Raw genomic sequence first — 52,376 nt, 5'->3', positions numbered from 1 at the left:
CGAGGCATTCATCGCTTTGGCCAACGCGGTCATCGTGATCCGACGCCTCGTCCGCACCGCTTGGACAACCCACCGCTGGGACACCCGACCAACCCGACGACCATGACCTACCTGCGGAATCTCTAAGAGGTTTCGCAGGTAGGTGGTGCCGTGAGCTACGGACGTGCTGGATGGATGACATGGCAAGACGGACAACGAAACCTGCATTGGGTATGCCGGTGAGTTGGACAACGTAGCCAGGTCGCCATCCAGTGCGCCGCAGTAGGTGCCACCTACCTGCGGGATCTCTAAGACTCCGCTGCGAGCAGAACGCAGGAGCAACGATGCGTCTGCCGGTTAGACTGTTCGCGCCCATGCGTTGATGTCCCCGAAGGAGACTCCATGTCCAAGCGCCGCCAGAGCCTCAGGTTTGGCGTCGTCGCCGCGTTGTTGAGCGCACTCCTGCTGAGTGCCTGCTCCACGCCGAGCGACGAGCCGTCAGTTCCGCAGGCCTCTGTTCTGGACGTCGGAGCGACCATCGAGCCGGCAGGCATGGATCCGATCACCGTCGATGGCGCGGCAACGCCCTTCGTGCTGCTCTACAACGTCTACGAGACACTGGTGAAGCTCGACGGCGAGGGCAATATCAAGCCGTTGCTGGCCGAGGAATGGACGCGGTCGGTGGACAACCTGGTCTACACCTTCCAGCTCGACGATGCGGCGAAGTTCGCGGACGGCACGCCCGTCACCGCTGAGGCCGTAGTCGCCAGCTTCCAGCGGATTCTCGACGGTGACGCAACAGGACAGATCCTGGAGAAGTTCGCGCCGGTGAAGAGCCTGGAGGCGATCGGGAACGGCGCCGTCGAGATCACCCTGAAGCAGCCGTCCAACCGCTTCCTGTTCGACCTCACCACTCCCGCCGGCATGGTCTTCAACCCGGCGGGCATGGAGAACCTCGAGACGGTGTCCGCGGGGTCCGGTCCCTTCGTGCTGGGCGAGTGGGTGCAGGGCTCCAAGGTCGAGTTGCGGCGCAACGAGAACTATTGGGCCACCCCGGCCCGCTTCGACGTGGTCAACTTCCGCTACTACGCCGACCCCAACGCCATGAACACCGCGATGCTGTCGGGCCAGCTCGACATCATCTCGAACCTCACCGTGCCCCAGTCGCTCGGCCAGTTCACCGACGAGGACCGCTATCGCGTCCTTGAAGGCACCACCGACGGTGAGATCGTGTTGGGCTTCAACCACGAGAACGAGGCGCTCGCGAAGCCTGAGGTGCGCCAGGCCATCAACCACGCGCTGGACAAGCAGGCGATCGTCGATTCTGCGTGGGCGGGCCGTGGTGTTCTGCTCGGCTCGATGGCTTCGCCGAACGATCCGTGGTACGAGGATCTGAGCGACCGCTGGCCCTACGATCCCGATGCGGCAAAGGCACTGCTGGCTGAGGCCGGATATGAGTCTGGCCTCACGCTGCGGCTCCGCGTGCCCACCGCGCCCTACGCGACGGCGGCGGCCCGTGTCGTTTCCGCCCAGTTGGCCGAGGTGGGCATCACCGCGCAGGTCGAGGAACTCGACTTCAACCGCTGGCTCGATTTGGTGTTCACGAAGAAGGACTACGACCTGACCATGGTGGCCCACGTCGAGCCTCGCGATGCTGCCGCCTTCGTTCGCGAAGGTTATTACTGGAACTACCAGAACCCGGAGTTCGCGGATCTGCTCGCGCAAGCCGATGCTGCACCGGCAGAGGACGAGGCCAAGATCATGGCCGAGGCGGTCCGGATGCTGGCCGACGACGCCGCCGCAGCGTGGCTGTGGCTGCTGCCGAACCTCGTGATCACGACCACCGACATCGTGGGAGTCAACCAGGATCAGCGCTCACTGTCCTTCGACCTCACCAATATTGCTTCGAGGAGCTGACAACCCGAGCAGGAATGCTGAATCATGCGCCGGATAGCCGTCCGCGTCGCGATCCGCGTCGCGTGGTTGGCAGCGAGTCTCCTCGTAGCGTCGCTGCTCATCTTCTGGGTGACCAATGCGCTTCCCGGCGACATCGCCCAGCTTCTCCTTGGCACCAACGCCACCCCGGGTGAGGTAGAGGCGCTCCGCGAGACGTTGGGTCTCAACCGGCCGTTCTTCGTGCGCTACCGCGAGTGGTTGGGTGGAGTGCTGGTGGGCGATTTCGGCACGTCGATGATCACGCATCAGGCCGTGGGCCCCGTGATTGCCAGCACGATCGGGGTCTCGTTCTGGCTCATCACCTTCGGCATGGCTGTCGCCCTGCTCGTCGCGCTGCCCGTGGGTACCTATGCAGCAGTGCGGCGCAACCGCCTAGACGGCGTGATCGTGTCGGCGATCTCACAGATCGGGCTGGCGGTGCCGGCGTTCTGGGCGGGCATCCTGCTGGTGCTCCTGTTCGCGGTACGGCTGCGCTGGCTCCCCGCCGGGGGCTACGAGCCCGCGTCGGTGGTGGGGATCGTCGCCTGGGCCCGATCACTCGTGCTGCCGGTGCTGTCGCTGGCGCTGGTGCAGGCCTCGGTGATGTCTCGCTATGTCCGCTCCGCCGTGATCGACGTGATCCACGAGGATTACTTCCGCACCGCGCGTTCCCTCGGCTGGTCTTACCTCGGAGCGCTCCGACGGCACGGACTGCGAAACATCGCGATTTCCCTGCTCACCGTGATCGGTCTGCAATTGGCCACGTTGCTCGTCGGCGCGATCCTCATCGAGCAGGTCTTCACCCTGCCCGGTCTGGGGCGGCAGCTGCTGATCGCCGTCTCTGGGCGTGATCTCGTCGTCGTGCAAGGCATCGTTCTGGTGCTGGTGTGGGCGGTGCTCGTCATCAACTTCCTGGTGGACCTCGCCTATCAAGTGATCGACCCTCGCCTTCGACGTGCGCGGGAGGCATCGTGAAGAACGGATCCCTTGCCCTCGGCGCCACCCTGATCGGCACCGTCGTGCTGCTGGCCGTCGTGTCCCTGTTCTGGACGCCCTTCGATCCGACGGCGATCTCCGGCGACCTGGCCGCCTCGCCCGGCTGGCCGCACGTGCTGGGTACCGACGGTTTCGGCAGCGACGTGGCGTCGCGCCTGATGATCGGCGCCCGGATGTGCCTGCTGGTGGGCATCGTGTCGGTCACAGGCGCGGCCATCGTCGGGGTTCCGGTCGGCATCTTCGCCGGCATGACGTCGGGCTGGGTCTCGGAGATCCCGGCCCGGCTGAGCGACATCCTCTACGGCTTTCCCGCGCTGCTGCTCGCGATCCTGTTCGCGGCTGCATTCGGTGGCTCCACCTGGACGGCGATGCTGGCCATCGGCGTCTCGACGGTGCCGGCCTTCGTGCGCATGGCCCGTGCGGGCACGTTGCAGGTGATGAGCCAGACCTACGTCGAGGCGGCCCGGGTGAGCGGCATCTCGTACGTGCAGATCGCCTGGCGCCACGTGCTGCCCAACATCGCGCCGCTGATGGGTGTGCAGGCCTCCGTCAGCTTTGGCATCGCCATCCTCGCCGAGGCCGGCCTGTCCTATCTGGGCCTAGGCAGCGGCCAGGACACCCCGACGTGGGGTCGGATGCTGCGCGACGCGCAGGACTACATCTTCTCCGACCCGCTGCTTGCCCTCTGGCCCGGCCTGGCCATCGCGGTGGCCACGCTGGGCTTCAACGTGCTGGGCGACGGGCTGCGCGACCACCTCGACCCCAAGCAACGGGAGCTGACGTGAACCGGCTTGAGATCAGCGACTTCGGCGTCGCCTTCAACGGGAGGCCGGCCGTGCGGGGGATCAGCCTCAGCCTCGGCCCGACGGATCGGCTGGGCATCATCGGCCAGTCGGGGTCCGGCAAATCGGTCACCGCGCTCGCGATCATGGGCCTGCTGCCCTCGCACGCCCAGCTGACCGGAAGCATCCGTCTCGACGGCAAGGAACTCCTCGGCCTGCCCGAGCGGGAGTATCGCGCGCTGCGCGGCTCGTCGGTCTCGATGATCTTCCAAGAACCGATGACGGCCCTCGACCCCACCATGAAGGTGGGCCGCCAGATCGGCGAGGTGCTCGCCCTGCACCAAGGCGAGCGGCGCGGCCAGATCCGCGACGACGTGCTCGCGTGGCTGGAACGCGTCGGCATCGGCGACCCGCTGCGCGTGTCGGGGAGCTACCCGCACCAGCTGTCGGGCGGCCAGCGGCAGCGCGTGCTGGTGGCGATGGCGCTGGCCAACGAGCCGGGTCTGGTGCTCTGCGACGAGCCCACCACCGCGCTCGACGTGCTGGTGCAGAAGCAGATCCTCGCCTTGCTCGACGAGCAGCTGCGCGACCGCGCGGCGATCTTCGTCTCGCACGACCTGGCCGTCGTGCGCGAGGTGTGCTCGCAGGTGGCCGTGATGCTGGACGGACGCATCGTCGAGCAAGGCCCCATCGAGCAGCTGATCGGCAACCCGCAGCATCCGTACACCAAGGGCCTGATCGCCTCGGCGCGGATCGACGCGGTGGCACCTGGCGAGCGGCTGCCCAGCGTGCAGGACTACTACCGGATGGACGATCCCCGATGACGGCGCTGGTCGAGGTGCGCGACGCCGAGGTGACCTATCACCGCGGCGGACGGAAGTTCGTCGCCTTATCCGGCGCGTCGCTGGCGATCGAGCCGGGGGAGCGGGTCGGCATCGTCGGCGGCTCCGGTTCCGGCAAGACGACGATCGCCCGCCTGATGCTCGGTCTCATCCGACCCACCGTGGGCGACGTGCTGTTCCGCGGCAGATCGATCGTCGGGGTGTCGGAACGCGGTCTCGGCGAGCTGCGCTCGTCGGCGTCGCTGGTGTTCCAGGATCCCAACTCTTCGCTGAACCCCCGGATGCGAGTGGGGGACATCATCACGGAGCCACTCCGCACCCGCTGGCATAGCGGCCGTGGCGGTCCCGAAGTGGTCAGCGCCGCCTTGCAGGGCGTGGGCCTGGATCCCGAGCACGCGCGTCGATTCCCGCACCAGCTCTCCGGTGGCCAGCGGCAGCGCGTGGCCATCGCGCGTGCCTTGATCAGCGACCCCAGCCTGCTCGTGGCCGACGAGCCGGTCAGCGCCCTGGACGTGTCCGTGCGCGCCCAGGTGCTGAACCTGCTGACCCGCACGGTCGCCGAGCGCGAGCTGGCGCTGGTGCTGATCAGCCACGACCTCGCCATCGTGCGCCATCAGTGCCAGCGAGTCGTCGTCGTCGAGGCCGGCCGCATCGTCGAACATGGCGCGGTCAACGACGTCTTCCGCCGACCGCAGCACCCCTACACCCAGGCCCTCCTGGAGGCGACACTCTCGCTGTGAGCGGAGTGTGCCGGCCGGCGTAGAACGCTCGGCCTCGTCGCTACGCAGTGGCAGCCGTGCCAGGAAGTGCGACCAGCTCAATTTCTGTGACAGCGTCACCAGAATCTGCGCCCCGTACTTTGCCTGGGATCCGAGTACCTCGGAGTCGCTGATCGAACGGCCCGTTTGGGGGCCTTGCGCGCTACCTGCGTAGTATTCGGCTGGTGAAGGCACTGCTACTCGAGAACATCCATTCCGACGCCACACGCGTGCTGAACCAGCGCGGCTTTCAGGTCGAGAACCGCGCGACCGCGCTGACAGAGGACGACCTGATCAAGGCCCTCGACGGCGTCGACTACCTCGGCATCCGCTCCCGTACCCAGGTCACGGCTCGCGTGATCGAGGCCGCACCCCACCTCAGGGCCGTCGGCGCCTTCTGCATCGGCACCAACCAGATCGCCCTCGACGCCGCAGCCGCCGCGGGCATCCCCGTCTTCAACGCGCCCTACTCCAACACCCGCTCCGTGGTGGAGCTCGCGATCGCCGAGATCATCGCCCTGGCCCGCCACCTCACCGACCGCAACAAGCAGGTGCACGAGGGGTTCTGGGACAAGTCGGCGGTGGGCTCGCATGAGATCCGCGGTCGGACGCTGGGCATCGTCGGCTATGGCAACATCGGCTCGCAGCTCTCGGTGCTTGCGGAGGCCCTGGGCATGCGGGTGCTGTTCTACGACATGGTCGACCGCCTGGCGCTCGGCAACGCGCGCCGCGTCGACACCCTGGAGGAACTGCTCGGCGAGGCTGAGACCATCTCGTTGCACGTCGACGGCCGCCCTGAGAACGAGCACATGTTCGGCGCCAAGCAGTTCGCCCAGATGCGTCCGCGTTCGCTGTTCCTCAACCTGTGTCGCGGCCACGTCGTCGACCTGGAGGCGCTCTACACCAACCTGGAGAACGGGCACCTCGCCGGCGCGGCTGTCGACGTGTTCCCGTCGGAGCCCAAGTCGAAGGACGAGCGCTTTGTCTCCAAGCTGCAGGGCATGAACAATGTGATCCTGACCCCGCACATCGGCGGCTCCACTCAGGAGGCCCAGGTGTCGATCGGGCGCTTCGTCGCCGGCAAGTTCGCCGACTTCGAGCAATACGGCTCCACCTCCATGGCGGTGAACCTGCCCGAGGTGGGCGCCGGCCGCGTGGCGCAGCAGCGCATCGTGCACCTGCACAAGAACGTGCCCGGCGTGATGGCTCGCCTCAACGCCCTGCTGGCCGAGCACAACATGAACATCGGCTCACAGACCCTGTCCACCCGGGGCGAGATCGGCTACGCGGTCACCGACGTCTCCGGTGGCGACGCCTACGACGGCCTGCTGGCGGACTTGGAGAAGCTCGACGAGACCATCCGTGTTCGCGTCCTCTGACCTGACTTAGGTCACGGAGTCGGGATTTTGTTGGTGGCATGCTTCTGGTTAGGGGTTTTGCCTGGCATGTCGCATGATTTTGTGCACTAATCGGGGTCGTAGGGTGGGGTTGTGTCTCCTCATGTGCGTGTTGTGAAGACCGCGTCGGGGGCGTGGGCGGTGCAGATCGTGTACTCGAACCGGAGCGGGAAGCGGGATCTGGAGCACATCGGCTCGGCGCACTCGGACGCGGAGCTAGAGGTGTTGAAGGCCGCCGCTCGGCAGCGTCTCGCGGCTGGCCAGCCGCAACTCGATCTCGGGCTTGAGTCTGAGCCGGGCTCGGGTGGGGCATTGCCGATCACCTCGACCAGGATGGGGGGCCGTTACTGGATGCACTCGCCCGCGTTTATGAGGAACTCGGGTTCGGGTTCGCCACCGGTGGGGATGAGGTGTTCCGGGCGTTGGTGATCGCGCGGTTGATCGAGCCGACCAGCAAGCTTGATTCAATCCGGGTGCTCGACGAGGCCGGTCTTCCCGCGCCGTCGTATCGGACGATCACCCGAGCCCTGCCTCGGTATGCGGACGACACGTTCCGCGCGAAGATCACTTCGGCCTGTGCTCAGCGAGCACGGCTGGGATCGGCAGCATTGGTGCTCTACGACGCCTCGACGCTCTACTTCGAAACAGCCGAGGGGGACGGGTTCCGTGAGCCCGGGTACTCGAAAGAGCGGCGTCTGGAACCGCAGATCACGATCGGTTTGCTTACCGACACCACCGGGTTCCCGTTGCAACTGCACGCGTTCGAGGGCAACAAAGCCGAGACGAAACGATGCTGCCCGTGATCGAGCAGTTCCGCAAGATTCATCCCGTTGCCGATGTGACGGTCGTCGCTGATGCGGGAATGCTCTCCCACGACAATCGCACCAAACTCGTTGATGCCGGGTTGTCGTACATCATCGGGCAGAAAGTGCCCGAGATGCCCTATGTCGTCCAGAAATGGAAGGACGACCATCCCGACACCCCGATCGCTGATGGCCAAATCTTCTTCACCCGGACCTGGACCGGCCCTGCCGGGGCACGGCGGGAAGCGCGGATCTACTACCAGTACCAGGCCGGGCGGGCACGGCGGAGCTTGCACGGCATAGATGAACAGGTCCGCAAGGCCGAGACCATCGCCGCCGGCCGTGCGCAGGTCAAACGCAACCGGTTCCTGACCCTCACCGATGAGCGCCGTGAAGTGAACCGCGACCTCGAGCAGAAAGCCCGGGCCCTAGCCGGTTTCAAGGGCTACATCACCAACCTGCTGCCCGACGCTGCGGACGCGGAGTTCGTGATCGGTGCCTACCATCAGCTCTGGCACGTTGAGAAGAGCTTCCGGATGTCCAAGCACGACCTCGCTGCCCGGCCTATCTACCACCGGCTGCGTGACTCGATCGACGCTCACCTGACCATCGTGTTCGCAGCCCTCGCGATCGCCCGCCACATCGAAACAGCTACGGGGTGGTCACTGAAGAAGTTCGTCACGACCACACGCCGCTACCGACAGATCACGATCAAAGCAGGCGGACACGAAATCACCGCCGCCGACCCCATTCCCAACCACCTCGCCACCGCAATCAGAACCATCCACGATGGACACTAAACTGACCTAAGTCAGGTCTCCGGCGGCGACGCCGACGAGGGGCTGCGGGCCGATCTGGAGAAGCTCGACGAGACCATCCGCGTTCGCGTCCTCTGAGGGCAGGCCCGCCGGCTTAGTGAGGTTGATTCCGTCACCGGTCTGAGGCTAGCGAGGTCGAGAACGTCACCGATCGCCCCCATGTGGCAGTAGCCAGGTTCTGCGCGTCAGCATGCTGACGTACAGAACCTGGCCGAACCCAGATCGCCGAGTGACTAAACGAAATCAACCTGGTTAACCGATGTGGTCACAAGGACGGTGAAGGTATTTCTCGAGGAAAAGCTGGGGGCTCATTCGCTAGCGCTCAGACCAGGCTCTGGCTAGGCCGAACTCAGCCAAACTCCGATTACTGAGAGCAGTCCCCAAGCCGCTATCGTGAGTGATACACGGTGCCACCGCAATTGGATGCCGCTGGCTACCGCGAGCGCGACACCAAGAAGCGCGGTGCGGAGAAGCGAGGTTTCCCACGTCTCGACCTGGCCAAACATCACAAGGCCAAAAGGGGCGATGGTCCAATGCTCGGTGATGGCGATAGCGAAGGAGCCCACGATGGCGGACGCCGGGATGCCAAGATAAGTGGAAAGTGGTCTTATGAGCAGAACGACAATTCCAATCCGTGCAATCTGGAGCATGAGGCCGATAGTGATGAAAAACGCTAGGTGCCAAGGGGTCAGAAATTGCGGTGCAATTGGTAGTGGCTGAAGTTCGTGCCGCGCTGAAATCGTGGCGCACAGAATGCCGAGAATGCTCAGTATCAGTATTGATACATGTGGTTGAATAGCCGGCAAATATCTGCCCTTGGGTCCTGGGGGTCGCGGTAGTTTCGGCTGTCGATGTGTCGACAAGACCACTACTGCTGTGACGAGAAGTGCGGCAAGTGCTCTGCCTATGTTCCAGTCAAAAAACCACGAGTCGGATGGTCCAAATTGTGCCAAAACGGGAATAGTTGCGGCCAAGCATGCAGCGCATGCAATAATAAAGTCCGCGAGTTTCAGGTCCGCAGATGCTCCACGGATAAGATCTGGTATGGCTTGAAGTGCTCCAGCTGAAAAGAAGCCTATTAGGATCGTCAAGAAGATCGTGAAAAACTCGGCATCACTTCGTTCCTTTGGTGACGTGTATCTTAGCGATGGAGGTGTGTTGTAGCTGAGGTTCTGGTGCCACTCCAGCTGTATTAGTCCGCCTTGGTCAGAAATGGAGTCGGGTTCTGGGTAGATCGACTCGACATCGGATAGTGAACCCGGTGCCAGGAAGCGGTAGGAAATGAGTGGTTGCGGGTCCGGTGTGTCAAAGACGTGAAAACTCGGAAAGAGTACAGAATGGACGCCCGCTCCACTCTCGTGGCCGAATCCGCTCCAACCGCACTCTGCGTTAAACGTGCGTGAACTTAGCGCGCCATGGGATTCGGGCCAGCACGTTGAGTTTGTGGAGCCATAGTCTCGAGAAATATTCGAAACCGATTCGGCGTGGGCGTTGGTAGTCAGGCTCCATGTGTGTGGGCTGCCGCCTCGAACATCAATGGTTACAGAAACGGTGTCGTCTTTGACGGCTCTGAGGCCTATTGTTATCGCGGCGGGGCTTGTGTGGGGGGCCAGTATATTTGGTATCAGGGCAAGGACTGTAAACAGAGTTCCCACCAAACAAACTGTCGCAGAAAATCGCTGGAAGCGATGAACTCGGAGTTCAGTGGATCTGGTCGCTGCATCTGCTTGCGCCACCGCTGAGATTTGATTCAGACTGGTACGTTCTTGTTCTGTCATGCACGATCTCTGCCCCGCCTGTGCGAGTGCGGCGGCTGCTTGAAGTTCAGAGAGTGAAGCGGGGTCAAGGTCTCGTAGCCTCCGAGCAAGGTCATTACGCCAGTCATGCTGCGGAAAGACCGCCCGTAGTAGGCGACTAATTACGGGCTCCGAATTCTGGGTCAGGCCAAAGCTGGAGAGTACTGACTGCCGTGAATGATCCGGCAGTTCGTCGAGTATGAGCAGAATACGCGTAGTTTGAGCGTTTCGCTTTGCGTCGGTTTCTCTGGGCACGCAGTCATCCTAGTAGGAACCTCTGCGCTGCTATAGCGACCAGGTGATCCAACTTGCACACCTAGGTCATTCGCGTGCTAGATGATTTATCTAGCCTCAGGGTAGGCATGCTTGGCTCCTGGTGTTGTCGCAGCCTTAAGGAGGAGACCCACTCGCAGGCTCCTGCGGATCTGGTGCCGACTATTTGGCACCACATCAGGCTGTCGATGTGGCCAGTACAGGGGCTAGGAACGCCCACCCAATGAGCTCGGTGACCTGCCAAGGTCTACCGCAGGTAGCTGAGCACCGGGTCGTGGAGGAGGCCGTTGGTGGCAACGGCGCCCTGGCCCCACGGGCCGTCCTCGCCCTCGAGGCTGGTGAACCGGCCTCCGGCCTCGCGCACGATGATGTCGAGCGCGGCCATGTCGTAGAGCTGGAGCTCGGGCTCGCAGGCGATGTCGACGCAGCCCTCGGCCACCAGCATGTAGCTCCAGAAGTCGCCGTACGCGCGGGTCCGCCAGCAGGTGCGCATGAGGTCGACGAAGCCCTGACCACGGCCGGAATCGACCCACTCGGAGATCTCCGAGTACGACAGCGACGCGTCGGGGATCTCCTCCACCCGGCTCACGCTGAGCTCGGTGGCGTTGAGGATGCTGCGACCGGTGTAGGCGCCGCCGCCCAGGCTGGCCCACCAGCGGCGGCCGAGCGCGGGGGCGGAGACCACGGAGGCGACGATCTGATGGTCGACCTCCAGCGCGATCAAGGTGGCCCATACCGGCACGCCGCGCAGATAGTTCTTGGTGCCGTCGATGGGATCGATGATCCAGCGACGGTTGGACTCGCCGCTGTCGGCGAACTCCTCGCCCTTGACGGCGTCGCGGGGCCGGGTGCGCGAAAGCGTGCGTCGCAGCGACTCCTCGACGGCGGTATCCGCCTCTGTCACGGGGGTGTTGTCGGGCTTCGAGCTGAACCGCAGATCCTGAGCCTTGAACCTGTTCATCGACAACGAGTCGGCGTCATCCGCCATGAGATGGGCCAAGCGGAGATCGTCGGTCAGATCCTTGGAAACAGCCATGGTCGAAGACTATCTGAACCGCGACCGCTGTCAGGCGAAGGCGCGCTCCATGCGGCGGAAGGAAGCCAGCCGTTCGACGGGCAGCCGGCCGTCCTCGACGGCTGCGTCGAGTTCGCAGTCGATGGCCGACGAGTCGTGGGGGCAGCCGCGCGGGCAGTCCTCGGCGATCTCGGCCATGTCGGGGAAGGCCCCGATGATCGACTCGGTGCGCACGTGGCTGATGCCGAAGGAGCGTACGCCCGGCGTGTCGATGATCCAGCCGTCGATCGGCAGTTCGATGGCTAGGGCCGACGTCGACGTGTGCCGCCCCTTGCCCGTCACCTCGGAGACCTCGCCGGTGGCGCGGTTGGCGTCGGGCACCAGGCGATTGACCAGCGTCGACTTCCCCACCCCGGAATGCCCGATGAAGACGGTGGTGTGCCCGGTGAGCAGGCCTTCGATCTCGGCGAGGTCCGCCTCAGGCTGGGTGACGACGATCGGCACGCCCAGCGGCTCGTACGCGGCCACCAGTTCGTCGGCCGACGCCAGGTCGGCCTTGGTGAGGCACAGCACGGGATCGATCCGGGCGTCGTAGGCGGCCACCAGGATCCGGTCGATCATGCCCATCCGCGGTGGCGGATCGGCCAGAGCTGTGACGATCATCAGCTGGTCGGCATTGGCGACGATGGGCCGCTCGAAGGTGTCCGCGTCGTCGGCGGAGCGGCGCAGCCAGGTTCTGCGGGGCTCCACCTCGACGATGCGCGCGAGCGTTCCCTCGTCGCCGGAGACGTCGCCGTCGAGGCGGATCAGATCGCCGACGATGACCCCGCCCTTGCGGGGAATGAGCCGGCCGCGCACGGCGGTGACCAGACGCTCGTCCACCTGGCAGCGGTAGCGTCCGCGGTCCACCGCCACCACTCGGCCGAGCGGGGCCTTGGAATAGTCGGGGCGCTGCTTGGTGCGGGGCTTGGAGCGTCGCTTGGGGCGGTCGAACCCGGAATGGTCGTCTTCACGGAGGCTGCGCGAGGCGCTCATCCGATCAATCCCCGCCAGACGGCCTCGAAGTCGGGCATCGTCTTGCTGACGCAGCCCAGATCGGTCACCGAGATGCCCGGCACCAGCAGGGCCAGCAGCGCGGCGAAGTGGACCATCCGGTGGTCGGCGTAGGTCTCCAAGAGCGCCCCTCGCAGCTCCGCGGGGGCACAGCCCTCGATCCAGAGCCCGTCTGCGGTCTCATCGGCAGCGACCCCGACCCGGCGCAGCTCGGTGACCAGCGCGGCGAGCCGATCGGTCTCGTGCCCGCGGATGTGCGCGACGCCGGAGATGACGGTGCGCCCGTCTGCAAAAGCGCCAAGGGCCGCGATCACAGGGGTCAACTCGGAGGCGGCGTGCAGGTCGACGTCGATGGCGGTCAGGCGGCCATTCCCTGTGACGGTGACCGAGCCGTTGTTTCGCGTCACCCGCGCGCCGAAGCGCTCCACGATGTCCAGGAACAAGGCCCCTGGTTGGACGGTGCGGTCGGGCCATCCCGGCACCCCGACGCTGCCCCCGGTGAGGGCGGCCGCGGCCAGGAACACCGAGGCGTTTGTGAGATCGGGCTCCACGCGGCAGTCCCTTGCCGCGATCGGGCCAGGGGCGACGTGCCACTCGCGTTCCGATGGCTGGCTGATCTCCACCCCGCGATCGCGCAGCATCTCCACCGTCATCGCGATGTGGGGGAGCGAGGGGAGCGAGTCGCCGGTGTGGCTCAGTCGCAACCCACGAGGCAGCCGGCAGGCCGCCAGCAGCGGACCGGAGATGAACTGGCTGGAGGCCGACGCGTCGATGGCGGCGACGTCGCCCAACTCCGGTCCGGGCGTCATGGTGAAGGGCAACCGGTCCGCGGTGCACTCGGCGCCCACCTGGCACAGCGCGTCGATGATCGGGGCCATCGGACGCTGGCTGGCATGCGCGTCGCCGAAGAACTCGGTGGGGCCGTCAGCCAGCAGCGCGACGGGAGGAAGGAAACGCATCACGGTGCCGGCCAGCCCGCAGTCCACGCGAGCTCCGCCACGGAACTGCGACGGCGGTCGCACGGACAAAGCGTCGCCGTCGTCGACGATCTCGACGCCCAGTTGGCGCAGGGCGTCGACCATCAGCCGGCTGTCGCGAGAGTCGAGCGCACCGACGATCTGCGACGGCCCGTCGGCGAGGGCGGCCAACACCAGGGCGCGGTTGGTCTCGGACTTCGATCCGGGAACGGCGACCGACCCGATGACCGGGCCGGGGCTCAAGGGAAGACGATGGGCTGTCAAGACAGCGCGCTCTCCACCTGCTTGGTGACCTTCTTGGCCTGCCGCTTCGCACTGCGCGACAGAGACTGCGCCTTGCGCTGCACCTGTCGGTTGGCCTTGCGAGCCTTGCGCGACACGTCGCTGGTGATCTGGTCCACCTTGCGGTCGGCCGCCTGCGCGGCGTGCTTGGTGCGCCAGGCCAGGCTGGGCTTGCCCTCGAGATCCTGCATCGCGATCACCGACGCGCCCAGCAGCGCGCCGTCGCGCAGCAGCTCGGGCAGCGCCATCTTGATGTCCTTCGTGTCCTTGGGCAGCCCGGAAGCCAGGTCGAAGGCGGCGCTACCGGTGAGCAGCGCCGCGCCGAGTCGGCGTCCGAGGCCGGTGGCGAACATCACGCCGCCGACCAACTTGGCGGCGCCGACGACGCGCACCCAGGACTCGGGGCTGTCGGGAATGTGGGACGAATACGACGGTGGCACGACGCGCTGCAGCAGGGGGACGGCGCGCTCGGTGACGGAGGCGGCGTCGGCGGCCCTGCTCTCGGGATTGATCACCGAGGACGCGCCGTCGACGACGTAGTAGCTGGCGAACAGGCTTCGGGCAACGAATCGCGTGAGACTCATGGGCCCAACCCTACCCGTCCGCGCCGGCGCTGTCGGCAATTCCGGCGCGCGGGAATTATGGGCCTTCGGGCGGTGTTACCCCTGGCATGACCGCCCTGCTCGAAGCCGCGCCGCCCTTGCATAGGGGTGGCCTGGTGCGAAGTGCAGTGCTGGAGTCGCTATTCTTCATCGGGATGAATACCACCCAGCGCATGCCAGCCGTAACGCCTCACGATGGCGTGGCTGAGATGTGTCTGGAGGAGGATCCGCAGCCCGACTTCGAGACGGAGGCGTTGAGCCACCTCGACCGCCTGTACGCGGCGGCGCTGCGGATGACCAGAAACGCGGCCGACGCCGAGGACATCGTCCAGGACACCTACGCCAAGGCGTTCGCGGCGGAGGACTCCTTCACCCCCGGCACCAATCTGCGGGCGTGGCTGTATCGGATCCTCACCAATACCTTCATCAACTCCTACCGCAAGGCTCAGCGGTCGCCGCAGCTCAGCGGCGACGAGGACGTCACCGATTGGCAGCTGATGCGCGCCGCGTCGCACGACTCCGCGGGCTTGCGGTCGGCCGAGATGGAGGCACTGGACCAGACGCCCGACGCCGCCGTGGCGGAGGCGCTGGCGCAGCTGTCGCCCCCCTTCCGGATTGCGGTGCTGCTGAGCGACGTCGAGGGCTTCTCCTACAAGGAGATCGCCGAGATCATGGAGACCCCGCTGGGTACTGTGATGAGCCGGATCAACCGAGGACGCGCGCAGCTGCGAAGACTCTTGGCCGACTACGCGCACACACAAGGCATCGGACGAGCAAGGACGGAGGGCGGTGATGAGTGAGCCCGACATGGTCTCCCACGACCACAACGAACACGACGAGTGCGTCGAGGCCCTGCGTCGCGTGCACGCCTTCCTCCACCAAGAGCTCCTGGATGCCGACGCCGACCTGATCCGGCTGCACCTGCACGCCTGCGAGCGATGTATGGAGAACTTCGAGATCGAGTCCACGATCACGGAGATGATCCATCGCAGCCAGCCGGTGCACAAGGCCCCGTCCTCGTTGCTGGCCCGGGTGCGCAGCGTGCGTGTCAGCCGCTGAACGCTCTCAACAAGTAAAAAGCCCCCGCGGGTAAGCGGGGGCTTTAGCATGTGAAGACTCCGGGGGAGTCGCTCACTCAGGCGTTGGGGCGCTTGCCGTGGTTCGCCTTGTTCTTACGACGCGCGCGACGCTTACGTCCGGTCTTACCCATGGGGTCTCCTCGTCTCGGGTGCGAGCTTTTCTGGCACTGCGAGCACCGATTCTGCCAGACGAAGGCCGATGCGGGAAAACCGAGACCCTAGACTTGCCTCGTGGACCAGACCTGGCACAGTTGGGCGCATGGTTGGTGACGTGCAGTCCATGACGGATCGCGAGTGGCTGGACGCTTTCTTACGAGAATGGTCGATCCTCGCGGATCTGAGTTTCTCGGACCTGGTGATGTGGCTGCCCGTGGACACCTCGGGCGAACGATTCACCTGCGTCGCCCAGGTCCGTCCCGTGACCGGCCCCACGGCGTTGGAGGACGACGTGGTGGGCGACCTGATCGAGTACGAGCCCGATCATCCGGTCGTGGTGGCGTGGCTGAGTCAGCAGATCGCCGAGACCAGCGACAACCAGTTGAGCGCGGGCATCCCCGTCGACGTCTGGGCCATCCCGGTCCTGCGCAACGGCCGGCCGATCGCGGTGATCGAGCGGCACACCAACCAGATGACGGTGCGCGCCACCGGTGCGCTCGAAGAGAACTTCATGGACGCGGCCGACATCCTCACCCAGATGCTGCTCCGGGGCGAGTTCCCGCTGGTGCCGCCGTCGGATAAGGCGCTTGCCCCGCGCGTCGCCGACGGGGTGATCCGGGTGCAGCCCGACGGCACCATCTCCTACGCGAGCCCCAACGCCGTGACGGGAGCCCGCCGGTTGGGAGCCACCGGTGACCTGGAGGGTGAGAATTACCGCGACTTCATTCGCAGCCTGCGCCGCCAGGTGGACAAGGTCGGCCAGACGCTGGCCAGCGACCTCGACGGCACCGTCAGCCTCGAGTTCGACATCGAGAACAACAGCGCATCGATGCGGTTCGTGCTGCTGCCGCTGTGGCTGGAGCGATCGTCCGCGGGCATGCTCGTGCTGTGCCGCGACACCACCGACCTGCGCAAGCGCGACCGGCTGCTGGTCACCAAGGACGCCACCATCCGGGAGATTCACCACCGGGTGAAGAACAACCTGCAGACCATCGCGGCGCTGCTGCGGATGCAGGCCCGGCGCTCGCAATCGCCTGAGGCCAAGGAGACGCTGCGCGACGCGATGCGGCGCGTGTCGTCGATCGCGTTGGTGCACGAGACGCTCAGCACGGCCATCGACGAGCAGGTCGACTTCGACGCGGTGTGCGACAAGATCCTCGACATGGTCGGCGATCTGGCGGCGGCGTCGGGCACGGTGCGGGCCCGACGGGAGGGCAGCTTCGGCGTCGTGCCGGCGCATGCCACCACGTCGCTGTCCATGGTGCTGACCGAACTGTGCCAGAACGCCATCGAGCATGGTCTCAACAGTTCGTCGGGAATGGTGCTGGTGCGCCCCGAACGCGAGGAAAACCTGCTGACCGTGAGTGTGCTCGACGACGGCGACGGACTGCCGGAAGGTTTCGTGTTGGGAAATCAGACCAGCCTGGGGCTGTCGATCATCTCCGCTCTGATGAACGAGATGAGCGGAACGCTCGAGATCACCAATCGGACGGACGGGCCCGGTACGGCCGCGATCATCCGCCTGCCGCTATAGATCTGTCGCTATCGAGAAATAAAGGTGTGCCGAAGGCTCAGGCGCGCAGCCGCGAGCGGGCGGCGCGGCGCTTGATGGCGCGCCGTTCGTCTTCGCTCATGCCGCCCCAGACGCCATGATCCTGCCCCGCCTCCAAAGCCCAGGAGAGGCACCGCTCCCGAACATCGCAGCGCTGGCAGATCTTCTTTGCCTCTTCGATCTGCTGCAAAGCAGGACCGGTGTTGCCCACGGGGAAGAACAGCTCAGGGTCTTCCGTCAGGCAGGCAGCCTTATGGCGCCAATCCATCGTCGGGGCACTCCTTCAAAGGTTGGGGTAAGGGGGCATGTAGCGTCGATCCCCGAAAAAGGGGGCTCGAAGAAACATACTCGCCTCCAAGGGCGAACACAATAGTCAGTTCCCGCGCGCCGGGGTTATTCCTACGTCCAGCGCGCGCCGGACTTGCAGCCACCTCGCGGATTGGGCATGGTTCCTGGTGTGTACGCGCTTCGTCGACTGTTCGATCCGGTGTCCTTGGGCCTGACCGTGACCCTGACCGCGCTCGCGGGTTTGGCCTTCATCGGGATCGGGGTCGGATCGTTCGCGGTGGGCCAGGGCGGGTTCAGCGCGGGTGTCGGGGCGTCCCTCGCCGTCTACGGGCTGCTCGTGTGCGCTCTCGCCTGGCTGGGCGCGCGCCGAGTCGCCTGGGTGCAGGGCCTGATCATCGGCGCCGCGCTGCTGCACGCCGTCAGCGCCTTCAGCCTTCTGCAGGCAGGCGACGTCCCGCAGTCGATCGGCGCGGTCGCGGTAGGCGTGATCACCCTCGCGACCGCCGTCACCGCAGCCTTGCCGTCCACGCGGAGGGCGTTCCTAGGTCAGGAGTCGTAGGTTCGTGATCCTGTTACCCAAGGTATAGAGGTTCCGCGGAATCTCTTAGGCGAGCCGGCCGGCTCCGGGAGCGGGAACCGCGGTGAACCACTCGGGTGCGTTGTACTCGCGCTCGGCGAAGGCGGCGGCGATCGCCTGCGCGATCGTCTCGGCCGTGCCCGCCTGGCAGAGCGCGATGATGCAGCCGCCGAAGCCACCGCCGGTCATCCGGGCGCCGAGTGCGCCGGCTGACTTGGCGGTCTCCACCGCCAGGTCGACGGTGGGCACCGTGATCTCGTAGTCGTCGCGCATGGAGGCGTGAGATGCGTCCAGCAGGGGAGCGATCGCGGCCAGGTCACCGGCCTCGGCAAGCTCCAGCGCCTGGAGAACGCGCTCGTTCTCCGTGACGACGTGACGGACCCGGCGTCGCATGGTCTCGTCGGACAGCCGGCTCAGGGCATCGTCGAGGTCGGTCACGTCGCGCAGAGCGGGCACCCCGAGGACGCGGGCTGCTTCCTCGCAGGATGCGCGCCGGGCGCCGTACTCGCCGTCGACGTGGCTGTGTGGCGTCTTGGTATCGAGCACCAGCATCTCGTAGCCCTGCTCGGCCATCGGCAGCGGCACCTGCTTGGTCTCCAGCGAGCGGCAGTCGAGGAACAGCCCGGTGCCCTCCTGGCACAGGGTGCTGGCCGCCTGGTCGAGCAGGCCGGTGGGAGCGCCGACGTAGACGTTCTCCACGCGACGGGCGAGCTTCGCGCGGTCGATGCCGGCCATCTCGATGCCGAAGAGATCGCAGAGCGCGGACACCGCGGCGCACTCGATGGCTGCGGAACTCGACAGCCCGGCCCCCAGCGGCACGTCCGACGTCAGCACGAGGGTGACCCCGCCCACCTCGTGTCCGGCCTCACGCAGGGCCCACGCGACACCCGCCACATAGGCCGACCAGCCCTGCTGGCCGGGCGCGAGTTCGTCCAGCGGCAGGCGCACCTCGTCGTCGAGTTCGAGCGATGCGGCGACGAACAGGTCGTCCTCGCGCCGGCCCGCCGCGACGACGGCCTTGCGATGCAGCGCAAAGGGCAGCACGAAGCCGTCGTTGTAGTCGGTGTGCTCGCCGATCAGGTTGACGCGTCCGGGGCCGTACCACAGCCCTTCGGGCTGGGCTCCGGTGATCTCCCGGTAGCGGTCGACGGCGGCCTGGTAGTCACTCACTTGGTCCTCAGTCCTCTTCATCGTCGAGGCGCGCCAGCCAGGAGGCGAGCCGCTCGATCGGGGTCTCGAATTCGGGATTCAGGTCGACGAAGGTGCGGAAGCGATCGGCGAGCCACTCGAAGGAGACCTCCTCCTCGCCTCGCCGATCGACCAGCTCCTCCAGCCCACGGTCCGTGAAGTACATCCCGCGTCAGATCTCCAGCGCGCGATGCAGCAGGTCTTCCTCCTGCTGCTTGTGCACCTTCAGCGATCCCACCGACGGCGCCGAGGCCGCCGGGCGGGTGATCGGAACCATGTTCAGCGTGTAGCCGGGCAGGTGCCGCGCCACGTCCTCGGGCAGATGCGCGGACAGGAACGGCCAGCCGCCCTGGTTCTCCGGCTCGTCCTGGACGAAGCGGACGTCGCTGACGTGCCGATAACGACGCAGGATCGCCACCAAGGACTCGGTGGGCAGCGGGTACAGCCGCTCCAGGGCGACGATGGCCACCTGCCCGTCGAGGCCCAGGCGGTGCCGGCGCTCCACCAGATCCCAGCGGATCTTGCCCGAGCACAGCAGGATGCGAGACACCTTGGACGCGTCCTCGATCGTCGGATCGTCCAGCGCCGGGCGCCACTCGCCGGAGGTGAACTCCTCGGGCTGCGACGAGGCCGCCTTGCTGCGCAGCATCGACTTGGGCGTGATGATCACCACGGGACGGTGGTAGTTGACGTAGGCGTGCTGGCGCAGCAGGTGGAAGTGGCTGGCGGCCGTCGACGGCTGGCAGACGGCCAGCGCGTTCTCGGCGCAGAGCTGGAGCCAGCGCTCGACGCGAGCCGAGCTGTGATCCGGGCCCTGGCCTTCGAAGCCGTGGGGGAGCAGCAGCACCACGCCCGACTTCTGCGTCCACTTCGCGTTGCCGGAGGAGATGAACTCGTCGGCGATGGTCTGGGCGCCGTTGGCGAAGTCGCCGAACTGGGCCTCCCAGAGCACCAACGCATCCGGGCGCGCGACGGAGTAGCCGTACTCGAAACCGAGGGCGGCGTACTCGCTGAGCAGGGAGTCGTAGACGTCGAAGCTGGCCTGGTCGTTGGTGAGGTGCTTCAGCGGCACCCAGGCCTCGTTGGTCACCCGGTCGACGATCGCGGCGAACCGCTGCGAGAAGGTACCGCGTCGCGAATCCTGGCCGGCCAGCCGCACCGGGCGGTGCTCCATCAGCAGCGAGCCGATCGCCAGCATCTCGGCGGTCGCCCAGTCGATGGGGCCGTTCAGGATGGACTGCGCCCGGCGCTCCAGCTGCGGACGTACCTTGGGATGCACGGTGAAGTTGTCGGGGAACTCGGTGTGCACCTCGGCGATGCGCTCCATCGCTTCCTTGCTGATCTCGGTCAGGCGCTGATCGGGCTTGGTGGGGTAGTACGGCACCCGCGTGTACTCGTCGTCGCCGTTGCTGTCCTTCGCCTCGCGGACCTCGCGGAACACCGTCTCCAGACGCTCCCGGAAGCGGTTCATCACGTCCTCGGCGTCCTGCATCGAGATGTCGCCGCGGCCGATCAGCGACTCGGCGTAGATCCTGCGGATGGAGCGCTTCTGCTCGATCAGGTCGTACATCTTGGGCTGGGTGAAGCTGGGGTCGTCGCCCTCGTTGTGCCCGCGGCGGCGGTAGCAGACCAGGTCGATGACGACGTCCTTGTTGAACTGCTGCCGGTAGTCGAAGGCCAGCCGGGCGGCGCGCACGCAGGCGTCGGGGTCGTCGCCGTTGACGTGCAGCACGGGAGCGGAGATCGTCTTGGCGACATCGGTGCAGTACATCGAGGTGCGGGATTCGACCGGGGACGTGGTGAAGCCCACCTGGTTGTTGACCACGAGGTGGATGCTGCCGCCCACCTTGTAGCCGCGCAGCTGGCTCATCTGGAGGGTCTCGTAGACGACCCCTTGACCGGCGAAAGACGCGTCGCCGTGCAGCATGATGGGCAGCACGGGGAAGTCGTCGGCGCCGAGCGCGTCCTGCTTGGCGCGCGCGATGCCGGCCACCACGGGGTTGACGGCCTCGAGATGCGACGGGTTGGCGGCCACGGACGCCTTGATGCGGTCGCCGTTGGCGGCGACGAAGGTGCCCTCAGCGCCAAGGTGGTACTTCACGTCGCCGGTGGTGCCGCCGACCACGTCGACGTTGCCGTCGAACTCTTTGAACACCTGGGCGAACTTCTTGCCGACGATGTTGGTGAGCACGTTGAGCCGGCCGCGGTGCGGCATGCCGATGCACACCTCGTCGAGGGAGGCGTTGGCGGCGCGCTGGGCGATCTCGTCGAGCAGGATGATCATCGACTCGCCGCCTTCGAGGGAGAAGCGCTTCTGGCCGACGAACTTGGTCTGCAGGAAGGTCTCGAAGACCTCGGCCTCGTTCAGCTTGTCCAGGGTGTGCATGTGCTCGGCGTGGGTGAGCGGCTGGCGCGGCACCTCCATGCGGCGCTGGAACCACTCGCGCTGGCGGGGCTCCGAGATGTGCATGTATTCGACGCCGATGGTGCGGCAGTAGGAGTCCTTCAGCACCCGCAACAGCTCGCGCAGCGTCATGTAGGCGCGCTCGTGCGTGGACAGCTGGCCGACGGCGAACTCGCGGTCGAGATCCCAGATCGAGAGGTCGTGGGCCTCGAGACGCAGATCCTCGAAGGCGCGCTGCCGGTATTCCAGCGGATCGATGTCGGCGACGAGGTGACCGTAATGCCGGTAGGCGTTGACCAGCTCCAGCACGCGGGCGTACTTGCTGACGTGGTCGTTGCGGTGCGCGACGAAGTCGGGGGCCCACCGCAGCGGCTCGTAAGGGATGCGCAGCGCCTCGAACACCTCGTCGAAGAAGCCGTATTGGCCGAGCAGCAACTCGTGGATCGTCTTCAGGAAGGCGCCCGACTCCGCACCCTGGATCACGCGGTGGTCGTAGGTGGAGGTGAGCGTCGTCACCTTGGAGACGGCCAGCTCGGTGATCCGGGTGATCGACATGCCCTGGAACTCGGCCGGGTAGTCGATGTTGCCGACGCCGAGGATCATGCCCTGTCCGGTCATCAGGCGCGGCACCGAGTGGTTGGTGCCGATGCCGCCGGGGTTGGTGATCGACGCGGTGGTGCCGGCGAAGTCGGCGACGGTGAGCTGGTTGTTGCGCGCCTTGTAGACGATCGCCTCGTAGGCCGACCAGAACTGGGCGAAGTTGAGCGACTCGCAGCCCTTGATGTTGGGCACCAGCAACTGCCGGGTGCCGTCGGGCTTCGGCAGGTCGATCGCGATGCCGAGGTTTATCGCCGGGTTCTCGATGAGCGTCGGCTTCCCGTTGATCAGGTCGTAGGCGTTGTTCATCGCCGGGTGCTTCTTCAGCGCCTGCACCATCGCGAAGGCGATGATGTGGGTGAACGAGACCTTGCCGCCCTTGGAGGTGCGCAGGAAGTCGTTGATGTCGGTGCGCTGATCGATGACCAGCTTCATCGGGACGGAGCGCACCGAGGTGGCCGTGGGCACGCTCAGCGAGGTCTCCATGTTCTTCGCCGTGCGCATCGGTGCGCCGCGCAGCACCGTATAGGTGGGCTCGGCCGACGTCGGCTCAGGACGGAGCGCCGGGTTGGGAGCGTTCGCGGAAAGCCCGGCGCCGCTGCCGGGGGCCGATGGCGACTCGGCGTTGGCCTTGCGTGAGATCTCCACCTGGCCCCGCGGGGTCATGGGGGCGGAGGGGGCCGACGCCGGCGCGGGAGCTGCCTGTGGGGCGACGGTGACGGCCGGCTCGGGGGCCGCGGGAGCAGCTGCCGGGACCGACGCGGACGGAGGGGTCGAAACCGTCTCGGTCTTGGGCTCGGACGCGGTGGGGGTGGATGCCGCCTGTCCGGATGTTTCCTGGGCGAAGAAGTCGCGCCATTTCACGTCTACGGACTGAGGGTCTTGCTCGTAGGCCTCCCTCATCTCATCGATGAGCCAGGAGTTGGGTCCGAATACGTCGTTGGAATCAGAAGCAGACATAAGCAAAAGGTGGCTATGCCACGAATCCCCTCTGTGAGTGGTCGGCTCAGGCATCTACGCCCGGTTCACTTCTGAAGCTTAGCTAAAGATCTGTCCGGGAGAGAGACCGTGGCCTTCGTGGTTCGCCAGCTGAGGTAGACGCTGTGCGCCAGCAGCGCGATCAGAGCGACGTTGCGCAGGATCAGCACCGACATCTCCAGCCCGCTGCCCATCGGAATCGCCATGATGCCTTGAGCGGCCCAGGGATAGCTGAGCTGGGTGAGCGCGGCGACCGCGAGTGTGGTTGCCGCGAGCACCACGACGTGGCGGCGCAGCCGGGAATCGACTCGCGCGGTGAGCAGCGCGGCCACCGGGCCGCCGAGCCACAGGGTGTACTGCGGCGAGTAGACCTTGTTGCTCACCATGGTGGCCGCGATGACGGCGAGGATAGCGATCATGATCGCGATGTGAGCCGCGGGAGCGTCCTGCTGATAGCGCCGGATGAGCCGCCAGGAGAGCCAGGCTGCCAGGGCGACCGCGCCGGTGGTCAACACCGTCGAGACGGCGAGCATCACGTCGACCCCGGGCCCGCTCAGCTCCAGCGCGTTGTAGTCCGACATCGCGACATTCCACGACTCCTGACCGGTGTAGGTGCGCAGGAACATCAGCGGCGTCGCCGGTACCGACTCGATATGCAGGCCCCTGGCCGACTGCCACCCGAGCGGGGATGCGGTGCGAGTCCACCCGTGCGTGATCAACGACGCCACCGCGAGCGCGACGCCGACGCTGAGGAAGCCCACGAGGCGAGCTCGCCCGACGGTCGCGGTTCGGCTGAGCGGCCGTGGCGCCAGCAGCGGACCGATCAGCAGCGCAGGCCAGAGCTTGATCGCGGCGCCCAGTCCCACCAGGCCACCGGATACATGGGGGAACCGTCGGGCGCCCAGGCAGGCCCACGCCACCAGGACGCTGGTCAGCAGGTCGAACCGGTACCACATGATCGCGCCGTTGAAGAAGGTGAAAAGGATCCAGAACAGCGAGGCCCACGGCGTCGCGCGGCGGTAGAGGATCGCGGTGGTGAAGGCGTCGAGGAAGAACATGAACCCGGCGAAATAGGGGGTCCAGGTCTCCCAACCGCCGCCGATCTGGTAGATCGCCTGCAGGATCCACACCGCCGGCATCGGGTACTCGGACATCACGTCGCGATGGCCCTGCTCGAAGAGATCGAGGTAGTAGCCGTAGTACGACATGTCATTGGGCACGAAGCTGGCGCCCTCTTGGCGGACCAGCCAGACCATGATCACGCGGGTCGCGACGAACGCGACGACGAGCAGGAAAGGCACCAGAACCCCGCGCCACCATGGGCGGTCAGACGTCCGGGAAACGGACCCCGCTGTACTGGTCATGGGGCCCAAGCCTAGATCAGGATGATGGTTGGGCCCGTCGTGTTACGGATGGGGTCCGCTCCCGCCCGGCCGCCTCACGGCGCTTCGCGCGTGCTGGACGGCTTTTACGCCCACCAAACCCACTCGCGAACCCCATCCTTCACACGACTCGGTGTGTCGGATCCAGTTCGGCATGGCGCCCCCGCGAGGATTCGAACCTCGGCTCCCGCCTCCGGAGGGCGGTGCTCTATCCCCTGAGCTACGGGGGCTGGCGCCCATGACGGGCGACCTGGAAAAGGGTAGCACCATTTCGCACCGGCCCGACCCACGGCGGATAGGATCTCGGGTGTGCGGAAGGTGATGACGGTTCTCGTGGCGCTGCTGATGCTCGCGGGATGCGTCTCGCGCCCCGACCCCGACCCGGCCGTCCTAAGGCAGGCTCCGCCGCCGTGGGACGCGCCACGCGACGCGATCTCCTACATCAAGGAAGCCCGCCTTCCCGAACTGCCCCTCGACGAGGACAGCGATCCGTTCATCGTGAAGCTCACCGTCGTCTACGCCGGCACCGAGGTGGAACTGCCTCCGTACATCGGCGTGGACCGGCTGCGGGCGATCCAGGCCCCCGTGCACACTCACGAATCCACCGGCGACGTCTGGCTCGAGGGCGAGGGCAACCGCGAGATCACGCTGGGGCAGTTCTTCACCCTCTGGGGCGTCTCTTTCGACGGCGAGTGCCTGGCCGATGCCTGCGGTGGGGTCACGGTGCTGGCCGACGGCGAACCCGTCGCCGATCCGGTGAATCTGATCATGCGCGGCGTCGAACTGATCGAAGTGACGGCATAGACCGGGCGCAGGGCGGGCTGAGCGCGAACCGACTCGTTATCCAGTGCCATGATCTGGCAGGCTCTACGTCCATGACGCACACCCACATCGCCGGATCGATCCACGCGGACGCCGCCCACGCCGGGCCGCAGTGGCTGAACGTGCCCGAAGACCTCAACGAGCTGGATCCCCGGCTCTGGCCCAAGGGAACCGTCCGCGACGCTCAGGGACGCATCGTCGTCGGCGGCGTGGCTCTCGACGAGGCCGTCGCGGAGCACGGCACGCCGGCCTACTTCCTCGACGAGGCCGACTTCCGTGCCCGCGCGGCCGAGTTCCGCGACTCCTTCCCCGGCTGGGGCGTCTACTACGCGGGCAAGGCGCTGCTGACCAAGACGGTGGCGCGCTGGGTGGAGGAAGAGGGCCTGGGGCTCGACGTCACCACGATGGGGGAGATGCGGATCGCGCTCGCCGGTGGCATGCCCGCCGCGCGCCTCGGCTTCCACGGCAACAACAAGTCCGATGAGGAGATCCGTTTCGCGCTCGAACAGGGAGTGGGCCGGATCATCGTCGACTCCTTCCAGGAGATCGCCCGGATCGAGAAGGCCTGCGCCGAACTGGGCACGACGGCGCGCGCCCTGGTGCGGGTGACCACCGGCGTCGAGGCGCACACCCATGAGTACATCGCCACGGCTCACGAAGACCAGAAGTTCGGCCTGTCCATCACCGGCGGCCAGGCTCTGGCCGCGCTGGTGCGCTGCCACGGCTCGTCGTCGATCGAGCTGATGGGCATCCACAGCCACATCGGCTCGCAGATCTTCGACACCCACGGCTTCGAGGTGGCCATCCGCCGGGTGATGCGGCTGGCGCACCAGTTCCGCACCGCGACCGGCGCCGAGCTGCCCGAACTCGATCTCGGTGGCGGCTTCGGCATCGCCTACACGGAGGCGGACACCCCCGCCCGTATCGCCGACATGGCGGCGTCCTTCGAGGAGCTCATCGATCACGAATGCCGGGCCTTCGACATGACGAAGCCCCGCCTGTCCATCGAGCCCGGGCGCGCGATCTGCGGCCCCGCCGGGGTGGCCGTCTACGAGGTGGGCACCGTCAAGGTGGTCGAGCTGGAGGGCGGTCGCTCCCGGGTCTACGTCTCGGTGGACGGCGGCATGAGCGACAACATCCGTCCCGCTCTGTACGCGGCGGAGTACTCCGCCGCCCTGGCGAACCGCACGTCGGACGCCCCGCCGGTGCTGTGCCGCGTGGTGGGCAAGCATTGCGAGGGCGGCGACATCCTGATCCGTTCGGTCTTCCTGCCCGCCGACATCACGGTGGGCGACCTGATCGCCGTGCCGGGATCGGGCGCCTACGCGCGCAGCATGGCGAGTAACTACAATCAGATCCCTAAGCCTCCGGTGGTGGCGCTGCGTGACGGCGCGAGCCGGACCTTGCTGCGCCGCGAGACGTTGGACGATCTGCTGCGCTTGGACGTTGGAGAGTGAGTATGTCGGCCGAACCTCTGAAGGTGGCCCTGCTGGGCGCCGGTGTCGTGGGCTCCCAGGTGGCCCGGATCATCCTGAACCACTCGGACGAGCTGGAGCAGCGCATCGGACGACGACTTGAACTGGTCGGCGTCGGCGTGCGCACGCTCGGCAAGGACAGGCCGGAGATTCCCGCCGAGCTGCTGACCGACGACCTCGAAGGCCTGGTCGGCCGCACCGATCTGGATGTCGTGGTCGAGGTGATCGGCGGCATCGAGCCCGCCCAGAGCCTCGTCCTCACGGCGATCAACAACGGCGCCTCGGTGGTCACCGCCAACAAGGCGCTGCTCTCCGAGAAGCTGCATGTGCTGTCCCGGGCTGCCGAGGCCAACGACGTCGATCTCTACTTCGAGGCCGCCGTGGCCGGTGCCATCCCGATCATCCGTCCGCTGCGCGAGTCGCTGGTGGGCGACGACATCCAGGCCGTGATGGGCATCGTCAACGGCACCACCAACTTCATCCTCGACAAGATGGTCACGGAGAACCAGGCCTTCGGTGAGGCGCTGACCGAGGCGCAGGCGCTGGGCTATGCCGAGGCCGATCCCACGGCCGACGTCGAGGGGCACGACGCTGCCGCCAAGGCCGCGATCCTCGCGACCCTCGCTTTCCACACCGAGGTCACCCGCGACGAGGTCTTCTGCGAGGGCATCACCAAGCTCACCCCGGAGGACATCGCCGCCGCGGCGGCGATGGGCTGCACCGTGAAGCTGCTCGCGATCGCCAAGACCACCGCCGACGACCGGATCGTGGTCAAGGTGCACCCCACGATGATCGGGGAGAAGCATCCGCTGGCCTCAGTGTCCGGGGCCTTCAACGCGATCTTCGTCGACTCCCGCGAGGCCGGTCAGCTCATGTTCCTCGGCCAGGGTGCGGGCGGCGCACCCACCGCGTCGGCCGTGATGGGCGACGTGGTCACCGCGGCGCGCAACCGTGCCCGGGGAACCGTCGGTCATATCCAGGAGCCCTACGCCAGGCGCGAGATTGCGCCGGTGGGCGACGCCGAGGCCTCCTTCTACGTGAGCTTCGACGCCGTGGACCGGCCCGGCGTGCTCGCACGCTGCGCTGCGATCTTCGGCGAGCACGGGGTCTCCCTGCGCAACGTGCAGCAGAACTCTCCGCATCGCGCGGAGGGCGAGGGCTTCGCGGCTCGTCTCGGCGTCATGACGCACACCACCACCGAGACCCACATCGCGAAGGTGATCGAGGCGCTGCGCGCGGCCGACTTCGTCGACGACGAGATCCGCATGATGCGGGTCGAGGGAGCCTAAGTGACGCTGCTGCGGGTGCGGGTGCCCGCCACCACGGCCAACCTCGGCGCGGGCTTCGACTGCATCGGCGCCGCATTCGACTGGTACGACGAGCTCAGCCTCGAACTCACCGAGGACACCCGGCTGGAGGTCGTCGTCACGGGGGAGGGCGCGGGCCAGGTTCCGCTGGACGAGCGTCACCTCGTCGTGAAGAGCCTGCTGCGCGGGCTCGACGAGTGGGGTGCGGAGCGCCCAGGGATGGTGCTGCGCGCACACAACACCATCCCGCATTCCCGCGGACTGGGCTCGTCGGCGTCGGCGATCGTGGCGGGACTCGCGCTGGCATGGGGCATCGCCCATCCGGGAGCCGAGTTGGACCTGCCGGAGTTGCTACGGCTGTCGAGCGCCATCGAAGGTCATCCCGACAACGCCGGGGCCGCGGTCTACGGCGGCGCGATCCTGGCATGGCCGGATGCGCATGGTGTCCGACTGGTCGAGCTCGACGTGCACCACACGCTGTCGGCCATGGTCTGGGTGCCCGACTTCGAGTGCGGCACCGACGAGGCCCGAGCGGTGCTCCCGGCGACGGTGAGCCGGGTGGACGCGGTGAATCAGGCGATCGCGGCGGCAGCCCTGCCGCTGGCGCTCACGCGTCGCCCGGATCTGCTGTTCGATGCGACGGGCGATGTCCTGCACCAGCGCTACCGGGCCGATCTGATGCGCCCGTCGTACGACCTGATGACGCGGCTGCGCGCCATCGGCGTACCCGCCGCGATTTCCGGCGCCGGGCCGACGGTCATCGCCGTGGGCGATCGGGAGATTCTCGCGGCTGCGGCGCGGTGCGAGGCCGACGGGTTCGAGTCTCGGCAACTGGCCTTTGGCAAGGGCGTTCGTATCTTTAGGTAAACCCGGATTTACTTTCCGTACACCGTCATGACACTCTAGTTCATGTGCCCGAAATTCTTGCCGCACGGACTCAGGGATAAGCCCCGATGCTGACCACCGCAACCATTGTCGTGGTGATCGTTGTGATCACAGCCCTGATCTTCGACTACACCAACGGCTTCCACGATGCCGCCAACGCCATGGCCACCTCGGTGGCCACCGAAGCCCTCAAGCCAAAGACCGCCGTCACTCTCGCGGCGATCCTGAACGTCGTCGGTGCGTTCCTCTCCACAGAAGTCGCCAAGACGATCTCCAGCGGGATGGTCAACGATGACCTCATCACCCCCGGCATCGTCTTCGCCGGATTGTGCGCCGCGATCATCTGGAACTTGGCCACCTGGCTGTACGGGTTGCCGTCGAGCTCATCGCACGCCCTGTTCGGCGGCCTGATCGGCGCGGTTCTGGTCTCCGCCGGCCTCCAGGGCATCCACCTCCCGGTCGTGTTGTCGAAGATCATCCTGCCGGCGCTGTTTGCCCCCGTCATCGCCGGCGTGGTGTCGATGCTGGCCACCAGGCTCGCCTACTGGCTCACCGCGAAGTCCGACGGCACGCACAGCCCGTTGGCGACGCGGCTGTTCAAGTACGGGCAGCAGGTCTCGGCCTCGATGGTCGCACTGTCGCACGGCACCTCGGACGGGCAGAAGACGATGGGCGTGATCACTCTCGTGCTCGTCGCCGGCGGCTTCCAGGAGTCGGGCACGGGCCCGCAGTTCTGGGTGATTCTGACGGCAGGCCTCGCGATCGGCCTCGGCACCTATTCCGGTGGATGGCGGATCATGCGCACCATGGGCAAGGGCCTGGTGGACATCCAGGCTCCGCAGGGATTCGCCGCTGAGACCTCGGCGACGGCCGCGATCCTCGCCTCGTCCCACCTCGGCTTCGGTCTGTCCACCACGCATGTGGCCTCCGGTGCCATCCTCGGCTCCGGCATCGGCCGTCGCACCGAGGTGCGCTGGTCCACGGCTACGCGCATGCTGATCGCGTGGGGACTGACGCTGCCTGCGGCCGGCCTGGTCGGGGCGGCTTTCGCTCTCCTCACCGGCCTCGGCTTCGGAGGCGTGCTGATCGCCGCGGTGCTGCTCGCCGCCGCCGCGGGCGGCTTCATCGCGCTGTCCCACCGCAACAAGATCACGGCCGCCAACGTCAACACCTCTCGCGAGGTCACGGTTTCGGGGGCAGCGCGATGATCGACTGGGGTGCGTTGGGCCAGGTTGCGCTGGTCACCTTGTTCGGAGCGCTGGCCATCGTGGGGATCGTCTCCTTGGCCACTCGCTATCTGGAGTACGCCGCCGAAGGAAAGGGCCGCCTCTACAGCGTGGCCGGGTATGCGCTGCTGCTCGTGACGGCCGCGATCGTGTTGTTCGGGCTCTACCTCCTGATCCCCTACTTCCACCACTGACCTTATCCTCGTTCTCCGGCCCTTCCTGCCTCCGGTTCGCTGGGAGAAGCGCGGGGTGGTAGCATTGGCGACGTTCGCTTCCGAGGGTGTAAAGCAACGCCTGGAAACCGCTCGTTCCCAAGCCAGATGTGCCGCCCGGCGAACTCACCAATCTTCTGCACCTCGCGCCCCCGCATACGGACAGGGCGGGGAAACGGTGCAGCATCCTTGGATTCTAAGGAAGGAAATTCGTGGCCGATTCCGGTAACACAGACCTCAACTCCCTCAAGTTGGTGGAGTTGAAGGCCCTCGCCGCCGAGCGCGGCGTCAAGGGAATCTCCCAGATGCGCAAGGGCGATCTGGTTGCGGCCCTTTCCGGCGGGCAGCCGAAGAAGGCCTCGGCCGATGCTCCCGCCCAGACCGAGCGCCCAGTGCGGACTCCCCGGAAGCGCACCGAGCGTGTGGCCTCCGACGAAGCCGGGGCTCAGCCCGTCGCCGAGAAGCGTTCTGAGCAGAAGCCCGAGCGTGCCGCCGAGCCGGAGAACGGGTCGGCCGGCAAGGACCGACCCGCCAAGGAGCGCGGCGGCGACGAGCAGGCCGGGCGTCAGGGTCGCCGGCGCCGGGGCAGGGGCGAGCAGTCCCGCGATCGTCAGGCTCAGGAAGAGACCAACGAGGAGGTCGGCGAACTGCTGGCCGCCGCGATGGGTCAAGGCCAGACCAAGCCCGTGCCGGAGCCTGAGCTGCAGCCCAGCCTCGCCGACTACGAAGAGGCGCTCGGTGGGCGCCGCAACAGGCGTCGCCGCAACCGCGATCGCTCCAATCGGCGGCCCCGTCCCGGCGAGCGCATCGAGGTGGACACCCAGGTCAACCCCGACGACGTGCTGGCCACGATCTCGGGCATCGTCGACATCCGCGACAACTACGCCTTCGTGCGCACCACGGGCTACCTTCCCGGTCCCTCCGATGCGTACGTCTCCCTGTCGATGGTGCGCAAGATCGGCCTTCGGCGCGGCGACGTGATCACGGGCGCCGTGCGCATCCCCCGAGAGGGCGAGCGCAAGGAGAAGTTCAGCCCGCTGGTGCGGCTAGACACGGTCAACGGGGACGATCCTGAGAAGTCGAGGAACCGTCCCGAGTTCGCAAAGCTCACCCCGCTCTACCCGCAGGAACGGCTCCGCATGGAGACCGTCAACACCCAGCTGACCGGGCGCGTGATCGATCTGGTCTCGCCCATCGGCAAGGGCCAGCGCGGTCTGATCGTCTCGCCGCCCAAGGCCGGCAAGACCATGGTGATGCAGGCGATCGCCAACGCGATCGCCGCCAACAACCCCGACGTGCACCTGATGGTGGTGCTGGTGGACGAGCGTCCCGAAGAGGTCACCGACTTCCAGCGCACGGTCTCGGGCGAGGTCATCGCCTCCACCTTCGATCGCCCGGCCGAGGATCACACCATGATCTCGGAGCTGGCCATCGAGCGCGCCAAGCGTCTGGTGGAACTGGGGCACGACGTCGTGGTGCTGCTCGATGGCATCACCCGCCTGGGGCGCGCCTACAACCTTGCCGCTCCCGCGTCCGGTCGCATCCTCTCCGGCGGCGTCGACTCGGCGGCGCTCTACCCGCCCAAGAAGTTCTTCGGCGCGGCGCGCAACATCGAGAACGGCGGCTCCCTGACCATCCTGGCCACGGCGCTGATCGAGACCGGATCCAAGATGGACGAGGTGATCTTCGAGGAGTTCAAGGGCACCGGCAACATGGAGCTGAGGCTTCGTCGCGAACTCGCCGACAAGCGCATCTTCCCCGCCATCGACGTGGACGCCTCCAGCACCCGCCGCGAGGATCTGCTGCTGGGCCGCGACGAGCTCAACATCATCTGGAAGCTGCGCCGGGCGCTGTCCGGCCTCGACGACCAGGGTGCGCTCGAGACGCTGCTCAACCGCATGCGCAAGACCAACGACAACCACGAGTTCCTGCTCAGCGTGCTGAAGACCACGCCGGGCGGCAACAACTAGTTCCACCAGTTTGGCCACCCCGGGTTCGGGGTGGCAGAATGGCAGATCGTGCCGGTTCACGCACTCCAATGCGCTCGCACACGCGAGGCATGCGACCCGGTGAAAACACATCAAGGAGAAAAACTATGAAGCAGGGCATTCACCCTGAGTACGTGGAGACCACGGTCACCTGCACCTGTGGCAATTCCTTCACCACCCACAGCACCGTCAAGCGCGGCTCGATGAGCGCCGACGTCTGCGCCGAGTGCCACCCGTTCTACACCGGCAAGCAGAAGATCCTCGACACCGGCGGCCGCGTGGCTCGCTTCGAGCGTCGCTACGCCAAGAAGAAGTAGCTGAGCTTACGCCTGGGCGCTGGTTTGGCCGGATTTTCCGGCCGGGCCGGCGCCCAGGTCTTTTGTCTCGTCCGAAACGCGTCTACCCCTAAGGCACAGTGATGTTCGATAATGCCGGTCCCCTGATCGAGGAGTTCCACGAGCTGGAGGGAAAGCTCTCCGATCCCGCCGTGCTGGCCGACTTGGCGCAGTCGCGCAAGGTGGGACGGCGCTACGCGGCGCTGCGGCCCGTCGTCGAGGCGCTGCTGAACTACGAGCGGCTGAGCGGCGATCGCGCGGCGGCCGCTGAGCTGGCCGACGAGGACGAGACTTTCGCCGAGGAGCTGACGCAGCTCGACGCGCAGTTGGCCGTGCAGACCGAGAAGCTGACCCGGCTGCTCGCGCCCCGCGACCCCAACGACCTCTCCGACGCCATCGTCGAGATCAAGTCGGGGGAGGGCGGAGACGAATCCGCGTTGTTCGCCGGGGATCTGCTCAAGATGTACACGCGCTACGTGGAGCAGCTCGGCTGGAAGATCGAGGTGCTCGACGAGCAGCAGACCGATCTCGGCGGCTACAAATCGGTGACCATCATCGTCAAGGGCGGCCAGGGCGGCGAGTACGGGCCCTACGGGCGGCTCAAGTTCGAGGGCGGCGTGCACCGCGTGCAGCGAGTCCCCGTCACCGAGTCGCAGGGACGCATCCACACGTCGGCCGCCGGCGTGCTGGTGATGCCCGACGTCGAGGCCGACGAGGTGGAGATCAACGACGACGACCTGCGGATCGACGTCTACCGTTCGTCCGGACCTGGCGGCCAGGGCGTCAACACCACCGACTCCGCCGTGCGGATCACCCACCTCCCGACGGGCGTCGTGGTGAGCTGCCAGAACGAGCGCTCGCAGCTGCAGAACAAGGACTCCGCGATGCGGATGCTGCGGGCCCGGCTCACTCAGTTGGCGGAGGCCGAGGCGGCCGCGTCGGCGTCGGAGGCTCGCAAGTCCCAGGTACGCACGGTGGACCGTTCCGAGCGCATCCGCACCTACAACTTCCCCGAGAACCGGATCACCGATCACCGGATCGGGTTCAAGGCGCACAACCTGGATCAGGTGCTGACTGGAGCGCTGGATCCGCTGCTCGACGCGCTCGCCGAACAGGATCTCGCCGAGCGTCTCGCGGGGGTCGGCGCCTGATGCGTCCCTACGAGCTCACCTTCCAGCTGGCGCAACGCCTCGACGAGGCGGGCGTCGCCACCCCTGGGGTCGACGCACGCCTGCTGGTCGCGCACGCGCTCGGCTGCGACCTCACCGACATGATGATGCGCTCGGTCACCACCGACGACGAGCTGCGGCGCGCTGAGGAACTGGTCGAGCGGCGCGCGCAGGGCATCCCGGTACAGCACCTGACGGGGGTGGCCTACTTCCGCTACGAGGAGCTCGCCGTCGGACCGGGGGTGTTCGTGCCGAGGCCGGAGACGGAAGAGCTGGTCAGCTGGGCGCTGGCGACGCTGGCCATGCGTCCTGTTGGAAAGCGCCGGGTGGTCGAGCTGTGCGCGGGTTCCGGCGCGATCTCGCGCTCGATCTGCCGCGAGCTCGGCGGCGTCGAGGTGCATGCCGTCGAGAGGTCGGCGGACGCCTGGCCTTACCTGGTTCGCAATCTGGAGGGCTGCGGCGCCGAGCTGGTGCATGGCGACATGGCCGACGCCTTCCCTGAGTTGAACGGCACCGTGGATCTGGTGGTGGTCAACCCGCCGTACGTGCCGTTGGGCGAGCGAGACGCGCTGCCCGTCGAGGTGCGTGAACACGACCCGCACCTCGCGCTCTTCGGGGGCGAGGACGGATTGGACGCGGTGCGCGTGGTGCTGGACGTGGCCGACCGGCTGCTGGCGCCGTCGGGCTGGCTCGGCATCGAGCATGCCGAGTCGCAGAACGATGCGATCGTCGAGCTGCTGGCGGAGCACGGCTACCAGGAGATCCTGGATCGGCCCGATCTGACGGGACGCCCTCGCTATGTCACGGGGTGCCGTCCCGCCGTGGCATCGTCGGCCGTGGCAGGATTGACCCGTGACTGAGCACCCCACGACCTTCTCCCTCGCCGACGACGCCCAGGGCGGCTACGCCGCAGCCGCGGCGGCCGTGAGCGAAGGGCAGTGCATCGTGCTGCCCACGGACACCGTCTACGGCATCGGCGCCGACGCGTTCTCCGCGGACGCGGTGCAAGGACTGCTCGATGCCAAGCGGCGAGGCAAGGACATGCCGCCTCCCGTGCTGATCGCGGAGCGGCTGATGATGCGCGCGGTGGTCACCTCTGTTCCTGCCGCCGCCGACGAGCTGGCCAAGGCCTTCTGGCCCGGCGCGCTGACCCTGATCCTGAAGGCGCAGCCCGCCGCCCGTCTGCAGTTGGGCGAGACCCACGGCACGGTCGCGATCCGGGTGCCCGATCACGACGGCGCCCGCGAGCTGCTGCGCCGCACCGGACCGCTCGCGGTCAGCTCGGCCAACGTGTCTGGTGAGCCGCCGGCCACCAGCTGCGCCGACGCGGAGGCTCAGCTCGGCGACAGCGTCGCGGTCTATCTCGACGGGGGACAGGCAGCCGGGGGCGTGGCCTCGACGATCGTCGACTTCACCCGCTTCGAGCACGGCGAGGTGGTGCGTCTCGGGGCGCTCAGCCTGGAGCAGTTGCAAGAGGTGTCGCCCGGAGTCGTGCTTCCTGTCGAGCCCGAGCCCGAGCCCGAGTCCACCGAGAGCGAGCCGGCCGACTCCGATTCCGATCCGGCGGAGCCTGAAGCCACCGACGACGAGCCCACCGAGGTGCTGCGCGATCCCGCGTCCGAGAGGCCCGGGGACACCCCGGCCTGATGCGCGAGTACCTCCTCGTCCTGCTCGTTGCGGCGGCCGCGACGTACCTCCTGGCCGGTCTCTGTCGCGCCTTGGCGGTGCGCTCCGGCGTGCTGGCGATGCCGCGGGACAGGGACGTGCACACCGAGCCCATCCCGTACTTCGGTGGTGTCGCGATGTTCGGGGGACTGGCGGTGGCGCTCACTCTCGCCATCCAGCTGCCGTTCCTCGGCCGCTACGCGATCGTCGGGCACGACGCGATGGCCGTGGTCCTCGCGGGCCTGCTGATCACGGTGGTCGGCGTGATCGACGATCGCTACGATCTGTCGCCGCTGGTCAAGTTCGCGGGCCAAGGCCTCGCCGCCGGGGTCGCGGTGCTGCAGGGCGTGCGGATCCGGTGGATTCCGTTGCCCAACTCGATCTTCGTCCTCGACGACGCCACCAGCATCCTGCTCACCCTCGCCTTCATCGCGCTGTGCGTGAACGCGGTCAACTTCGTCGACGGCCTCGACGGGCTCGCGGCCGGTGTGATCGCGATCGGCTCCGGGGTGTTCTTCGCCTACACCTACTACCTGGCCTACGAACAGGAGCTGGTGCGCGCCACGACGGCGTCGCTGATCACCGTTGCGACCTGCGGGGTGTGCATCGGGTTCCTCCTGCACAACTTCCATCCGGCCAAGATGTTCATGGGCGATTCCGGTGCCATGCTGCTCGGCCTGCTGATGGCGATGAGCACGATCTCGTTCACCGGGCAGATCGACACCGGTGCGCTGCGGGTGGAGAAGGGCAGCGTGCTGCCGGCATGGCTGCCGATCCTCCTGCCGCTCGCCGTGATGGTGCTGCCCTTCGTGGACCTGGTGGCCGCGTGGGTGAGACGGACGCGCAAGGGACAGTTCTGGTTCGTCGCCGACAAGGACCACATCCACCACCGCCTCCTTGCGAGGGGCCACTCGCATCGCGGCGCCGTCTTCCTCATGTATGGCTGGACGGCTGTCGTCTCGGTGGGCCTGGTGGTGATCGCGTTCAGCGGCTCGGTGCTGCCCGTGATCGGCGTCGTGGTGGCCGTGATCGTCGTGCTGATCGCGACCTTGCGGCCGATCCGCCCGCACGCCGTCGACGAGAGCGACGAAGTGCTGCTGCCCGGAGCGAGTGCCAATGACTGAGAAACCCCAGAGCCAGCCGGCTCCTCGCGCCACGGTGACGGCGGCGACGGTGCGGGCACGCCAGATGATGCGCGGCGGCGTGATCGGCGGTCACCTCGTCGGTGTCACCGTGATCGGACTCGCCCTGGCGCTCGGGGGAGGCGACGCCGTTCTCACGTCGGTGCTCGGATTCGCCGCGGTGGTGATCTTCTACGCCATCGGTCAGGCCCTGGAGGTGGTCGCCTCCGAACTCGAGCCCATGCAGGGCATGGCATTGGTTCTCGTCAGCTACGCCGTCCGGGTGATCGGCATCGCCGCGGGGCTCTGGTTTCTGCTCTCGTTGGAGGCCGTCGCGCCGCGCGTGAGCGACGGATGGCTCCTGCTCTCGGTGGTGGGTACGGTGCTGGGCTGGGTCAGCGGGGTGGTGCTCGTCGCGAGCAGGCAGCGCGTGCCGGTCTACGATCACGAGTACCAACCCCCCACCTCGACGACGTGACCTCATCTGAAAAGATGGTCCAGCCAGGCGTCTGGGGGGTGAGGCAGACGCGTTTTCCTGCTAGGCTCACACCCGACATGGGCACCACACCTGAGCGGCACGATGAGGCGACGCGTAGCGGCATTGCACCTCGTTCTGAAGACGGTATGGGCGTCCTGGCCTATATCCTCGCTGGGCTGCTGTTCTATGGCGGCCTCGGTTGGGTTGGCGACCATTTCCTGAAGACCTCGTGGCTGTTGCCGGTAGGCCTCATCGTGGGCCTGATCAGCGGCATCTACCTGATCATCAAACGATACGGGAGTAACACGTGACGATCGCCCTCCTTCCGCTCGAGAGCGGCGGCTATCAGCCACCCGGCGTGACGGACTTCCACTGGAACTCGGTTCTGCCCGGCGTGCTGCCGGACTGGATGAACAAGCCTTTCTTCCAGGCCGTGATCGGCGCGCTGCTGGTCATCGTGCTCTGGTGGCTGGCCTCGCGGAAGCTGCAGATCAAGCCGTCCAAGGGACAGTTCCTCGCCGAATACGTCTACGACTTCGTGCGCAACGGCATCGCGCGCGACATCCTGCACGAGGATTACCGCAAGTTCCTGCCCTACCTGCTGGGCCTGTTCTCCTTCCTGCTGATCAACAACTGGTTCGGCGAGTTCTTCTTCTTCATGTACCCGACCTTCTCCAACGTCGGCTACGCCTACGGCCTGGCCGCTCTCAGCTGGCTGGTCTACGTAGGGGCTGGCTTCAAGAAGTTCGGCATGAAGTTCCTGAAGAACTCCCTGATCCCCGACGGCGTGCCCGGCTACCTGCTGCCGATCGTGATCCCGCTGGAGTTCCTGGCCACCTTCATCACCCGGCCCATCACGCTGGCGCTGCGTTTGTTCGCCAACCTGTTCGCCGGCCACCTCGTGGTGATGGTGTTCGTCGTGGGCGGCGGCTACCTGCTGACCTACACCGACAGCCTGTTCTACAACGTGGCGGGCGGCGTCTCGATCCTGTTCAGCCTCATCATCCTGCTGCTCGAGCTGTTCATCGGCGCCCTGCAGGCCTACATCTTCACCGTTCTCACCGCCCAATACGTGTCGACCTCGATCTCCGAGGCGCACTAACCCCCAAAATCCGACTTCGTGCTCATAGGGAAAGCACGAAGCCATCCGAAAGGAAACACACATGCTGACCCTCCTCGAAATCAACGGTTCGCTCAACATGATCGGCTACGCGATCGCCACGATCGCGCCGGCTCTGGGCGTGGCCTGGATCTTCGCTTCGGTCATCAACGGCACCGCCCGCCAGCCTGAGGCTCGTGGCGCCATGATGAGCACCGCCTTCATCGGCTTCGCCGTGGTTGAGGCACTCGCCATCATCGCCATCGCCCTCGCCTTCGTCCTCTGAGGCCCGTCATGACCCCCACCATCGGGGTGCTGCTCGAGGGCGAAAGCGGACCCCTCGGGCCCCTGGCTCCCCACCACCTCTCGGAGGTCCTCGTCGGCATCGCGCTGATGCTGGTGATCTTCCTGATCATGTGGAAGGTCGTGGTGCCCGCCTTCGAAAAGATGTACGAGGAGCGCTCGAGCAAGATCGAGGGCGGAATGCAGCGCGCGGCCGTGGCGGAAGCCAAGGCCGAGGCGATGCTGGCCGAGTACAACGATCAGATGGCTGCCGCAAGGGAAGAGGCCGCCCGGGTCCGGGAAGACGCCAAGAATCAGGGCGCCCAGATCCTGGCCGAGGCGCGGGAGACCGCGTCGAAGGAAGCCGACCGCATCCTGCTCGCCGGCCGTCAGCAGCTGGTCGCCGAGCGCGCCCAGCTGATGCTCGACCTGCAGGGCGAGATCGGTGGCCTGGCCACCACCCTCGCGGGCAAGATCGTCGGCGAGTCGCTGGAGAACGACGAGCGGGCGCTGCGCACCGTTGATCGCTTCCTCGAAGAGCTCGAGTCGGCAGGTTCGAACCGATGAGGGCGAGCGACGCGGCACTGAATGCCCTGGACGTCTTGGCCGGTTCCGTGGCAGCCGACGCGGCTGCTGCCAGCGACCTCTTCCAGGTGGCTGACCTGCTCACTGAGCAGCCGATGCTGCGTCGTTCGCTGTCTGACCCGTCGGCCACCCCGGAGCAGCGCCAAGCGCTGGCCGCGCGGCTGTTCGGCGGAAAGATCGCTCCCTCGGCCATGCAAGTGGTGGATGGCGCGGTCGGGCACCCCTGGGGCAGTCCCCTGCGGCTCGTGCGTGGCATCGAACGGCAAGGCGTCCGCCTGGCCCTGCGCACCGCGCAGGAGCAGGGACAGCTGGAGGCGGTCACGGCCGAACTGGACACGGTCGCCGACGCGGTGTTGCTGACCCCCGAGGTCAACGACATCCTTCGCGACCGAGCGGTTCCGGTGGGGGAGAAGCAGAAGCTGATTGCCTCGCTGGCCAAGAACGCGCTCCCGGCCACCCGTCAACTGCTGTCGCGTTCCGTCGACGGCGGCGCCCGCGGCTTCCAGCTGGCGGTCACGGCGTACCTCGACATGGCCGCTCAGCTCACCCGGCGCACGATCGCCAAGGTCCGCGTGGCCCGTCCGTTGGACGAGTCCCGGGTGGCCCGGCTCCAGAGTGCGCTCGAGAAGCAGGTCGGTCGCGGCGTGCTGCTGCAGATCGACGTCGACCCGGCTGTGCTCGGTGGCATGAGCGTTCAGATCGACGACGAAGTAATCGAATCCACCGTTGCCGCACGGCTCGACGACGCCCGCCGGCAGCTCACCACCTCCAATCTTCGAAAGTAGGACGTAATGGCTGAACTCACCATCAGTCCGGACGAGATCCGCTCAGCGCTGGACGAGTTCGTCCGGTCGTACCAGCCCGACGGCGCCAGCAAGACCGAGGTCGGCCGCGTGGTCACCTCGGGCGACGGCATCGCCCGCGTCGAGGGCCTGCCCTCGGTCATGGCGAACGAGCTGCTGCGCTTCGAGAACGGCACCATGGGCATCGCCCAGAACCTCGACGAGCGTGAGATCGGCGTCGTCGTCCTCGGCGACTCCGAGGGCATCGACGAGGGCTCGCTGGTGCACGGCACCGGCGACGTGCTCTCCGTTCCGGTCGGCGACGGCTACCTCGGTCGCGTCGTGGACGCGATGGGCAACCCCATCGACGGTCTCGGCGAGATCTCCAACATCGACGGCCGTCGTGCGTTGGAGATCCAGGCAGCCGGCGTGATGGATCGCCAGGAGGTGCGCGAGCCGCTGCAGACCGGCCTCAAGGCCATTGACGCCATGACCCCGATCGGCCGCGGCCAGCGTCAGCTGATCATCGGCGACCGCAAGACGGGCAAGACCGCCATTGCGATTGACACGATCATCAACCAGAAGGCCAACTGGGAGTCCGGCGACCCCAAGCAGCAGGTGCGCTGCATCTACGTCGCCGTCGGCCAGAAGGGCTCGACGGTCGCCGAGGTCAAGGGCACGCTCGAGCAGGCCGGCGCGATGGAGTACACCACCATCGTGCACGCCCCGGCGTCCGATCCGGCCGGCTACAAGTACATCGCTCCCTACTCGGGCTCGGCCATCGGCCAGCACTGGATGTACCAGGGCAAGCACGTGCTGATCGTCTTCGACGACCTCACCAAGCAGGCCGAGGCCTACCGCGCCATGTCGCTGCTGCTGCGTCGTCCTCCGGGTCGCGAGGCCTACCCCGGCGATGTGTTCTACCTCCACTCCCGCCTGCTGGAGCGCTGCGCGAAGCTGTCCGACGAGCTGGGCGGCGGCTCGATGACCGGCCTGCCGATCATCGAGACCAAGGCGAACGACGTCTCGGCCTACATCCCCACCAACGTGATCTCGATCACCGACGGCCAGATCTTCCTGCAGTCCGACCTGTTCAACGCGAACCAGCGCCCCGCCATCGACGTGGGCATCTCGGTCTCCCGTGTGGGCGGCGCCGCGCAGATCAAGGCGATGAAGGGCGTCTCGGGCTCGCTGAAGATCAACCTCGCGCAGTACCGCGACATGCAGGCCTTCGCCATGTTCGCCTCCGATCTCGACGCGGCCTCCCGTCGCCAGCTCGACCGTGGCGCGCGCCTCACCGAGCTGCTGCGCCAGGGCCAGTACGCGCCGTACGCCGTCGAGGACCAGGTGATCAGCGTGTGGGCCGGTAACGAGGGCCACTTCGACGACGTTCCCGTCGCGGACATCCTGCGTTTCGAGCAGGAGTACCTGGATCACCTGCGCCACAACGCGTCGGTTCTGCAGAACATCGCCAGCACCAAGGTGTTCGGCGACGACGACCAGGCTGCCGCGCTGAAGGCGCTCGCCGATTTCAAGCGGGTGTTCCGCACCTCGGAGGGCAAGATGCTCGTCGGGCGAGAAGAGCACCGTGCGTTGAACGACAGCGAGATTGGCCAGGAGCAGATCGTTCGCCAGAAGCGGGCGTGATCGTCGATGGCTAGCAGTCTCCGGGAGCTTCGGCAGCGTCGCAAGTCCGTTGCGGCGACGCAGAAGATCACCCGAGCGATGGAGTTGATCGCTGCGTCTCGCATCGTCAAGGCCCAGCAGGCGGCGCGTGCGGCGATGCCGTACACCACCGAGCTCGACCACGCGATGTCGGCGCTGGCGGCGTACCACGAGATCGACCACCCTCTGCTGACGGACGTCCCCAACCCCAAGCGCTCCGCGTTGCTGGTGATCACCGGCGACCGGGGCCTGGCCGGGGCCTACTCCTCGAATGCGATCAAGGCGGCGGAGCAGTTGCGCCGCACGCTGATCGACGAGGGGCAGGAAGTCGACATCTACGTCTCCGGTCAGAAGGCCGTGGCGTACTACGAGTTCCGCAACATCCCGGTCGTGCGGGCGTGGACAGGCTTCTCCGACGCTCCCACCTACGCTCACGCTCGTGAGATGGGCTCGGTGCTGATGGAGGCCTTCCTGAAGCCCACCGAGGAAGGCGGCGTGGATCAGCTCCACACCGTCGGCACGCGGTTCGTCTCGATGATCACCCAGACGCCGCTGCCGCGGCGGCTGCTGCCGATCGAGATCGTGGACGCCGACGACGTGCCGGTGGAGGGCCAGGAGCCGTCCGACGTCGAGTCGACTCCGTTCTACGCCTTCGAGCCGGATCCGAAGACGGTGCTCGACGCGCTGTTCCCGCTGTTCGTCGCCAACCGGATCTTCTTCGCGTTGCAGATGTCGGCGGCCTCCGAGCTGGCCAACCGGCAGCGGGCCATGAAGGCCGCCACCGACAACGCGCAGGAGCTGATCCAGATGCTCACGCGCCAGGAGAACCAGGCACGCCAGGCCGGTATCACCCAAGAAATCACAGAAATCGTCGGCGGCGCCTCGGCGCTGGCCGAGTCAGCCGGAAACGAGTGAGGAAGAATCACATGACTGCTACTGCTGAAGCATCGCAGGCAGCCGCCACCGGAGGCGTCGGCCGGGTCGCACGCGTCATCGGCCCCGTCGTCGACGTGGAGTTCGCGGCTGACCAGATCCCCGAGATCGGCAATGCGCTGCACGTCGAGACCGAGGTGATGGGCGAGACCCGCACCATGACCATGGAGACCGCGCTGCACGTGGGCGACAACATCGTGCGCGCCATCGCACTGAAGCCCACCGACGGCATGCGCCGCGGGGCCGAGGTGCGCGACACCGGCGCCCCCATCTCGGTGCCCGTCGGCGACGTCACCAAGGGCCACGTGTGGAACGCCACCGGCGACGTGCTGAACGTCGATCCGTCCACCATCGAGATCACCGAGCGCTGGCCGATCCACCGTTCGGCCCCGGCGTTCGATCAGCTGGAGTCCCGCACCCAGATGCTGGAGACCGGCATCAAGGTGCTCGACCTGCTGACCCCGTACGTGCAGGGCGGCAAGATCGGCCTGTTCGGCGGCGCCGGCGTGGGCAAGACGGTGCTCATCCAGGAGATGATCTACCGCATCGCGCACAACTTCGGCGGCACCTCGGTGTTCGCGGGCGTGGGTGAGCGCACCCGTGAGGGCAACGACCTCATCAACGAGATGGAGGAGGCCGGCGTTCTCAAGGACACTGCCCTCGTCTTCGGCCAGATGGACGAGCCCCCGGGCACCCGTCTTCGCGTCGCGCTGTCGGCCCTGACCATGGCGGAGTACTTCCGCGATGTGCAGAACCAGGACGTGCTGTTGTTCATCGACAACATCTTCCGGTTCACCCAGGCCGGCTCCGAGGTCTCGACGCTGCTCGGCCGCATGCCGTCGGCCGTGGGCTACCAGCCCACTCTCGCCGACGAGATGGGCCAGCTGCAGGAGCGGATCACGTCGACCCGCGGCCACTCGATCACCTCGATGCAGGCGATCTACGTGCCCGCCGACGACTACACCGACCCGGCGCCGGCCACCACCTTCGCGCACCTGGATGCCACCACGGAGCTCTCCCGTGAGATCGCCTCGCGTGGCCTCTACCCGGCCGTGGATCCGCTGAGCTCAACCTCGCGCATCCTCGATCCGCAGTACGTGGGCCAGAACCACTACGACACGGCGGTCGAGGTCAAGCAGATCCTGCAGCGCAACAAGGAGCTCCAGGACATCATCGCCATCCTCGGCGTCGACGAGCTGTCCGAAGAGGACAAGATCATCGTGAACCGGGCGCGTCGCATCCAGCAGTTCCTGTCGCAGAACACCTACATGGCGACCAAGTTCACCGGCATCGAGGGCTCGACCGTTCCGCTGGCCGATACCATCGAGTCGTTCCGCATGATCGTGCGCGGCGAGGTGGACCACATCGCCGAGCAGGCCTTCTTCAACGTGGGCAGCATGGACGACGTGATGGCCAACTGGTCGAAGATGAGCAAGGATCTCTGATCGTGGCTCGTGAACCACTTCAGGTGCAGGTCGTCGCGGCTGACCGCCGGGTGTGGTCGGGCGAGGCGGTCAACGTCATCGCCCGCACCACGGAAGGCGACATCGGCATCCTGCCCGGCCACGAGCCTCTGATGGCGGTGCTGACGCCGTCGGTGGCCGAGATCGTCGGGGCCGATGGCCGGACTCGGATCATGGCCGTCGACGGAGGCTTCATCTCCGTGGCGCAAGGCGGGGTCTCGATCATCAGCCAGGAGGTGCGACGGGCCGAGGAGATCTCGCTCGATAGCGCCGAGCGCCAGATCGCGGAGCTCGAGGTGATCCGCAACCAGGGCGCGTTGACCGACGGCCAGGAGCATCGCCTGCACATTCTCAAGGCCCAGGTACGGGCTGCGGAGCGCGCACGCGACAGCTGAGACAACGAGATTGACAGGGCGGCCCCCTCGCGGGGGCTGCCCTGACTGCATCCAGGGGAAGGGGTGAGGTGCATGCCGTGGGAGCTGACCGCAGTACTCGTGGTGCTCGCCTGTGCCTTCCTCCCTCTCGTACTGTTGTACGCCCGCCGTCGCTGGCTCACCGGCAAGGGCGGGCTTTTTGATTGCGCCATGCTGATGCGCGAGGATCTTCCCGGTGGCGGCTGGGCGCTCGGCATGGCTCGCTACTCGAACGAAGATCTGGAGTGGTACCGGTCGTTCTCGCTGTCGATGCGGCCGAAGAAGCGCTTTCGGCGAGGTGTCACCATCTACGAGAAGCGCAGGGCCCCTGAAGGGCTCGAGGTGTTCACCCTGTACGAGAACTCCAACGTGGTGATGGTGCGCGATAGCCTCACGGGGGAGCGAAGCTCGATCGCGATGGCCCAGGACTCGGCGCTGGGTTTGATGTCATGGCTGGAGTCCGCGCCCCCAGGGACGCGGTACCCGTCGTCCCCGGCTTAAGCGATCCCGCAGATCAGCCGCGCTTCTTCTTCGGGATCTCGCGGTCGGTACCGGGCACCCAGAGGATCTCGGCTTCGCTGCCGTTGGTGGCTCGCGCCATGATGAACAGCAGGTCGGACAGCCGGTTCAGATAGGTGATGGCCAGCAGATTGATGCCGCCGTCTTCCTTCGTCCCGAAGCTCTCGTAGCAGGCCCAGGCGGCGCGCTCGGCCCGGCGGGCCACGGTGCGAGCGACGTGCAGTTGCGCCCCGGCGGGCGTGCCTCCGGGAAGGATGAAAGACCGCAGCGTGGGCAGGTCCTCCTGCAGCTCGTCGCAGAATCCCTCCAAGCGGTCGATCGAGGGCTGTTCGATGCGCAGCGGTGGCCACGGCGGGTTGGGATCCAGGGGAGTGGAGAGGTCGGCGCCGACGTCGAAGAGCTCGTTGCGCACCAGAGCCAGCATCTCGAGGATCCGCTCGGGGATGCTGCCGAGGGCGACGGCTACTCCGAGCACTGAGTTGCATTCGTCGACATGACCGTAGGCCTCGACCCTGAGGTCGGTCTTGCGAGCGACGGAGTTGTCCGAGAGTCGGGTCTCGCCGGCGTCGCCGGTTCGGGTGTAGATCTTGGAGAGCGTGACCATGGCGCCAATCTACTCGCATGGTGCTCCCCGGTATTGTGTGGGCCGTGCGTGTGAAGAAGACCGTCGTTGTCACCTCTGTTCTGGCGTTGGCCCTGGTCGGCTGCGCGGATGCGAACCAATCCGCCCGACCGTATGGCGATCAGCCGGTAGGCACCCAGGCAGCGAGGGAGCAGTCGGTTGTAACAGCAGGTGAGTGCGCCTACCCGGCGGAGAGTGAGCCTGCTCGGCCCGTCGACCCGCCGTCGACCACCAATGTCGCCAACAAGGGTGAGGTGACGGCCACGCTGCACATGACGGCGGGCGATGTGACGCTCACGCTGGACAGGGCGCAGGCGCCGTGCACCGTCAACTCGTTCGTCTCCCTGATCGAGCAGGGCTTCTACGACGACACCGTGTGCCACCGTCTGGTGGACACCAGGATCTTTATCCTCCAGTGCGGCGATCCCACAGCCACCGGTACCGGCGGCCCGGGATACACCATCCCTGACGAGGTCACCCCGGAGCTGACCTATCCGCGAGGCACGCTGGCGATGGCGAAGCGGCAGCAGCCGAACACCGGTGGCTCGCAGTTCTTCCTGGTGTGGGACGATACCGACCTGCCGCCCGAGTACACCGTCTTCGGCGCCATCGACGACGCCGGCCTGGACGTGATCGGCGGGATCGCGGCCCAGGGCGTCGATGCGGCCGACGGCATGTCGCCGATCGCCGAGGCGAAGATCACCTCGGTGAGCCTCGGGTAGGTTTCTCCTCCCTTATACCTTGTAGTGCTAGGGTAGATTCAATGCCTAGTAGTACAAGGTAAGGAGGGTCCATGCGCATCGGCAAGGATCTCGTGGCTGCGTCGGCCACCCCGATCGTCTTGGGCGTGCTGGCTCGCGGCGAGGACTACGGATATTCGATCCTTCGGCGGATCAAGGACGCCTCGGGAGGATCGCTCGATTGGAGCGAGGGGATGGTCTATCCCTTGCTGCACCGTCTGGAGCGTCAGGGTCTGATCGAGGCTCGCTGGGGTACGTCGGAGAGCGGCCGACGCCGGAAGTACTACGCCATCACCGACGCGGGGCTCGTCGAGTTGCGGGGCCAGACCGAGGCGCTGGACGTCGTCGCCACGACCTTGAGGGGGCTGCTTCCCCAGCCCGGCGCGATCTCATTCCAACGAACCCCTCTTTCCCGCCCCATGGCGGCCGCGAAGCAGCCCGGAAGCTGAGGAGGCACCATGTTGGAGATCGACGAACTGTCGGTGCACCTGCGTCAATGGCGCGAGGCCGTGTCCGCCCGTCGCGGCATCACCGCGGACGACGTCGACGAACTGGAAGACCACCTGCTGGCCGAGTACCAGGATCTGAGAGGACGGGGTCTGTCCGCGGACGAGGCCTTTCTCGTCGCGAACCATCGGCTGGGTTCCCTCTCCGATGTCGCGTCCGAGTACCTGAACGCCCACCCCGAGCGGGCCTGGCAGCAGTTGCCTGCGGCTGCTCCGGCGACGTCCTGGCATCTGCCGGTGGCGCTGGGCCTCGGGCTGGTGGCCGGAGTCCTCGTGCGGTTGCCGCTGGAGGTCTCCCAAGTCTTCGCTGAGTCCTTCTATCTCCGTGGCGCGTCGCTGACGGTGCTGGCCTTCCTGGGTGTCTACCTGGTCGTCACCGCGTCGTCGAAGGACCGGCTCGGCCTCGGCATCCTCGCCGGGATGTTCGGAGTCGGTGCTGTGGCTGCTGCGGTCTATCCCGGCGACTGGACCACCCAGACCCTGTCCTTGACGGCCATTCACCTTCCGGTGCTGCTGCTCATCCTCACCGGCATCTGTTATCTCGGCCGGCGCTGGCGGAGCCTGGAGGCGTGGATGGACTGGGTGCGCTACCTGGGCGAGGCGTTCATTTATTACGTGCTGATCGCTCTGGGCGGTGGGGTCGTCGTTGGACTGCTGGTGGGTATCTTCACGGCGGTCGGGATCGATCTGGAGAGTGTCGCGAGTTGGATCATCCCGGTGCCGGCGGTCGGTGCCGTCCTGGTGTGCGCCTGGCTGGTGGAACGGAAGAAGTCGGCCATGGAGAACATGGCACCGGTGCTGACTGCGGTCTTCACCCCCGTGCTGACCGTGGCGCTGCTGAGCTTCCTCGTCGTTGTGGCCTTCACCGGAAGCCCGGTGAACCTCGACCGGTCGGTCCTGATCGTCTTCGACGTGCTGCTGATCGTGGTGGCCGCCATCGTCTTGTTCACCGTGTCGGCGCGTCCGCCGGAGTCGGGGCCGAGGGCGCTGGACTGGATGCAGCTCGTGTTGATCATCTCCGGGATCGCCGTCGACCTGTTGTTGCTGTGGGCGCTGTCCGGCCGGCTGTGGGAGTTCGGGGTGTCGCCGAACAAGCTGGCGGCTCTCGTGGTGAACCTGCTGCTGCTCGTGCACCTCATCGGCTCGGCGGTACATTACATCGGGGTGCTGCGCTCGAAGCCGTCGCTCCGGTTGGAGCGCTGGCAGTGCCTGGCCCTGCCGGCTTTCGCCACCTGGGCCGCGATCGTCGCCTTCGCCTTCCCTCCGCTCTTCGCCTTCCAGTAAGACGACACGCTCATTGAGGTGTGAAGGGTCCGGCGCGAGAACCTGATGACGCTCTTCGAGGTGAGGAAGGGATCGGGGAGAGGACCTGATGACGCTCTTCGAGGTGCGAGGCCGTCCGCGGCCGAGCCTCGAGGAGAGCGTGACGGTGCCTAGGGACTTGTGGTCGGGTTTCGGTGGTCCAGTCCGTCGTGTTCCGGATGGGGTCGCGGTTGCTGAGGTGCGAGCGAAGCGAGCCTCGAAGTGCCCGCCGCCGGCCGTGTTCCGGCGCTTCGCGCGGGCTCACGGCTTTTACGCCCACCACACCCACTCGCGAACCCCATCCTCCACACGACTAAGCGTTCGGCTGCCCGTGGCTCTCCTCGAGGCTACGGCTTCGGGGCTCGTTCCTCGCCCAGCGCCTCCGCACCTCGAAGAGCGTCGGGGGCGGACCTCATCCTCCACACGACTATGCGTTTGGCTGCCCGTGGCTCTCCTTGAGGCTACGGCTTTGGGGCTCGTTCCTCGCCCAGCGCCTCCGCACCTCGAAGAGCATCAGGGGTGAACCCCGTCCTCCACACCCCACCACACTCCTCGAGGTGCAACCCCCTACGCTCTTCGAGGTGCGAGGCCGCCTGCGGCCGAGCCTCGAGGAGAGCCAGCGCGAGAATCCGCAGGAACCCATCCTCCACAGGACTTGGTTGTCCGGCAGGCAACGGGGGCCGAACTTATCGCTGGCTCTGTTGGCCGCACTGTGCCATACGTACAGTGCGAGGACTATAGCCAGCCATAAATCGGTGAGGTGGGCCGCTCGCCCACGTTGCCGCTCCCACATCCGACAGACTGCCGCTGGTCCGACCGTCGTCAGTTGGTGGCTCCATCGTCTGGCTCGTCGTGCTGGCTGACCTTCTTCTCCCAGTGCTCAATCTGATGAAGAGTGTTCAGCGTAGATGGATGGTCTGGTCCGAGGATGCGGATCTGTTCGGGGAGGAGTTCGGTGAACAGACGCAGGGCTTCGGCGGTGTTGCCGCTCCGACCGATCCAGTGGGCGATGTTGTTGCGGGTGCCCAGGGTTCTGGAGTGGCCTTTGCCGTAGACGCGGATCTGGTGGGGGAGGAGTTCGGTGTACAGGCGTAGGGCTTCGGCGGTGTTGCCGTTCTGGCCGGTCCATGCGGCGATGTTGTCGTGGGTCGTCAGGGTGTCGGGATGGTCTTTGCCGTAGACGCGCATCTGGTCGAGGAGGAGCTCGGTGTACAGGCGTAGGGCTTCGCCGGGGTTGCCGCTCTGGCCGGTCAATGCGGCGATGTTGCTGCGGGTGCGCAGGGTGTCGGGATGGTCTTTGCCGTAGACGCGCATCTGGTCGAGGAGGAGCTCGGTGTTCAGGCGTAGTGCTTCGGTGGTGTTGCCGCTTCGACCGGTCAATGCGGCGATGTTGCTGCGGGTGCGCAGGGTGTCTGGGTGGTCTTTGCCGAGAACGCGGATGCGGTCGGGGAGAAGTTCAGTGTGCAGGCGTAGTGCTTCGGTGGTGTTGCCGCTTCGACCGGTCAATGCGGCGATGTTGCTGCGGGTGCCCAGGGTGTCTGGGTGGTCTTTGCCGAGGGCACGGGCCTGGTCGGGGAGGAGTTCGGTGAACAGGCGTAGTGCTTCGGTGGTGTTGCCGCTTCGACCGGTCAATGCGGCGATGTGGCTGCGAGTGGTCAGGGTATCTGGGTGGTCTTTGCCGAGGGCACGGGCCTGGTCTGGGAGGAGTTCGGTGAACAGGCGTAGTGCTTCGGTGGTGTTGCCGCTGGTTCCGGTCGAGTGGGCGATGTCGTTGCGGGTGCTCAGGGTGTAGCGGTGGGCTTTGCCGAGTACGCGGATCATGTCGGGGAGGAGCTCGTAGAGTAGGTGTCGAGCTTGGGCGATATTGCCGACTTCTTCGGTCAGGTACGCGATATTGCTGCGGGTGAGCAGAATATCGCGGTGGTCTTTGCCGTGAACGCGGATCATATCGGGGAGGAGTTCGCTGAGCAGGCGCAGCGCTTCTGTGGCGTTACCACTCTCACCGATGCAGTAAGCGATGTAGCTGCGGGTGATCAGGGTGTCGCGGTGGCCGGGGCCGATGACCGCAATCTGGTCTTGCAGCAGTGTTGTGGCGACGCGGATTGCTTCGGGGTAGGCGTGGCGGTTCGCTAGGGACCGGGCGATCTGGTCGCGGGTCATGATGCTGGATAGCGAGGCGGGCATAGGGGCGGTGCCGAGAGCGACGAGGGTGTCGATGCTGTGTTGGGTGAGGTCGTCGCGGCCGAAGGTTTGGGTGCGCATCAGCCAGACGGCGCGTTCGGCCTCGGTCTGGAAAGTGATGGCGTTGGTGTCGGTGATCGTGGCCCACATATCGGCGGCACAGAGGGCTTGGGGGTTGGACTCGGTCCAGCGGTAGTCGGCCAATGCTGCGTCGACCCAGGCCGTGAGAAGCTCCTTCGTATTCTCGTGCAGGGATCGGATCTCCGATGGGCCGAGCGCGGTGCTGCCGTGTGTGGCGTGGTTGCGGGCGGCGCGCCAGGTGTGGCGGTCGGGGAAGGTGAGGCGTCCGTCGGTGCACACCAGCCAGCCCCTGCGGATGATCGACGCCAGTCCTTCCCGAATGTCATCCGCGTTGTGGCCACGGATGGTCGTTCCGGCGTCGAGGATGATCTCTTCCAGGACCGTCGCGGAGGCGGCATCGCCGGTGAGGGCCAGCGCCACGCGGAGCACGTCTTGCTCCACAGGGGATAGGCGGTGCCATTTGTGTTGGAACCATTCGTCGATGGAGGCCGGGACGGTGGCCAGTAGCTCGTCGGTGGGCTCGAGGGCGTCGGAGAGGTGGAGCAGGTGGGTGACTTGTGGGCCGGCCAGCCAGGCTTGAAGAAGCAGCGGCGAGTACGGCTCGGGCAGGTCGGCGCAGAGCCGGACCGCCTGACCTTCGGTGGCTGGGGCGTGGTCTTGGATCAGGGAGATGGCGTTGTGGAGTGTGAACTCAGGCAGTGCGATTGTCCGCACCTTCCCGTGCTTGGTCTGTTGATGCAGCCAGCGGTACAGCGGCGCATCTGGCACGCGTTTCTCCGGCGGGGCGGTGCACAGCAGGTGCAGTGGGTGGGCGTCGTCGTTGAGCCGTGCCAGGTGGTCGAGGAGCGCGAGCCCGCGCGTGTCGAGGAGGTGGGCGTCTTCGATGGCGAGGATTCCGGGGAGTCCTCGCCTTGTGACGGAGGCGATGTATTTGGCGTCGTCGTTGATCTCGTCACTGAGGTATTTGGCGACCGCCTCGTCGGTGTCAACGTCGTTGAGGAAGTTACGCCTGTCGTCGATGGCCTGCCTGCGCCAGCGGTAGGCGCGGATGGCCCAAGAGAGCCAGACCCCGGCCAGGGGAACATCGCCGAGCAGCTTCTCGACCGTCTTGACGAAGGCTTTATTGACCTCCTCGGTGGCGGCCTCGGAGGCGAGGTCCATGAACACCTTGCGGTTGGCGGCGATCTTGTCGGGCAGATCGGCGCCGGAGAGCCAGGAGTATTGCAGGGTCTTGCGGTGCCGGATGAGTTGGTGCCGGATCGTGTCGATGGAGCGGGCGAGGTCGCCGTCGAAGACGGGTAGTGACCACCAGCCGAAGCCGGGAAGGGTCTTCTCCGGCCACACGAACCCTCCGGTTGGTGGACCGGGGAGCTTCCGGGTGGTGAGGTCGCCCAGGTTAAGTGGCGGCCAGTAGCCGTCGTCGGCCTGGATACGGAGCTTCTCGTAGATCTCTTGGATGATGCGGGTTTTGCCCGAGCCGTCGTCGCCGGTGATCACGGTGATCGGCCACGCCGGCTCTTTGCCCTGGCTCTGCCGGTTGATCACGCCGACGATGCGGTTGGCGATGGCCACCCGGTCTTCCACCAGGGTGTTGCGTGGCCCGCCGTGCTCCGTCATCCCGCCCCCTTGCGCTCCGCTCCATCGTAGAGCGCGAGGAGTGACGGATGTGGGTGAATCCAACGTCCGCAGAACGGCTTAAGAGTTCACTAGTCCACCGAAGTCGGTGGACTAGTGAACTCTTAGTGGGTTGCTGGCTATCCGCAGAGTCCAGCCTTGGCTACGTCGGTCGTTAGGCTGCCGGTATCACGGTCGTTGAGGTGCGACGAAGTCGCCTCGAAGCGACCCCGCTGGCAGTCGACGGACAGTCCCAGCTGAAGGTTGCGTTGGCTCTTTTCGAGGCTACGGCTTCGGGGCTCGTTCCGGGTGCTCATACGAAAGTTAGGTGACCACCGCTTCTGTGGGGCTGGGGAAGGTGACGGTGACGCCGGCGTTTCGGAGTAGGTTGATGGCG

49 protein-coding genes, 1 tRNA gene and 2 pseudogenes are annotated in these 52,376 nt (G+C 66.5%); 39 read left to right on the top strand and 13 right to left on the bottom strand.

Going from position 1 to position 52,376, the window contains the following annotated elements; all coding sequences use genetic code 11:
- The 9 genes and pseudogenes from P0D62_RS17620 to P0D62_RS17580 form a co-directional block, all read left to right on the top strand.
- Positions 1–106 (top strand): annotated as a pseudogene (locus P0D62_RS17620) (IS5/IS1182 family transposase); the annotation flags it as partial.
- Positions 107–381: 275 nt separating this feature from the next.
- Positions 382–1,896, top strand: coding sequence for an ABC transporter substrate-binding protein (locus P0D62_RS17615; protein ID WP_275703846.1), 1,515 nt, complete (start codon positions 382–384; stop codon positions 1,894–1,896).
- A gap of 24 nt (positions 1,897–1,920) precedes the next feature.
- Positions 1,921–2,889 (top strand): ABC transporter permease, encoded by a 969-nt coding sequence (locus tag P0D62_RS17610; RefSeq protein WP_275703845.1) that lies wholly within the window; start codon positions 1,921–1,923, stop codon positions 2,887–2,889.
- A complete protein-coding gene (locus tag P0D62_RS17605; RefSeq protein ID WP_275703844.1) occupies positions 2,886–3,695 on the top strand; it encodes an ABC transporter permease in 810 nt (269 codons plus the stop codon). Before P0D62_RS17610 ends, P0D62_RS17605 begins: the two co-directional genes overlap by 4 nt.
- On the top strand, positions 3,692–4,516 hold the full coding sequence (locus tag P0D62_RS17600; RefSeq protein ID WP_275703843.1) for an ABC transporter ATP-binding protein: 825 nt from the start codon (positions 3,692–3,694) through the stop codon (positions 4,514–4,516). Before P0D62_RS17605 ends, P0D62_RS17600 begins: the two co-directional genes overlap by 4 nt.
- Positions 4,513–5,274, top strand: a complete 762-nt coding sequence (locus P0D62_RS17595; RefSeq protein WP_275703842.1) for an ATP-binding cassette domain-containing protein — start codon at positions 4,513–4,515, stop codon at positions 5,272–5,274. The genes P0D62_RS17600 and P0D62_RS17595 overlap by 4 nt, the downstream gene beginning before the upstream one ends.
- A gap of 203 nt (positions 5,275–5,477) precedes the next feature.
- A complete protein-coding gene (gene serA / locus P0D62_RS17590; RefSeq protein WP_275703841.1) occupies positions 5,478–6,671 on the top strand; it encodes a phosphoglycerate dehydrogenase in 1,194 nt (397 codons plus the stop codon).
- Between the two features lie 123 nt (positions 6,672–6,794).
- Positions 6,795–8,292: pseudogene (locus P0D62_RS17585) on the top strand (IS1634 family transposase).
- Between the two features lie 425 nt (positions 8,293–8,717).
- Positions 8,718–8,987 (top strand): hypothetical protein, encoded by a 270-nt coding sequence (locus P0D62_RS17580; RefSeq protein WP_275703840.1) that lies wholly within the window; start codon positions 8,718–8,720, stop codon positions 8,985–8,987.
- Positions 8,988–10,626: 1,639 nt separating this feature from the next.
- Here the strand turns inward: P0D62_RS17580 and P0D62_RS17575 are convergent.
- Genes P0D62_RS17575 through P0D62_RS17560 form a run of 4 tightly spaced genes read right to left on the bottom strand, consistent with a single transcriptional unit; the run spans position 10,627 to position 14,290 of the window.
- Positions 10,627–11,415 carry an inositol monophosphatase family protein gene (locus P0D62_RS17575; protein ID WP_275703839.1) on the bottom strand — a complete coding sequence of 263 codons (789 nt, stop codon included), beginning with the start codon at positions 11,413–11,415 and terminating at the stop codon, positions 10,627–10,629.
- Between the two features lie 30 nt (positions 11,416–11,445).
- Positions 11,446–12,429 carry a ribosome small subunit-dependent GTPase A gene (rsgA, locus tag P0D62_RS17570; RefSeq protein ID WP_275703838.1) on the bottom strand — a complete coding sequence of 328 codons (984 nt, stop codon included), beginning with the start codon at positions 12,427–12,429 and terminating at the stop codon, positions 11,446–11,448.
- Complete coding sequence (gene aroA, locus P0D62_RS17565) at positions 12,426–13,667, bottom strand: 3-phosphoshikimate 1-carboxyvinyltransferase (protein ID WP_275703837.1); 1,242 nt, start codon at positions 13,665–13,667, stop codon at positions 12,426–12,428. Before aroA ends, rsgA begins: the two co-directional genes overlap by 4 nt.
- A 17-nt stretch (positions 13,668–13,684) precedes the next feature.
- Positions 13,685–14,290, bottom strand: coding sequence for a DoxX family protein (locus P0D62_RS17560; protein ID WP_275703836.1), 606 nt, complete (start codon positions 14,288–14,290; stop codon positions 13,685–13,687).
- Between the two features lie 227 nt (positions 14,291–14,517).
- Between P0D62_RS17560 and P0D62_RS17555 the strand changes: the two genes are divergently transcribed.
- Positions 14,518–15,108, top strand: a complete 591-nt coding sequence (locus P0D62_RS17555; protein ID WP_275703849.1) for a sigma-70 family RNA polymerase sigma factor — start codon at positions 14,518–14,520, stop codon at positions 15,106–15,108.
- Entirely contained in the window at positions 15,101–15,367 is a 267-nt protein-coding gene (locus P0D62_RS17550; RefSeq protein ID WP_275703835.1) for a mycothiol system anti-sigma-R factor, read from the top strand. Before P0D62_RS17555 ends, P0D62_RS17550 begins: the two co-directional genes overlap by 8 nt.
- Before the next feature lie 76 nt (positions 15,368–15,443).
- Here P0D62_RS17550 and P0D62_RS19220 read toward each other — a convergent pair whose 3' ends face one another.
- Positions 15,444–15,518, bottom strand: a complete 75-nt coding sequence (locus P0D62_RS19220) for a 50S ribosomal protein bL37 (protein ID WP_390620223.1) — start codon at positions 15,516–15,518, stop codon at positions 15,444–15,446.
- A gap of 128 nt (positions 15,519–15,646) precedes the next feature.
- Between P0D62_RS19220 and P0D62_RS17545 the strand changes: the two genes are divergently transcribed.
- Positions 15,647–17,077, top strand: coding sequence for a sensor histidine kinase (locus P0D62_RS17545; protein ID WP_275703834.1), 1,431 nt, complete (start codon positions 15,647–15,649; stop codon positions 17,075–17,077).
- A gap of 37 nt (positions 17,078–17,114) precedes the next feature.
- Here P0D62_RS17545 and P0D62_RS17540 read toward each other — a convergent pair whose 3' ends face one another.
- Complete coding sequence (locus tag P0D62_RS17540; protein WP_275703833.1) at positions 17,115–17,363, bottom strand: WhiB family transcriptional regulator; 249 nt, start codon at positions 17,361–17,363, stop codon at positions 17,115–17,117.
- Positions 17,364–17,540: 177 nt separating this feature from the next.
- Between P0D62_RS17540 and P0D62_RS17535 the strand changes: the two genes are divergently transcribed.
- On the top strand, positions 17,541–17,942 hold the full coding sequence (locus P0D62_RS17535) for a hypothetical protein (RefSeq protein ID WP_275703832.1): 402 nt from the start codon (positions 17,541–17,543) through the stop codon (positions 17,940–17,942).
- A gap of 45 nt (positions 17,943–17,987) precedes the next feature.
- Here the strand turns inward: P0D62_RS17535 and galK are convergent, their stop codons facing one another.
- The 5 genes from galK to P0D62_RS17510 all read right to left on the bottom strand — a co-directional run bounded on the left by galK (position 17,988) and on the right by P0D62_RS17510 (position 24,739).
- The gene (gene galK / locus P0D62_RS17530; protein WP_275703831.1) at positions 17,988–19,130 is read right to left on the bottom strand and encodes a galactokinase; all 1,143 of its coding nucleotides are present in this window, start codon (positions 19,128–19,130) and stop codon (positions 17,988–17,990) included.
- A gap of 7 nt (positions 19,131–19,137) precedes the next feature.
- Positions 19,138–19,314, bottom strand: a complete 177-nt coding sequence (locus P0D62_RS17525) for a DUF6104 family protein (RefSeq protein ID WP_275703830.1) — start codon at positions 19,312–19,314, stop codon at positions 19,138–19,140.
- 6 nt (positions 19,315–19,320) lie between these two features.
- Positions 19,321–23,109 (bottom strand): multifunctional oxoglutarate decarboxylase/oxoglutarate dehydrogenase thiamine pyrophosphate-binding subunit/dihydrolipoyllysine-residue succinyltransferase subunit, encoded by a 3,789-nt coding sequence (locus P0D62_RS17520; protein ID WP_275703829.1) that lies wholly within the window; start codon positions 23,107–23,109, stop codon positions 19,321–19,323.
- Between the two features lie 65 nt (positions 23,110–23,174).
- A complete protein-coding gene (locus tag P0D62_RS17515) occupies positions 23,175–24,428 on the bottom strand; it encodes a glycosyltransferase family 87 protein (protein WP_275703828.1) in 1,254 nt (417 codons plus the stop codon).
- 236 nt (positions 24,429–24,664) lie between these two features.
- A tRNA-Arg gene (locus P0D62_RS17510) sits at positions 24,665–24,739 on the bottom strand.
- A 79-nt stretch (positions 24,740–24,818) separates the two neighbouring features.
- Here P0D62_RS17510 and P0D62_RS17505 point away from each other — a divergent pair.
- The 23 genes from P0D62_RS17505 (at position 24,819) to P0D62_RS17395 (ending at position 44,915) form a co-directional block, all read left to right on the top strand.
- The gene (locus tag P0D62_RS17505; RefSeq protein WP_275703827.1) at positions 24,819–25,313 is read left to right on the top strand and encodes a hypothetical protein; all 495 of its coding nucleotides are present in this window, start codon (positions 24,819–24,821) and stop codon (positions 25,311–25,313) included.
- A gap of 71 nt (positions 25,314–25,384) precedes the next feature.
- Positions 25,385–26,788 carry a diaminopimelate decarboxylase gene (lysA, locus tag P0D62_RS17500; protein WP_275703826.1) on the top strand — a complete coding sequence of 468 codons (1,404 nt, stop codon included), beginning with the start codon at positions 25,385–25,387 and terminating at the stop codon, positions 26,786–26,788.
- 2 nt (positions 26,789–26,790) lie between these two features.
- Entirely contained in the window at positions 26,791–28,095 is a 1,305-nt protein-coding gene (locus P0D62_RS17495; protein WP_275703825.1) for a homoserine dehydrogenase, read from the top strand.
- A complete protein-coding gene (thrB, locus tag P0D62_RS17490) occupies positions 28,096–28,980 on the top strand; it encodes a homoserine kinase (RefSeq protein WP_275703824.1) in 885 nt (294 codons plus the stop codon).
- Between the two features lie 89 nt (positions 28,981–29,069).
- On the top strand, positions 29,070–30,206 hold the full coding sequence (locus P0D62_RS17485) for an inorganic phosphate transporter (protein ID WP_275703848.1): 1,137 nt from the start codon (positions 29,070–29,072) through the stop codon (positions 30,204–30,206).
- Positions 30,203–30,418: a hypothetical protein gene (locus P0D62_RS17480; RefSeq protein WP_275703823.1), complete on the top strand. Its 216-nt coding sequence runs from the start codon at positions 30,203–30,205 to the stop codon at positions 30,416–30,418. Before P0D62_RS17485 ends, P0D62_RS17480 begins: the two co-directional genes overlap by 4 nt.
- Before the next feature lie 230 nt (positions 30,419–30,648).
- The gene (gene rho / locus P0D62_RS17475) at positions 30,649–32,406 is read left to right on the top strand and encodes a transcription termination factor Rho (RefSeq protein ID WP_275703822.1); all 1,758 of its coding nucleotides are present in this window, start codon (positions 30,649–30,651) and stop codon (positions 32,404–32,406) included.
- 125 nt (positions 32,407–32,531) lie between these two features.
- Positions 32,532–32,741 (top strand): 50S ribosomal protein L31, encoded by a 210-nt coding sequence (gene rpmE / locus P0D62_RS17470; RefSeq protein ID WP_275703821.1) that lies wholly within the window; start codon positions 32,532–32,534, stop codon positions 32,739–32,741.
- 101 nt (positions 32,742–32,842) lie between these two features.
- Complete coding sequence (gene prfA, locus P0D62_RS17465) at positions 32,843–33,910, top strand: peptide chain release factor 1 (protein ID WP_275703820.1); 1,068 nt, start codon at positions 32,843–32,845, stop codon at positions 33,908–33,910.
- A complete protein-coding gene (prmC, locus tag P0D62_RS17460; protein ID WP_275703819.1) occupies positions 33,910–34,788 on the top strand; it encodes a peptide chain release factor N(5)-glutamine methyltransferase in 879 nt (292 codons plus the stop codon). Before prfA ends, prmC begins: the two co-directional genes overlap by 1 nt.
- Positions 34,781–35,575, top strand: coding sequence for an L-threonylcarbamoyladenylate synthase (locus P0D62_RS17455; protein WP_275703818.1), 795 nt, complete (start codon positions 34,781–34,783; stop codon positions 35,573–35,575). Before prmC ends, P0D62_RS17455 begins: the two co-directional genes overlap by 8 nt.
- Complete coding sequence (locus tag P0D62_RS17450) at positions 35,575–36,717, top strand: MraY family glycosyltransferase (protein WP_275703817.1); 1,143 nt, start codon at positions 35,575–35,577, stop codon at positions 36,715–36,717. Before P0D62_RS17455 ends, P0D62_RS17450 begins: the two co-directional genes overlap by 1 nt.
- The gene (locus P0D62_RS17445) at positions 36,710–37,192 is read left to right on the top strand and encodes a hypothetical protein (RefSeq protein ID WP_275703816.1); all 483 of its coding nucleotides are present in this window, start codon (positions 36,710–36,712) and stop codon (positions 37,190–37,192) included. The genes P0D62_RS17450 and P0D62_RS17445 overlap by 8 nt, the downstream gene beginning before the upstream one ends.
- 77 nt (positions 37,193–37,269) lie before the next feature.
- Complete coding sequence (locus tag P0D62_RS17440; RefSeq protein WP_275703815.1) at positions 37,270–37,503, top strand: AtpZ/AtpI family protein; 234 nt, start codon at positions 37,270–37,272, stop codon at positions 37,501–37,503.
- A complete protein-coding gene (atpB, locus tag P0D62_RS17435; protein ID WP_406708274.1) occupies positions 37,500–38,294 on the top strand; it encodes a F0F1 ATP synthase subunit A in 795 nt (264 codons plus the stop codon). Before P0D62_RS17440 ends, atpB begins: the two co-directional genes overlap by 4 nt.
- A 64-nt stretch (positions 38,295–38,358) precedes the next feature.
- Positions 38,359–38,577, top strand: coding sequence for an ATP synthase F0 subunit C (atpE, locus tag P0D62_RS17430; RefSeq protein WP_406708277.1), 219 nt, complete (start codon positions 38,359–38,361; stop codon positions 38,575–38,577).
- Positions 38,578–38,585: 8 nt separating this feature from the next.
- Positions 38,586–39,140 (top strand): F0F1 ATP synthase subunit B, encoded by a 555-nt coding sequence (locus tag P0D62_RS17425; RefSeq protein WP_275703813.1) that lies wholly within the window; start codon positions 38,586–38,588, stop codon positions 39,138–39,140.
- Positions 39,137–39,943 (top strand): F0F1 ATP synthase subunit delta, encoded by an 807-nt coding sequence (locus tag P0D62_RS17420; RefSeq protein WP_275703812.1) that lies wholly within the window; start codon positions 39,137–39,139, stop codon positions 39,941–39,943. The genes P0D62_RS17425 and P0D62_RS17420 overlap by 4 nt, the downstream gene beginning before the upstream one ends.
- A 6-nt stretch (positions 39,944–39,949) precedes the next feature.
- Positions 39,950–41,587 (top strand): F0F1 ATP synthase subunit alpha, encoded by a 1,638-nt coding sequence (gene atpA, locus P0D62_RS17415; RefSeq protein WP_275703811.1) that lies wholly within the window; start codon positions 39,950–39,952, stop codon positions 41,585–41,587.
- A 6-nt stretch (positions 41,588–41,593) separates the two neighbouring features.
- Positions 41,594–42,520 (top strand): F0F1 ATP synthase subunit gamma, encoded by a 927-nt coding sequence (locus P0D62_RS17410; protein WP_275703810.1) that lies wholly within the window; start codon positions 41,594–41,596, stop codon positions 42,518–42,520.
- A gap of 11 nt (positions 42,521–42,531) precedes the next feature.
- Positions 42,532–43,983, top strand: coding sequence for a F0F1 ATP synthase subunit beta (atpD, locus tag P0D62_RS17405; RefSeq protein ID WP_275703809.1), 1,452 nt, complete (start codon positions 42,532–42,534; stop codon positions 43,981–43,983).
- A 2-nt stretch (positions 43,984–43,985) separates the two neighbouring features.
- Positions 43,986–44,396: a F0F1 ATP synthase subunit epsilon gene (locus tag P0D62_RS17400; RefSeq protein WP_275703808.1), complete on the top strand. Its 411-nt coding sequence runs from the start codon at positions 43,986–43,988 to the stop codon at positions 44,394–44,396.
- Positions 44,397–44,468: 72 nt separating this feature from the next.
- Positions 44,469–44,915, top strand: coding sequence for a DUF2550 domain-containing protein (locus tag P0D62_RS17395; RefSeq protein ID WP_275703807.1), 447 nt, complete (start codon positions 44,469–44,471; stop codon positions 44,913–44,915).
- Between the two features lie 13 nt (positions 44,916–44,928).
- On the opposite strand, the gene P0D62_RS17390 is transcribed toward P0D62_RS17395, so the two are convergent.
- Complete coding sequence (locus tag P0D62_RS17390; protein WP_275703806.1) at positions 44,929–45,537, bottom strand: cob(I)yrinic acid a,c-diamide adenosyltransferase; 609 nt, start codon at positions 45,535–45,537, stop codon at positions 44,929–44,931.
- A 44-nt stretch (positions 45,538–45,581) separates the two neighbouring features.
- On the opposite strand from P0D62_RS17390, the gene P0D62_RS17385 reads away from it, so the two are divergent.
- The 3 genes from P0D62_RS17385 (at position 45,582) to P0D62_RS17375 (ending at position 48,085) form a co-directional block, all read left to right on the top strand.
- On the top strand, positions 45,582–46,277 hold the full coding sequence (locus P0D62_RS17385; protein WP_275703805.1) for a peptidylprolyl isomerase: 696 nt from the start codon (positions 45,582–45,584) through the stop codon (positions 46,275–46,277).
- A 71-nt stretch (positions 46,278–46,348) separates the two neighbouring features.
- The gene (locus P0D62_RS17380) at positions 46,349–46,744 is read left to right on the top strand and encodes a PadR family transcriptional regulator (protein ID WP_275703804.1); all 396 of its coding nucleotides are present in this window, start codon (positions 46,349–46,351) and stop codon (positions 46,742–46,744) included.
- A 9-nt stretch (positions 46,745–46,753) separates the two neighbouring features.
- Positions 46,754–48,085, top strand: coding sequence for a permease prefix domain 1-containing protein (locus P0D62_RS17375; RefSeq protein WP_275703803.1), 1,332 nt, complete (start codon positions 46,754–46,756; stop codon positions 48,083–48,085).
- A gap of 840 nt (positions 48,086–48,925) precedes the next feature.
- Here P0D62_RS17375 and P0D62_RS17370 read toward each other — a convergent pair.
- Complete coding sequence (locus tag P0D62_RS17370; protein WP_275703802.1) at positions 48,926–51,982, bottom strand: tetratricopeptide repeat protein; 3,057 nt, start codon at positions 51,980–51,982, stop codon at positions 48,926–48,928.
- Positions 51,983–52,376: the final 394 nt, after the last annotated feature.

Origin of the sequence: Tessaracoccus caeni (assembly GCF_029211185.1) — a bacterium.
Lineage (GTDB): Bacteria > Actinomycetota > Actinomycetes > Propionibacteriales > Propionibacteriaceae > Arachnia > Arachnia caeni.
This window is presented reverse-complemented; position numbering and strand designations above follow the sequence as displayed.

What these genes read in the sequence shown, in the direction of transcription:
- prfA (WP_275703820.1), top strand. Translation starts at nt 32,843, where the DNA reads ATGTTCGATAATGCCGGTCCCCTGATCGAGGAGTTCCACGAGCTGGAG.
- P0D62_RS17595 (WP_275703842.1), top strand. Translation starts at nt 4,513, where the DNA reads ATGACGGCGCTGGTCGAGGTGCGCGACGCCGAGGTGACCTATCACCGC.
- P0D62_RS17560 (WP_275703836.1), bottom strand. Translation starts at nt 14,290, where the DNA reads ATGAGTCTCACGCGATTCGTTGCCCGAAGCCTGTTCGCCAGCTACTAC.
- P0D62_RS17555 (WP_275703849.1), top strand. Translation starts at nt 14,518, where the DNA reads ATGTGTCTGGAGGAGGATCCGCAGCCCGACTTCGAGACGGAGGCGTTG.
- P0D62_RS17575 (WP_275703839.1), bottom strand. Translation starts at nt 11,415, where the DNA reads ATGGCTGTTTCCAAGGATCTGACCGACGATCTCCGCTTGGCCCATCTC.
- atpD (WP_275703809.1), top strand. Translation starts at nt 42,532, where the DNA reads ATGACTGCTACTGCTGAAGCATCGCAGGCAGCCGCCACCGGAGGCGTC.
- P0D62_RS17390 (WP_275703806.1), bottom strand. Translation starts at nt 45,537, where the DNA reads ATGGTCACGCTCTCCAAGATCTACACCCGAACCGGCGACGCCGGCGAG.
- P0D62_RS17495 (WP_275703825.1), top strand. Translation starts at nt 26,791, where the DNA reads ATGTCGGCCGAACCTCTGAAGGTGGCCCTGCTGGGCGCCGGTGTCGTG.
- P0D62_RS17440 (WP_275703815.1), top strand. Translation starts at nt 37,270, where the DNA reads ATGGGCACCACACCTGAGCGGCACGATGAGGCGACGCGTAGCGGCATT.
- P0D62_RS17615 (WP_275703846.1), top strand. Translation starts at nt 382, where the DNA reads ATGTCCAAGCGCCGCCAGAGCCTCAGGTTTGGCGTCGTCGCCGCGTTG.
- P0D62_RS17410 (WP_275703810.1), top strand. Translation starts at nt 41,594, where the DNA reads ATGGCTAGCAGTCTCCGGGAGCTTCGGCAGCGTCGCAAGTCCGTTGCG.
- atpA (WP_275703811.1), top strand. Translation starts at nt 39,950, where the DNA reads ATGGCTGAACTCACCATCAGTCCGGACGAGATCCGCTCAGCGCTGGAC.
- P0D62_RS17370 (WP_275703802.1), bottom strand. Translation starts at nt 51,982, where the DNA reads ATGACGGAGCACGGCGGGCCACGCAACACCCTGGTGGAAGACCGGGTG.
- prmC (WP_275703819.1), top strand. Translation starts at nt 33,910, where the DNA reads ATGCGTCCCTACGAGCTCACCTTCCAGCTGGCGCAACGCCTCGACGAG.
- P0D62_RS17610 (WP_275703845.1), top strand. Translation starts at nt 1,921, where the DNA reads ATGCGCCGGATAGCCGTCCGCGTCGCGATCCGCGTCGCGTGGTTGGCA.
- P0D62_RS17535 (WP_275703832.1), top strand. Translation starts at nt 17,541, where the DNA reads ATGGTTCCTGGTGTGTACGCGCTTCGTCGACTGTTCGATCCGGTGTCC.
- P0D62_RS17520 (WP_275703829.1), bottom strand. Translation starts at nt 23,109, where the DNA reads ATGTCTGCTTCTGATTCCAACGACGTATTCGGACCCAACTCCTGGCTC.
- P0D62_RS17550 (WP_275703835.1), top strand. Translation starts at nt 15,101, where the DNA reads ATGAGTGAGCCCGACATGGTCTCCCACGACCACAACGAACACGACGAG.
- P0D62_RS17480 (WP_275703823.1), top strand. Translation starts at nt 30,203, where the DNA reads ATGATCGACTGGGGTGCGTTGGGCCAGGTTGCGCTGGTCACCTTGTTC.
- P0D62_RS17395 (WP_275703807.1), top strand. Translation starts at nt 44,469, where the DNA reads ATGCCGTGGGAGCTGACCGCAGTACTCGTGGTGCTCGCCTGTGCCTTC.
- rsgA (WP_275703838.1), bottom strand. Translation starts at nt 12,429, where the DNA reads ATGAGCGCCTCGCGCAGCCTCCGTGAAGACGACCATTCCGGGTTCGAC.
- P0D62_RS17375 (WP_275703803.1), top strand. Translation starts at nt 46,754, where the DNA reads ATGTTGGAGATCGACGAACTGTCGGTGCACCTGCGTCAATGGCGCGAG.
- lysA (WP_275703826.1), top strand. Translation starts at nt 25,385, where the DNA reads ATGACGCACACCCACATCGCCGGATCGATCCACGCGGACGCCGCCCAC.
- P0D62_RS17540 (WP_275703833.1), bottom strand. Translation starts at nt 17,363, where the DNA reads ATGGATTGGCGCCATAAGGCTGCCTGCCTGACGGAAGACCCTGAGCTG.
- P0D62_RS17545 (WP_275703834.1), top strand. Translation starts at nt 15,647, where the DNA reads ATGGTTGGTGACGTGCAGTCCATGACGGATCGCGAGTGGCTGGACGCT.
- rpmE (WP_275703821.1), top strand. Translation starts at nt 32,532, where the DNA reads ATGAAGCAGGGCATTCACCCTGAGTACGTGGAGACCACGGTCACCTGC.
- P0D62_RS17525 (WP_275703830.1), bottom strand. Translation starts at nt 19,314, where the DNA reads ATGTACTTCACGGACCGTGGGCTGGAGGAGCTGGTCGATCGGCGAGGC.
- P0D62_RS17450 (WP_275703817.1), top strand. Translation starts at nt 35,575, where the DNA reads ATGCGCGAGTACCTCCTCGTCCTGCTCGTTGCGGCGGCCGCGACGTAC.
- P0D62_RS17420 (WP_275703812.1), top strand. Translation starts at nt 39,137, where the DNA reads ATGAGGGCGAGCGACGCGGCACTGAATGCCCTGGACGTCTTGGCCGGT.
- P0D62_RS17380 (WP_275703804.1), top strand. Translation starts at nt 46,349, where the DNA reads ATGCGCATCGGCAAGGATCTCGTGGCTGCGTCGGCCACCCCGATCGTC.
- P0D62_RS17445 (WP_275703816.1), top strand. Translation starts at nt 36,710, where the DNA reads ATGACTGAGAAACCCCAGAGCCAGCCGGCTCCTCGCGCCACGGTGACG.
- P0D62_RS17425 (WP_275703813.1), top strand. Translation starts at nt 38,586, where the DNA reads ATGACCCCCACCATCGGGGTGCTGCTCGAGGGCGAAAGCGGACCCCTC.